This is a genomic window from Mycobacterium sp. MYCO198283 (genome assembly GCF_021213805.1).
GTDB lineage: Bacteria > Actinomycetota > Actinomycetes > Mycobacteriales > Mycobacteriaceae > Mycobacterium.
The window spans coordinates 112,482-168,251 of sequence record NZ_JAJQJI010000008.1; the positions used below are offsets into that span (position 1 = coordinate 112,482).

64 protein-coding genes and 2 pseudogenes (2 of these 66 running past the window's edge) are annotated in these 55,770 nt (G+C 70.0%); 39 read left to right on the forward strand and 27 right to left on the reverse strand.

Features of this window, described 5'->3' with window-relative positions; all coding sequences use genetic code 11:
- A protein-coding gene (locus tag LV457_RS16095) for a hypothetical protein (protein ID WP_232172329.1) crosses the window boundary here: on the reverse strand, nt 1-39 show its beginning. It extends 492 nt beyond the left edge of the window; the window shows 39 of its 531 coding nt (coding positions 1-39); the start codon lies at nt 37-39; its stop codon lies beyond the left edge, outside the window.
- 105 nt (nt 40-144) lie between these two features.
- Between LV457_RS16095 and rimP the strand changes: the two genes are divergently transcribed.
- The 7 genes from rimP (at nt 145) to LV457_RS16130 (ending at nt 7,768) form a co-directional block, all read left to right on the forward strand.
- The gene (rimP, locus tag LV457_RS16100) at nt 145-678 is read left to right on the forward strand and encodes a ribosome maturation factor RimP (RefSeq protein ID WP_232172331.1); all 534 of its coding nucleotides are present in this window, start codon (nt 145-147) and stop codon (nt 676-678) included.
- Nucleotides 675-1,685, forward strand: coding sequence for a transcription termination factor NusA (gene nusA / locus LV457_RS16105; RefSeq protein ID WP_232172333.1), 1,011 nt, complete (start codon nt 675-677; stop codon nt 1,683-1,685). The genes rimP and nusA overlap by 4 nt, the downstream gene beginning before the upstream one ends.
- A gap of 165 nt (nt 1,686-1,850) precedes the next feature.
- Nucleotides 1,851-2,093 (forward strand): YlxR family protein, encoded by a 243-nt coding sequence (locus LV457_RS16110; RefSeq protein ID WP_308192210.1) that lies wholly within the window; start codon nt 1,851-1,853, stop codon nt 2,091-2,093.
- Nucleotides 2,094-2,182: 89 nt separating this feature from the next.
- Nucleotides 2,183-4,960 carry a translation initiation factor IF-2 gene (gene infB / locus LV457_RS16115; protein WP_232172337.1) on the forward strand — a complete coding sequence of 926 codons (2,778 nt, stop codon included), beginning with the start codon at nt 2,183-2,185 and terminating at the stop codon, nt 4,958-4,960.
- Nucleotides 4,961-4,991: 31 nt separating this feature from the next.
- Nucleotides 4,992-5,480, forward strand: a complete 489-nt coding sequence (gene rbfA, locus LV457_RS16120) for a 30S ribosome-binding factor RbfA (RefSeq protein ID WP_232172339.1) — start codon at nt 4,992-4,994, stop codon at nt 5,478-5,480.
- Nucleotides 5,461-6,456, forward strand: a complete 996-nt coding sequence (locus LV457_RS16125; RefSeq protein ID WP_232172340.1) for a bifunctional oligoribonuclease/PAP phosphatase NrnA — start codon at nt 5,461-5,463, stop codon at nt 6,454-6,456. The genes rbfA and LV457_RS16125 overlap by 20 nt, the downstream gene beginning before the upstream one ends.
- Nucleotides 6,449-7,768, forward strand: coding sequence for an MATE family efflux transporter (locus LV457_RS16130; protein WP_232172342.1), 1,320 nt, complete (start codon nt 6,449-6,451; stop codon nt 7,766-7,768). Before LV457_RS16125 ends, LV457_RS16130 begins: the two co-directional genes overlap by 8 nt.
- Nucleotides 7,769-7,771: 3 nt before the next feature.
- Here the strand turns inward: LV457_RS16130 and LV457_RS16135 are convergent, their stop codons facing one another.
- Together LV457_RS16135 and LV457_RS16140 are read right to left on the reverse strand one after the other, a co-directional pair.
- Nucleotides 7,772-8,140, reverse strand: a complete 369-nt coding sequence (locus LV457_RS16135) for a hypothetical protein (RefSeq protein ID WP_232172344.1) — start codon at nt 8,138-8,140, stop codon at nt 7,772-7,774.
- 30 nt (nt 8,141-8,170) lie between these two features.
- The gene (locus LV457_RS16140) at nt 8,171-8,929 is read right to left on the reverse strand and encodes an enoyl-CoA hydratase (protein ID WP_232172346.1); all 759 of its coding nucleotides are present in this window, start codon (nt 8,927-8,929) and stop codon (nt 8,171-8,173) included.
- A 45-nt stretch (nt 8,930-8,974) separates the two neighbouring features.
- Between LV457_RS16140 and LV457_RS16145 the strand changes: the two genes are divergently transcribed.
- Both LV457_RS16145 and LV457_RS16150 read left to right on the forward strand, forming a co-directional pair.
- Nucleotides 8,975-9,247: a DUF2277 domain-containing protein gene (locus LV457_RS16145; RefSeq protein ID WP_232172347.1), complete on the forward strand. Its 273-nt coding sequence runs from the start codon at nt 8,975-8,977 to the stop codon at nt 9,245-9,247.
- On the forward strand, nt 9,244-9,801 hold the full coding sequence (locus LV457_RS16150) for a DUF1802 family protein (protein WP_232172349.1): 558 nt from the start codon (nt 9,244-9,246) through the stop codon (nt 9,799-9,801). The genes LV457_RS16145 and LV457_RS16150 overlap by 4 nt, the downstream gene beginning before the upstream one ends.
- Here LV457_RS16150 and LV457_RS16155 read toward each other — a convergent pair.
- Complete coding sequence (locus LV457_RS16155; protein ID WP_232172620.1) at nt 9,789-10,370, reverse strand: DUF3558 domain-containing protein; 582 nt, start codon at nt 10,368-10,370, stop codon at nt 9,789-9,791. The genes LV457_RS16150 and LV457_RS16155 overlap by 13 nt on opposite strands.
- 75 nt (nt 10,371-10,445) lie before the next feature.
- Between LV457_RS16155 and LV457_RS16160 the strand changes: the two genes are divergently transcribed.
- Genes LV457_RS16160 through truB form a run of 3 tightly spaced genes read left to right on the forward strand, consistent with a single transcriptional unit; the run spans nt 10,446 to nt 12,951 of the window.
- A complete protein-coding gene (locus LV457_RS16160) occupies nt 10,446-11,417 on the forward strand; it encodes a metallophosphoesterase (RefSeq protein WP_232172623.1) in 972 nt (323 codons plus the stop codon).
- Nucleotides 11,414-12,076 carry a 4'-phosphopantetheinyl transferase gene (locus LV457_RS16165; protein ID WP_232172351.1) on the forward strand — a complete coding sequence of 221 codons (663 nt, stop codon included), beginning with the start codon at nt 11,414-11,416 and terminating at the stop codon, nt 12,074-12,076. The genes LV457_RS16160 and LV457_RS16165 overlap by 4 nt, the downstream gene beginning before the upstream one ends.
- Nucleotides 12,073-12,951 (forward strand): tRNA pseudouridine(55) synthase TruB, encoded by an 879-nt coding sequence (gene truB, locus LV457_RS16170; RefSeq protein ID WP_232172352.1) that lies wholly within the window; start codon nt 12,073-12,075, stop codon nt 12,949-12,951. The genes LV457_RS16165 and truB overlap by 4 nt, the downstream gene beginning before the upstream one ends.
- Before the next feature lie 19 nt (nt 12,952-12,970).
- On the opposite strand, the gene LV457_RS16175 is transcribed toward truB, so the two are convergent.
- Genes LV457_RS16175 through mntR form a run of 3 tightly spaced genes read right to left on the reverse strand, consistent with a single transcriptional unit; the run spans nt 12,971 to nt 16,837 of the window.
- Entirely contained in the window at nt 12,971-15,337 is a 2,367-nt protein-coding gene (locus LV457_RS16175) for a glycoside hydrolase family 65 protein (RefSeq protein WP_232172354.1), read from the reverse strand.
- Nucleotides 15,334-16,089 carry a beta-phosphoglucomutase family hydrolase gene (locus LV457_RS16180; protein ID WP_232172356.1) on the reverse strand — a complete coding sequence of 252 codons (756 nt, stop codon included), beginning with the start codon at nt 16,087-16,089 and terminating at the stop codon, nt 15,334-15,336. Before LV457_RS16180 ends, LV457_RS16175 begins: the two co-directional genes overlap by 4 nt.
- 43 nt (nt 16,090-16,132) lie before the next feature.
- Nucleotides 16,133-16,837, reverse strand: a complete 705-nt coding sequence (gene mntR / locus LV457_RS16185) for a manganese-binding transcriptional regulator MntR (protein WP_232172357.1) — start codon at nt 16,835-16,837, stop codon at nt 16,133-16,135.
- Between the two features lie 81 nt (nt 16,838-16,918).
- Here mntR and LV457_RS16190 point away from each other — a divergent pair, with 81 nt between their 5' ends.
- The 6 genes from LV457_RS16190 to LV457_RS16215 all read left to right on the forward strand — a co-directional run bounded on the left by LV457_RS16190 (nt 16,919) and on the right by LV457_RS16215 (nt 23,529).
- Nucleotides 16,919-17,893, forward strand: coding sequence for a bifunctional riboflavin kinase/FAD synthetase (locus LV457_RS16190; protein ID WP_232172358.1), 975 nt, complete (start codon nt 16,919-16,921; stop codon nt 17,891-17,893).
- A gap of 161 nt (nt 17,894-18,054) precedes the next feature.
- Complete coding sequence (gene rpsO, locus LV457_RS16195; protein ID WP_232172359.1) at nt 18,055-18,324, forward strand: 30S ribosomal protein S15; 270 nt, start codon at nt 18,055-18,057, stop codon at nt 18,322-18,324.
- 2 nt (nt 18,325-18,326) lie between these two features.
- Nucleotides 18,327-18,815, forward strand: a complete 489-nt coding sequence (locus LV457_RS16200) for a hypothetical protein (RefSeq protein WP_232172360.1) — start codon at nt 18,327-18,329, stop codon at nt 18,813-18,815.
- Between the two features lie 296 nt (nt 18,816-19,111).
- Nucleotides 19,112-21,388, forward strand: coding sequence for a polyribonucleotide nucleotidyltransferase (locus LV457_RS16205; RefSeq protein WP_232172361.1), 2,277 nt, complete (start codon nt 19,112-19,114; stop codon nt 21,386-21,388).
- The gene (locus LV457_RS16210; RefSeq protein WP_232172626.1) at nt 21,366-22,715 is read left to right on the forward strand and encodes a pitrilysin family protein; all 1,350 of its coding nucleotides are present in this window, start codon (nt 21,366-21,368) and stop codon (nt 22,713-22,715) included. Before LV457_RS16205 ends, LV457_RS16210 begins: the two co-directional genes overlap by 23 nt.
- Nucleotides 22,716-22,719: 4 nt before the next feature.
- Nucleotides 22,720-23,529 (forward strand): SDR family oxidoreductase, encoded by an 810-nt coding sequence (locus tag LV457_RS16215; protein WP_232172362.1) that lies wholly within the window; start codon nt 22,720-22,722, stop codon nt 23,527-23,529.
- A gap of 4 nt (nt 23,530-23,533) precedes the next feature.
- Here the strand turns inward: LV457_RS16215 and ald are convergent, their stop codons facing one another.
- A complete protein-coding gene (ald, locus tag LV457_RS16220; protein ID WP_232172363.1) occupies nt 23,534-24,646 on the reverse strand; it encodes an alanine dehydrogenase in 1,113 nt (370 codons plus the stop codon).
- Between the two features lie 101 nt (nt 24,647-24,747).
- Here ald and dapB point away from each other — a divergent pair, with 101 nt between their 5' ends.
- The 3 genes from dapB to LV457_RS16235 are packed head-to-tail and all read left to right on the forward strand — an operon-like array spanning nt 24,748 to nt 26,401.
- Nucleotides 24,748-25,485 carry a 4-hydroxy-tetrahydrodipicolinate reductase gene (gene dapB / locus LV457_RS16225; protein ID WP_232172365.1) on the forward strand — a complete coding sequence of 246 codons (738 nt, stop codon included), beginning with the start codon at nt 24,748-24,750 and terminating at the stop codon, nt 25,483-25,485.
- Nucleotides 25,482-25,952: a hypothetical protein gene (locus tag LV457_RS16230; RefSeq protein WP_232172366.1), complete on the forward strand. Its 471-nt coding sequence runs from the start codon at nt 25,482-25,484 to the stop codon at nt 25,950-25,952. The genes dapB and LV457_RS16230 overlap by 4 nt, the downstream gene beginning before the upstream one ends.
- Nucleotides 25,949-26,401, forward strand: coding sequence for a flavodoxin family protein (locus LV457_RS16235; protein WP_232172368.1), 453 nt, complete (start codon nt 25,949-25,951; stop codon nt 26,399-26,401). Before LV457_RS16230 ends, LV457_RS16235 begins: the two co-directional genes overlap by 4 nt.
- A 91-nt stretch (nt 26,402-26,492) precedes the next feature.
- On the opposite strand, the gene LV457_RS16240 is transcribed toward LV457_RS16235, so the two are convergent.
- Nucleotides 26,493-27,236, reverse strand: a complete 744-nt coding sequence (locus LV457_RS16240; RefSeq protein ID WP_232172370.1) for a dienelactone hydrolase family protein — start codon at nt 27,234-27,236, stop codon at nt 26,493-26,495.
- Nucleotides 27,237-27,282: 46 nt separating this feature from the next.
- Between LV457_RS16240 and LV457_RS16245 the strand changes: the two genes are divergently transcribed.
- From LV457_RS16245 to LV457_RS16255, 3 genes are read left to right on the forward strand one after another with little or no spacing between them, the layout of a single operon-like run.
- Nucleotides 27,283-28,083, forward strand: a complete 801-nt coding sequence (locus LV457_RS16245) for a thymidylate synthase (RefSeq protein ID WP_232172372.1) — start codon at nt 27,283-27,285, stop codon at nt 28,081-28,083.
- Nucleotides 28,084-28,085: 2 nt separating this feature from the next.
- Nucleotides 28,086-28,556, forward strand: a complete 471-nt coding sequence (locus tag LV457_RS16250) for a dihydrofolate reductase (RefSeq protein WP_232172374.1) — start codon at nt 28,086-28,088, stop codon at nt 28,554-28,556.
- Nucleotides 28,553-29,761, forward strand: coding sequence for a winged helix-turn-helix domain-containing protein (locus LV457_RS16255; protein WP_232172376.1), 1,209 nt, complete (start codon nt 28,553-28,555; stop codon nt 29,759-29,761). Before LV457_RS16250 ends, LV457_RS16255 begins: the two co-directional genes overlap by 4 nt.
- Here the strand turns inward: LV457_RS16255 and LV457_RS20295 are convergent.
- From LV457_RS20295 to LV457_RS16290, 10 genes and pseudogenes are all read right to left on the reverse strand, one after another.
- Complete coding sequence (locus LV457_RS20295; protein WP_374198878.1) at nt 29,758-29,937, reverse strand: DUF6188 family protein; 180 nt, start codon at nt 29,935-29,937, stop codon at nt 29,758-29,760. The two genes, LV457_RS16255 and LV457_RS20295, sit on opposite strands and share 4 nt — an antisense overlap.
- A gap of 609 nt (nt 29,938-30,546) precedes the next feature.
- Entirely contained in the window at nt 30,547-31,203 is a 657-nt protein-coding gene (locus LV457_RS16260; RefSeq protein WP_232172378.1) for a hypothetical protein, read from the reverse strand.
- A gap of 7 nt (nt 31,204-31,210) precedes the next feature.
- A complete protein-coding gene (locus LV457_RS16265) occupies nt 31,211-31,582 on the reverse strand; it encodes a DUF6188 family protein (RefSeq protein ID WP_232172379.1) in 372 nt (123 codons plus the stop codon).
- Nucleotides 31,579-31,944, reverse strand: coding sequence for a hypothetical protein (locus LV457_RS16270; RefSeq protein WP_232172381.1), 366 nt, complete (start codon nt 31,942-31,944; stop codon nt 31,579-31,581). The genes LV457_RS16265 and LV457_RS16270 overlap by 4 nt, the downstream gene beginning before the upstream one ends.
- A 532-nt stretch (nt 31,945-32,476) precedes the next feature.
- Nucleotides 32,477-32,701, reverse strand: a pseudogene (locus LV457_RS20300) (colicin immunity domain-containing protein); the annotation flags it as partial.
- Between the two features lie 72 nt (nt 32,702-32,773).
- Nucleotides 32,774-32,902, reverse strand: coding sequence for a colicin D domain-containing protein (locus LV457_RS20305; protein ID WP_374198874.1), 129 nt, complete (start codon nt 32,900-32,902; stop codon nt 32,774-32,776).
- 609 nt (nt 32,903-33,511) lie between these two features.
- Entirely contained in the window at nt 33,512-33,913 is a 402-nt protein-coding gene (locus LV457_RS16275; protein WP_232172383.1) for a hypothetical protein, read from the reverse strand.
- On the reverse strand, nt 33,901-35,178 hold the full coding sequence (locus LV457_RS16280) for a hypothetical protein (RefSeq protein ID WP_232172385.1): 1,278 nt from the start codon (nt 35,176-35,178) through the stop codon (nt 33,901-33,903). The genes LV457_RS16275 and LV457_RS16280 overlap by 13 nt, the downstream gene beginning before the upstream one ends.
- A complete protein-coding gene (locus LV457_RS16285; protein ID WP_232172388.1) occupies nt 35,175-35,462 on the reverse strand; it encodes a WXG100 family type VII secretion target in 288 nt (95 codons plus the stop codon). The genes LV457_RS16280 and LV457_RS16285 overlap by 4 nt, the downstream gene beginning before the upstream one ends.
- On the reverse strand, nt 35,459-35,767 hold the full coding sequence (locus LV457_RS16290) for a WXG100 family type VII secretion target (RefSeq protein ID WP_232172390.1): 309 nt from the start codon (nt 35,765-35,767) through the stop codon (nt 35,459-35,461). Before LV457_RS16290 ends, LV457_RS16285 begins: the two co-directional genes overlap by 4 nt.
- Before the next feature lie 98 nt (nt 35,768-35,865).
- On the opposite strand from LV457_RS16290, the gene thyX reads away from it, so the two are divergent.
- From thyX to LV457_RS16305, 3 genes and pseudogenes are all read left to right on the forward strand, one after another.
- On the forward strand, nt 35,866-36,615 hold the full coding sequence (thyX, locus tag LV457_RS16295; protein ID WP_232172392.1) for an FAD-dependent thymidylate synthase: 750 nt from the start codon (nt 35,866-35,868) through the stop codon (nt 36,613-36,615).
- Nucleotides 36,616-36,651: 36 nt separating this feature from the next.
- Nucleotides 36,652-37,554: a 4-hydroxy-tetrahydrodipicolinate synthase gene (gene dapA / locus LV457_RS16300; RefSeq protein ID WP_232172393.1), complete on the forward strand. Its 903-nt coding sequence runs from the start codon at nt 36,652-36,654 to the stop codon at nt 37,552-37,554.
- Nucleotides 37,551-39,227, forward strand: a pseudogene (locus LV457_RS16305) (ribonuclease J); the annotation flags it as partial. The gene dapA and the pseudogene LV457_RS16305, both read left to right, overlap by 4 nt.
- Before the next feature lie 65 nt (nt 39,228-39,292).
- Here the strand turns inward: LV457_RS16305 and LV457_RS16310 are convergent.
- Together LV457_RS16310 and LV457_RS16315 are read right to left on the reverse strand one after the other, a co-directional pair.
- Nucleotides 39,293-40,099, reverse strand: a complete 807-nt coding sequence (locus tag LV457_RS16310; protein ID WP_232172395.1) for a mycofactocin-coupled SDR family oxidoreductase — start codon at nt 40,097-40,099, stop codon at nt 39,293-39,295.
- A complete protein-coding gene (locus LV457_RS16315; protein ID WP_232172398.1) occupies nt 40,096-40,416 on the reverse strand; it encodes a putative quinol monooxygenase in 321 nt (106 codons plus the stop codon). The genes LV457_RS16310 and LV457_RS16315 overlap by 4 nt, the downstream gene beginning before the upstream one ends.
- Nucleotides 40,417-40,552: 136 nt before the next feature.
- Between LV457_RS16315 and LV457_RS16320 the strand changes: the two genes are divergently transcribed.
- A complete protein-coding gene (locus LV457_RS16320) occupies nt 40,553-43,108 on the forward strand; it encodes a DNA translocase FtsK (RefSeq protein WP_232172399.1) in 2,556 nt (851 codons plus the stop codon).
- Between the two features lie 58 nt (nt 43,109-43,166).
- On the opposite strand, the gene LV457_RS16325 is transcribed toward LV457_RS16320, so the two are convergent.
- Nucleotides 43,167-43,664, reverse strand: a complete 498-nt coding sequence (locus tag LV457_RS16325) for an amino-acid N-acetyltransferase (RefSeq protein WP_232172630.1) — start codon at nt 43,662-43,664, stop codon at nt 43,167-43,169.
- Nucleotides 43,665-43,780: 116 nt separating this feature from the next.
- Between LV457_RS16325 and pgsA the strand changes: the two genes are divergently transcribed.
- The 5 genes from pgsA to LV457_RS16350 all read left to right on the forward strand — a co-directional run bounded on the left by pgsA (nt 43,781) and on the right by LV457_RS16350 (nt 46,950).
- Nucleotides 43,781-44,338 (forward strand): CDP-diacylglycerol--glycerol-3-phosphate 3-phosphatidyltransferase, encoded by a 558-nt coding sequence (pgsA, locus tag LV457_RS16330; RefSeq protein ID WP_308192211.1) that lies wholly within the window; start codon nt 43,781-43,783, stop codon nt 44,336-44,338.
- The gene (locus LV457_RS16335) at nt 44,316-44,804 is read left to right on the forward strand and encodes a CinA family protein (RefSeq protein ID WP_232172403.1); all 489 of its coding nucleotides are present in this window, start codon (nt 44,316-44,318) and stop codon (nt 44,802-44,804) included. Before pgsA ends, LV457_RS16335 begins: the two co-directional genes overlap by 23 nt.
- A gap of 86 nt (nt 44,805-44,890) precedes the next feature.
- Entirely contained in the window at nt 44,891-45,217 is a 327-nt protein-coding gene (clgR, locus tag LV457_RS16340; protein WP_232172404.1) for a transcriptional regulator ClgR, read from the forward strand.
- Nucleotides 45,218-45,318: 101 nt separating this feature from the next.
- Nucleotides 45,319-46,128, forward strand: coding sequence for a phage shock protein PspA (gene pspA, locus LV457_RS16345; protein ID WP_232172405.1), 810 nt, complete (start codon nt 45,319-45,321; stop codon nt 46,126-46,128).
- 15 nt (nt 46,129-46,143) lie between these two features.
- On the forward strand, nt 46,144-46,950 hold the full coding sequence (locus tag LV457_RS16350; protein WP_232172406.1) for a hypothetical protein: 807 nt from the start codon (nt 46,144-46,146) through the stop codon (nt 46,948-46,950).
- Here LV457_RS16350 and LV457_RS16355 read toward each other — a convergent pair.
- Nucleotides 46,947-47,396: a limonene-1,2-epoxide hydrolase family protein gene (locus LV457_RS16355; RefSeq protein WP_232172407.1), complete on the reverse strand. Its 450-nt coding sequence runs from the start codon at nt 47,394-47,396 to the stop codon at nt 46,947-46,949. The genes LV457_RS16350 and LV457_RS16355 overlap by 4 nt on opposite strands.
- A 43-nt stretch (nt 47,397-47,439) precedes the next feature.
- On the opposite strand from LV457_RS16355, the gene LV457_RS16360 reads away from it, so the two are divergent.
- From LV457_RS16360 to recX, 4 genes are all read left to right on the forward strand, one after another.
- Entirely contained in the window at nt 47,440-48,603 is a 1,164-nt protein-coding gene (locus LV457_RS16360) for a glycosyltransferase (RefSeq protein ID WP_232172408.1), read from the forward strand.
- A 9-nt stretch (nt 48,604-48,612) separates the two neighbouring features.
- Nucleotides 48,613-48,807 (forward strand): DUF3046 domain-containing protein, encoded by a 195-nt coding sequence (locus tag LV457_RS16365; protein WP_232172410.1) that lies wholly within the window; start codon nt 48,613-48,615, stop codon nt 48,805-48,807.
- A gap of 152 nt (nt 48,808-48,959) precedes the next feature.
- Entirely contained in the window at nt 48,960-50,000 is a 1,041-nt protein-coding gene (gene recA, locus LV457_RS16370; protein WP_232172412.1) for a recombinase RecA, read from the forward strand.
- A complete protein-coding gene (gene recX / locus LV457_RS16375; protein ID WP_232172414.1) occupies nt 49,969-50,490 on the forward strand; it encodes a recombination regulator RecX in 522 nt (173 codons plus the stop codon). Before recA ends, recX begins: the two co-directional genes overlap by 32 nt.
- 17 nt (nt 50,491-50,507) lie before the next feature.
- On the opposite strand, the gene LV457_RS16380 is transcribed toward recX, so the two are convergent.
- The 4 genes from LV457_RS16380 to LV457_RS16395 are packed head-to-tail and all read right to left on the reverse strand — an operon-like array spanning nt 50,508 to nt 53,702.
- Nucleotides 50,508-51,380 carry an amino acid ABC transporter permease gene (locus LV457_RS16380; protein ID WP_232172416.1) on the reverse strand — a complete coding sequence of 291 codons (873 nt, stop codon included), beginning with the start codon at nt 51,378-51,380 and terminating at the stop codon, nt 50,508-50,510.
- Complete coding sequence (locus tag LV457_RS16385) at nt 51,377-52,066, reverse strand: amino acid ABC transporter permease (RefSeq protein WP_308192212.1); 690 nt, start codon at nt 52,064-52,066, stop codon at nt 51,377-51,379. The genes LV457_RS16380 and LV457_RS16385 overlap by 4 nt, the downstream gene beginning before the upstream one ends.
- 18 nt (nt 52,067-52,084) lie before the next feature.
- Nucleotides 52,085-52,888: a glutamate ABC transporter substrate-binding protein gene (locus LV457_RS16390; protein WP_232172417.1), complete on the reverse strand. Its 804-nt coding sequence runs from the start codon at nt 52,886-52,888 to the stop codon at nt 52,085-52,087.
- Nucleotides 52,889-52,913: 25 nt separating this feature from the next.
- On the reverse strand, nt 52,914-53,702 hold the full coding sequence (locus tag LV457_RS16395; RefSeq protein WP_305071252.1) for an amino acid ABC transporter ATP-binding protein: 789 nt from the start codon (nt 53,700-53,702) through the stop codon (nt 52,914-52,916).
- Between the two features lie 70 nt (nt 53,703-53,772).
- On the opposite strand from LV457_RS16395, the gene miaB reads away from it, so the two are divergent.
- Nucleotides 53,773-55,299, forward strand: coding sequence for a tRNA (N6-isopentenyl adenosine(37)-C2)-methylthiotransferase MiaB (gene miaB, locus LV457_RS16400; RefSeq protein ID WP_374198875.1), 1,527 nt, complete (start codon nt 53,773-53,775; stop codon nt 55,297-55,299).
- Nucleotides 55,296-55,770, forward strand: the 5' portion of a protein-coding gene (locus LV457_RS16405; RefSeq protein WP_232172419.1) for a hypothetical protein. 116 nt of this gene lie beyond the right edge of the window; only the first 475 of its 591 coding nucleotides appear in the window; the start codon lies at nt 55,296-55,298; its stop codon lies beyond the right edge, outside the window. Before miaB ends, LV457_RS16405 begins: the two co-directional genes overlap by 4 nt.

Below are 55,770 nucleotides of genomic sequence, written 5' to 3' on the forward strand. Positions count from 1 at the left end.
AGCGCTGCGCCGGCTGACCTCGAACCCCATGGCGGTCATCCTGCCATCGGTGGTTGCCGTCGCGGCGTATCGTGGAGTGCTGTTCTGCGCGCCTCCGGCCGCGAACACCTATCGGTCCGCACAACTTCAGATGAGGAGCTCGCCGTGGCGAAGGGTTCGCTCGGGTTGCCGTCGCAGGACGTGGTCATCCGGCTCCTCGGCGCGGAGTTCGCCCGTGCGGGATACGAGATCGAGGCGGTGACCGCCGACGACCGCCGGCGCCCACCCCGGCTCGCGATCGTCGTCGACGGCGACGAACCGCTGACCCTCGACACCGTCGCCCAGCTCTCCCAGACCGCGTCGCAGCTCCTCGACACGCTGCCCGGCCTCGACGGTGAGTACATCCTGGAAGTCAGCTCGCCGGGCGTCGACCGGCCGCTCACCGAGGCCAAGCACTTCCGCCGCGCCCGCGGCCGCAAGGCGGAGCTCACGCTCGCCGACGGCTCGACACTCACCGGGCGCATCGGCGAGCTGTCGGAGGGCGCGGTGCGAGTGGTCGTGCGCAGCGGCCGCGACTGGTCGGTGCGCGAGATCCCGCTCGCCGACATCACACAGGGCATCGTCGGAGTCGAGTTCGCCCCGCCCCATCCGCGGGAACTCGAGCTGGCGGGCCACGCCGGGAGGGAGGGAACGCCGTGAACATCGACATGGCTGCGCTGCACGCGATCGAGGCCGACAAGGGGATCTCGGTCGAGGTCGTCGTCGAGACCATCAAGTCCGCCCTGCTGACGGCGTACCGGCACACCGAGGGACACGAGGCCGACGCGCGGATCGACATCGACCGCCGGACCGGCGTCGTCCGGGTGCTGGCGCGCGAGACCGACGCCGACGGCAACGTGATCACCGAGTGGGACGACACCCCCGAGGGGTTTGGCCGCATCGCGGCGACCACCGCCCGGCAGGTGATCCTGCAGCGGCTGCGCGACGCCGAGAACGAGAAGCTCTACGGCGAGTTCGCGGCGCGCGAGGGTGACATCGTCGCCGGCGTCATCCAGCGCGACACCCGCCACAACGCGCGCGGCGACGTCGTCGTGCGCATCGGCAGCGAGACCAAGTTCTCCGAGGGCATCGTGCCATCGGCCGAGCAGGTGCCCGGCGAGAGCTACGAGCACGGCAACCGGCTGCGGTGTTACGTCATCGGCGTCACGCGCGGCATCCGGGAACCGCAGATCCGGCTCTCGCGGACCCATCCGAACCTCGTCCGCAAGCTGTTCTCCCTGGAGGTCCCCGAGATCGCCGACGGCTCGGTGGACATCGTCGCGGTCGCGCGGGAGGCGGGTCACCGGTCGAAGATCGCGGTCACCTCCCGGGTGCCCGGGCTGAACGCCAAGGGCGCCTGCATCGGCCCCATGGGGCAGCGCGTGCGCAACGTGATGAGCGAGCTGTCAGGCGAGAAGATCGACATCATCGACTACGACGAGGACCCGGCCCGCTTCGTCGCGAACGCGCTGTCGCCGGCGAAAGTGGTGTCGGTGCAGGTCATCGACGAGGCCGCGCGCGCCGCCCGGGTCGTCGTGCCCGACTTCCAGCTGTCGCTGGCCATCGGCAAGGAGGGCCAGAACGCGCGGCTGGCGGCTCGGCTGACCGGCTGGCGCATCGACATCCGCAGCGACGACGAGTCGCCCGCACCGGCGGGACGGAGCTGATCGGCCGCCGGTGGTGCTCGCGCGCCGCGGGTGACGGTAGACTGAACCGTGATCCAGCGCGAGACTCCGTCACCAGCGCGTTTCCGCCCCGACAGTTTGGTCGGACCGGTGCGGACATGCATTGGCTGTCGTAGGCGAGAGCTGGCCGTCGGACTGATCCGGGTGGTGGCTGCACCGGACGGCAGCGGTGGTCACACCGTCGTCGTCGACGCAGCGGGTAACCTTCCCGGGCGGGGCGCCTGGTTGCATGCCGACCAGCAGTGCCTGCAGGCAGCGATCCGGCGGCGGGCCTTCGCACGAGCGTTGCGGATCACCGGTTCACCGGACACCTCCGCGGTGGTCGACCACTTCACGACGGGTGAGGCGGCAGTCCGGCGCGGCAACGAGGAACAGGTAGCGAAAACATGAGCACACCGTGAAGTCCCGATGACCATGCGTCATAGCTAACCCGAGGCGCGGCGCCTACCACCGCTGTCGCCTCCAGATCAGGAGATGTAGTGGCAGGTAAGGCTCGCGTGCACGAGTTGGCAAAGGAACTCGGTGTCACCAGCAAGGAATTGCTCGCCAAGCTGAAAGAGCAGGGCGAGTTCGTCAAATCCGCGTCGTCGACCGTCGAGGCCCCCGTGGCCCGGCGGCTGCGCGAATCGTTCGGCAGCACCCCGTCGGCCGCCTCCGGCGGCAACCCCCAGTCGGCCGCCTCCGGCGGCAACGGCCGGGCCGCCGCCGCGACCAGCGGTGCGACCGCGCCGCCGGCCCAGGGCGGCGGGGTGGCCACCGCGCCACCCAAGCCGTCGGGCCCCAAGCCCGCGCCGCCGGCGAGGTCGGTTCCCGCGCCGCCACCGGCTGCCGCAGCTCCGGCACCGCCCGCCCCGCCCGTCGCACCCGCAGCGCCGTCGGCGCCGGCCGCCGCGGAGCGCCCCACCCCGGCTCCCGCGCCCGGCGACGCCGCCCGCCCCGGCCCGACGCCGGGCCCGCGTCCTGGTCCGGCGCCCAAGCCGGCCGCCCGCACGCCGCGCGTCGGCAACAACCCGTTCTCCTCGGCGCAGCCCGTCGACCGGCCCATCCCGCGGCCGGTGCCGCGACCGGGCGCGCCGCGTCCCGGCGGCGGTCCGCGACCGTCTCCCGGCAACATGCCGCCGCGTCCGGCGGGCGGCGCTCCCGGTCGCCCGGGACCGCGTCCCGGCCCGCGCCCCGGCGGCGGGCCCCGGCCCGGTCCCGGCCAGGGCGGTCGCCCCGCCGGTGCCGGTGGTGGCGGCGGCTACCGCGGTGGTGGCGCCGGTGCCGGTGCAGGCGGTGCGGCTGCCGGAGGGTTCAGAGGCCGTCCCGGCGGCGGTGGCCGGCCCGGCCAGCGCGGCGGTGCGGCCGGCGCCTTCGGCCGTCCCGGCGGCGCCCCGAAGCGCGGTCGCAAGTCGAAGCGGGCGAAACGCGCCGAATACGAGAACATGCAGGCGCCGGTCGTCGGCGGGGTGCGGTTGCCGCACGGCAACGGCGAGACCATCCGGCTGGCCCGCGGTGCGTCGCTGTCCGACTTCGCCGAGAAGATCAACGCCAACCCGGCCTCGCTGGTGCAGGCGCTGTTCAACCTCGGTGAGATGGTCACCGCGACGCAGTCGGTGAACGACGAGACCCTCGAGCTGCTGGGCAGCGAGATGAACTACGTCGTGCAGGTCGTGTCCCCGGAGGACGAGGACCGCGAGCTGCTCGAGTCGTTCGACCTCACCTACGGCGAGGACGAGGGCGGCGAGGAGGACCTCGAGATCCGGCCGCCGGTCGTCACCGTCATGGGTCACGTCGACCACGGCAAGACCCGGCTGCTGGACACCATCCGGCAGGCCAACGTCCGCGAGGGCGAGGCCGGCGGCATCACCCAGCACATCGGCGCCTACCAGGTGGCCGTCGACCACGACGGCACCGAGCGGCTCATCACCTTCATCGACACCCCGGGCCACGAGGCGTTCACCGCCATGCGTGCCCGCGGCGCGAAGGCCACCGACATCGCGATCCTGGTGGTGGCCGCCGACGACGGCGTCATGCCGCAGACGGTCGAGGCCATCAACCACGCGCAGGCCGCCGACGTGCCGATCGTGGTGGCGGTCAACAAGATCGACAAGGAAGGCGCCGATCCGCAGCGGATCCGGGCGCAGCTCACCGAGTACGGCCTGGTGGCGGAGGACTTCGGTGGCGACACCATGTTCGTCGACATCTCGGCCAAGCAGGGCACCAACATCGATCAGCTGCTCGAGGCCGTGCTGCTGACCGCCGACGCCGCACTGGACCTGCGGGCGAACCCCGACATGGAGGCCCAGGGTGTGGCGATCGAGGCGCACCTCGACCGCGGCCGCGGCCCGGTGGCGACCGTGCTGATCCAACGCGGCACGCTGCGGGTGGGCGACTCGATCGTCGCGGGTGACGCCTACGGCCGGGTGCGCCGCATGGTCGACGAGCACGGCAACGACGTCGAGGCGGCCACGCCGTCGCGACCGGTGCAGGTCATCGGGTTCACGTCGGTGCCCGGCGCCGGGGACAACCTGCTGGTGGTCGACGAGGACCGCATCGCCCGGCAGATCGCCGACCGGCGCAGCGCGCGCAAGCGCAACGCGCTGGCCGCCCGCAGCCGCAAGCGCATCAGCCTCGAGGACCTGGATTCGGCGCTGAAGGAGACCAGCCAGCTGAACCTGATCCTCAAGGGCGACAACGCCGGCACGGTCGAGGCGCTGGAGGAGGCCCTGCTCGGCATCCAGGTCGACGACGAGGTGGAACTGCGCGTCATCGACCGCGGCGTCGGCGGTGTCACCGAGACCAACGTCAACCTGGCGTCGGCGTCGGACGCGATCATCATCGGGTTCAACGTCCGAGCCGAGGGCAAGGCCACCGAGCTGGCCAACCGCGAAGGTGTGGAGATCCGGTACTACTCGGTGATCTACCAGGCGATCGACGAGATCGAGAGCGCGCTCAAGGGCATGCTCAAGCCGATCTACGAGGAGCGCGAGCTCGGCCGCGCCGAGATCCGCGCCATCTTCCGGTCGTCGAAGGTCGGCAACATCGCCGGCTGCCTGGTCCAGTCCGGCATCATGCGGCGCAACGCGAAGGCCCGGTTGCTGCGCGACAACGTCGTGGTGGCCGAGAACCTCACCGTGTCGTCGCTCAAGCGGGAGAAGGACGACGCCACCGAGGTCAGAGAAGGTTACGAGTGCGGTCTGACGCTGACCTACTCGGACATCAAAGAGGGCGACGTCATCGAGACCTACGAACTCGTGGAGAAGGCGAGGACGTAGCTGATGACCGAGCGCTTGCGCGAGGAGTGTCGTGCCTGACCCAGCACGAGCGAAGCGGATGGCCAAGCGCATCTCCACCATCGTCGCGTCGGCGATCGAGTACGAGATCAAGGATCCGCGGCTGGCCGGGGTGACCATCACCGACGCCAAGGTGACCAACGATCTGCACGACGCGACGCTGTTCTACACCGTGCTCGGCCGCAGCCTCGACGAGGAACCCGACCTCGTCGGGGCGGCGGCCGCGCTCGAGAGCGCCAAGGGCGTGTTGCGCACGAAAGTGGGAGCGAGTCTCGGGGTGCGGTTCACCCCGACCCTGGCGTTCGTCCGCGACACGGTGCCCGATGCGGCGCACCGGATGGAGGAGTTGCTGGCGCGTGCCCGCGCGGCCGACGAAGAAGTTGCGCGAGTTCGGCGCAATGCCACGCCGGCCGGTGAGGCGGACCCGTACCGTGTGACAGGGGAGGGCGACCGCGGGGGACCGAGCGGCGACCAGGACAGCGGTGACCCAGATCGAGAGTGACATCCGGCGCGGTTCGGCTGTGGTCGACGCGCGCGGCGCCGCCGATACTCTGGCTGCGGCGCACAGCGTCTCGGTGATCTGTCACGTTCATCCCGACGCCGACACGATCGGTGCCGGTCTCGCGTTGGCGTTGGTTTTGCGGCGCGAGGGTGCCGAGGTGCAAGTCAGCTTCGCGGCGCCGACCGCGCTGCCCGAGTCGTTGGCGGCGCTGCCGGGCGGTGAGCTGTTGGTGCCGCCGGCGGCGATGCGCCCCGACGCCGAGCTCGTCGTGACGGTCGACATCCCCAGCATCCACCGCACCGGTGAGCTGGCGCGGCTGGTGGCCGCCGCGCGCAGCGTGCTGGTGATCGATCACCACCGGTCGAACTGCCGGTTCGGCACCGCGAATTTCGTCGACCCCGCCGCGGACTCGACCACGTTGCTGGTGGCCGAGGTGCTCGACGCGTGGGGCAAGCCGATCGACCTCGACGTGGCGTACTGCCTCTACGCCGGGCTCACCACCGACACCGGATCGTTCCGGTGGGCGACGCCGCGGGCGTTGCGGCTGGCGGCGAGGCTCGTGGAGCTGGGGGTGGACAACGCGGCGCTGAGCCGGCAGCTGCTGGACACCCATCCCTTCTCCTGGCTGCCGCTGCTGTCGCGCGTGCTGGGTACCGCGCAGCTGGTGCCGGATGCGGTCGGCGGCCGCGGCCTGGTCTACGCCGTTGTGCCACACCACGATTGGGCCGGCGCCCGCTCCGAGGAAGTCGAGAGCATCGTCGACATCGTGCGCACCACGCAGCAGGCGGAAGTGGCCGCAGTGTTCAAAGAGGTCGAGCCGCAGCACTGGTCGGTGTCCATGCGCGCCAAGAGCGCGGTGGACCTGGCGGCCGTGGCGTCGACCTTCGGCGGTGGCGGCCACCGGCTGGCGGCGGGCTACTCCGCCGACGGGCCGGTCGACGACGTCATCGCGGCGCTGCGCGCGGCGCTTGGCTGACACGGACCGCGCCGCCGACGGTCGCCGGATCGCCGCGCTGGCCTTCCCGGCGCTCGGGGTACTGGCCGCCGAACCGCTGTACCTGCTCTTCGACCTGGCCGTCGTCGGCCGGCTCGGGGCGCTGCCGCTCGCGGGTCTGGCGGTCGGCGGGCTGGTCGTCGGCCTGGTCGGCTCCCAGCTGGTCTTCCTCTCCTACGGCACGACGGCCCGCGCAGCGCGGCATTTCGGTGCCGGCGACCGCGCGGCCGCTGTGCACGAAGGAGTGCAGGCCACCTGGTTCGCGGTCGGATTGGGCAGCGTGTTGGTTGTCGTCGTGGCGGCCGCCGCGGTGCCGATCGTGTCGGCGATCGGGTCGGATCCGCGGATCGCCGACGAGGCGTTGTGCTGGCTGCGGATCGCGATCGTGGCCGCGCCCGCGATGCTGATGTCGCTCGCCGGGAACGGCTGGATGCGCGGGGTGCAGGACACGATGCGGCCGCTGCGTTACGTCGTCACCGGCTTCGCGGTCTCCGCGGTGCTGTGCCCGCTGCTGGTCTACGGGCTGTGCGGGCTGCCTCGGCTGGAGCTCGCGGGATCGGCGCTCGCCAACGCCGTGGGGCAATGGCTGGCGGCGCTGCTGTTCGCCCGCGCACTGCTCGCCGAGCGGGTGCCGTTGCGGGTCGACCTGGGCACGCTGCGGGCGCAATCGGTGATGGGGCGTGACCTCTTCCTGCGGACCGTGGTGTTCCAGACGTGCTTCGTGTCGGCCGCCGCGGTGGCGGCCCGCTTCGGTGCGGCGGCGGTCGCGGCACACCAGGTGGTGCTGCAGCTGTGGAATTTCCTCGCGCTGGTGCTCGACTCGCTGGCGATCGCCGCGCAGTCGCTCGTCGGTGCCGCGCTCGGGGCGGGCCGGGTCCGGCAGGCGAGGTCGGTGGCCCGTCGGGTGACGGTGTTCTCGACGGTCGCGGCGACGGTGATCGCGGCCGTGTTGGCGGCCGGCGCGGACCTGATGCCGGGCCTGTTCACCGACGACCGCGCGGTGCTCGACGCCGTGGGCGTGCCGTGGTGGTTCCTCGTCGCCCAATTGCCGGTGGCGGGCGTGGTGTTCGCGCTCGACGGCGTGCTGCTCGGGGCGGGCGACGCGACGTTCATGCGCAACGCCACGCTGGCGAGCGCGGTGATCGGCTTCCTGCCGCTCAGCTGGCTGTCGCTGGCGTACGGCTGGGGACTGCTCGGAATCTGGTCCGGGCTGTCGACGTTCATGGTGCTGCGGCTGGCGTTCGTCGGCTGGCGCGCGCTGTCGGGCCGGTGGGCCGTTCCCGGCACCGGCTGACCGTCAGTAGTTCATCAGCCGCTCGGCGAGGTTGACGCCCACGGTGGTGGTACCCAGCGTGATCGCCGTCCCCAGCACCGGGCAGAGCCACATCAGCGGCAGGCGTCGCACGTAGCACAGGGCCATGCCACCGACAGCCACCCCGAGGGCGACCGCCATGCCGCCGTAGGCGACCGCGTATCCGGCGGTGAGGTATCCGGTGGGGCAGTCCGGCCCGCAGCTGTCGGTGGCCATCACCCACATCGGCGACCAGATCACGATGAGCATCGTGAGCGCGAGCTGCAGGCACAGCACGAGCGCCGAGACGACGATGTCGGCGGTGGGGTGTGGGCGCTTGCGCGCCATCGGAAACGGGATCGGCGAATAGGCCACGTGCTCACCGTAAGCCGTGAGCACTGCCGGTCAGCGCACTTGTTGGCGGCCCCGCTGCAGCACCGCGTCGCGGTTGGCGGCGATGTCGGTGCCGGTGGCGCCGTACTCACGCGCCGATTGGGCCTCGATCCACAGCCCGGCGTCGGTCTGCGCGGCGTCGATGCGGTGATACGACGCCAGCAGCGCGCGGACCGCGGCCTGGTTGTTGCCGACGATCGCCGCCGCCACCTCCCGGGCCCGCGGGAGCAGCTGGTCGTGCGGCACCACCTCGGTGACCAGCCCGGCGCGCAGCGCGTCGGCCGCGGACAGGTAGTCGCCGGTGAGGCTCATCCGCCGGGCGAGCCCGACGCCCACCTTCTGCGGCAGCCGCACCGACAGTCCCCAGGTCGGCAGCAGGCCGACCCGGGCGTGGGTGTCGGCGAACCGGGCCTGCTCGGAGGCGATGAGGATGTCGCAGTAGAGCGCCACTTCCAGCCCGCCGGTAACCGCTGCGCCGTTGATGGCGCCGACCACGGGCTTGGTCATCGGCGGCCACTTCGGGGAGATGTCCGGCAGCGCGGCGCTGTCACCGAGTTCCTTGAGGTCGAGCCCGGCGCAGAACACGGGGTCGCTACCGGTGACGATGACGACGTCGACGTCCTCGTCGGCCTGGGCGTCGCGCAGGGCGCCGAAGAACCGTTCGCGCAGTGCGGCCGACAGCGCGTTGCGCGATTGCGGGCGGTTCAGGGTGAGGGTCCGCACCCGGTCCTCGGTGGAGATCAGCAGCAGGTCGGCGGCGTCATCGGTCATGGCTTCACCGTATCGGCCCGCCCGGCGCGGCCTATCGTGGGAGGCATGTGCCGGAACATCACCGAGCTGCGGGGACTGGAACCGGCCGCCACCGACGCCGAGATCGAGGCGGCCGCCCGACAGTACGTCCGCAAGGTCAGCGGGCTCACCCGCCCGACGCCCGCCACCGCCGATGCGTTCGAGGCCGCCGTCGCCGAGGTCACCGCCACCACGACGCGGCTGCTGCGCTCGTTGCCGCCGCGTCGCCAGCCACCCAGGACGGTGCCGCCGCTGCGCCGGCCGGAGGTGCAGGCCCGCCTCGCCGCACGCCGGGCGTGACCACCGCTGCACTCAAGGAGTGGAGCGCGGTCGTTGCGGCGCTGCTCGACGGTCGGCAGACGGTGCTGCTGCGCAAGGGCGGCATCGGTGAGAAGCGCTTCACGCTGCGCGCCGAGCGGTTCCTGCTCTTCCCGACCGTCGCCCACAGCCATGCCGAGCGAGTGCGGCCGGAGCACCGCGACCTGCTCGCCGCTGCCGCGGCCGACAGCACCGAGCACCGGCTGGTGATTCGGGCGGCGGCCCGCGTCGTCGCCGCCGTGGCGGTCGAACGCCCCGACGGGCTGGCGACGATCGAGGACACCCACATCTGGACGGCGGCGTCCGTGCGGGCCGACCGGCTCGATTTCCGGCCCAAGCACCGGCTTGCCGCGCTGGTGGTACAGGCCTATCGGCTGACCGAACCGGTCACGCTTGCAAGGCACCCCGGCTACGGCGGCTGCACCAGCTGGGTGGAGCTGCCGGTGGATTGCGCGCCCGGCACCGCGGTGCACGATGAGGAGACGTTGCTCGCCGTCGCGGGCCGGGTCCGCGAGGCGGTCGGTCAGAACACGTAGTGGGGCACCAGTTGCTCGGCGCGCATCCGGTTCTCGGCCATGCAGTCGACGTCCGGCTGGGAGTAGATGGGGGAGTAGAAGATCGATTGCTGCAACACGCCGTAGTCGGTCTTGAACGCGATCATGCAGGTGATCCACCAGCGGCTGTTCCAGTCCGTCGGCTTCATGATCCAGAACTCGGCGGCGCGGTGGCCTTGCACGTCGAACTGCACCGCATCGGGCGGCAGCGTCTCGGCGTACGTGCGCCACACGATCGGCTCGATGGCCATCTGGTAGTTGCCGGCGTCGTAGTGACAGCGCAGCTCCGTCTCGCGTTGCGGCGGGGTGAAGGCCAACCCCAGTCCGCTCACCACGTCGATCGGGATGTCCTCGCAGGGGTTGAACGGCTCGGGATCGGTGATGTCGATGACGGGCCATTTGATCGTGGTGGACGCCGCCGACATCGGGGCGAAGGTCGACCGCAGCTCGACGCGCGCCGGCGACGACGGCGGTGTGCTCGTCTGCCACACCATGACGACCGCGACGGCCAGCGCTGCGGTGGACGCGAGCAGCCGCAGCCGCCGAGCGATCCGGGCTCCTCGCGTGCTTGCGGCCATGGCGGGCAGTGTACGTCGTCGGCGCCGCCGAAATGAGAACACGTTCCAATTGCCCGCACTCGTGCTTCGTTAGGCTGGCTTCTCGTGGCGACACTCTGGGCGGTCAGTGACCTACACACCGGTCACAGCGGCAACAAGCCGGTCACCGAGTCGCTGTACCCCACCTCGCCCGGCGACTGGTTGATCGTCGCCGGCGACGTCGCCGAGCGCACCGACGAGATCCGGTGGGCGCTGACCCTGCTGGCGCAGCGCTTCGACACGGTCATCTGGGTGCCCGGCAACCACGAGTTGTGGACCACCAGCAAGGACCCGGTGCAGGTGTTCGGCCAGGCCCGCTACGACTACCTGGTGGAGCTGTGCCGCGACCTGGGCGTGCTCACCCCCGAGGACCCCTACCCGGTGTGGACCGGCGACGGCGGTCCTGTCACGGTGGTGCCGCTGTTCCTGCTCTACGACTACTCGTTCCTGCCGGCCGGTGCCGAGACGAAGGCCGAAGGGCTGGCGATCGCCAAGCAGCGCAACGTGCTCGCCACCGACGAGTTCGTGCTGAGCCACGAGCCGTACGCCACGAAGGACGCCTGGTGCCGCGACCGGCTGGCCGTGACCCGCCGCCGGCTCGACGACCTCGACCCGGACCTCCCGACGGTGCTGGTGAACCACTTCCCGATGGTCCGCGAACCCTGCGACGTGCTGTTCTACCCCGAGTTCTCGATGTGGTGCGGCACCACCGAGACCGCCGACTGGCACGTGCGCTACCGGGCGGTCTGCTCGGTGTACGGCCACCTCCACATTCCGCGCACTACCTGGTATGACGGCGTGCGGTTCGAGGAGGTGTCGGTCGGCTATCCGCGGGAGTGGCGGCGGCGCAGACCGTATCGATGGCTGCGGCAGGTGCTGCCGGACCCGCAGTACACGCCCGGCTACCTCAACGAGTTCGGCGGGCACTTCGTCATCACCGACGAGCTGCGTGCGGCGTCGGAGAAGGTCCGCGACCGGTTGCAGAGCAGGCGGCAGCCGTGAGCGCGCTCATCTCCGCCGTGGTGCCGCCGATCGTCCACGCCGCCGAGTGCTACGACGACCCGCCCGGGCTGGCGCCGCTGCCCGAGGAGGCGCCGCTGGTGGCCAAGTCGGTCGCCAAGCGGCGCAACGAGTTCGTCACCGTGCGGCACTGCGCGCGGCTGGCGCTGGCCGAGCTCGGGGTGCCCGCCGTGCCGATCCTCAAGGGAGAGAAGGGCGAGCCGTGCTGGCCCGACGGGGTGGTCGGCAGCCTCACGCACTGCGAGGGCTACCGCGGCGCGGTCGTGGGTCGCCGCGGCGCGGTCCGGTCCATCGGCATCGACGCCGAACCGCACGACGTCCTGCCCGACGGCGTGCTGGACGCCATCAGCCTGCCCGCCGAACGCCACGAGCTCGCGGCGCTGCCGGCGGGGCTGCACTGGGACCGGATCCTGTTCTGCGCCAAGGAGGCCACCTACAAGGCCTGGTTTCCGGTGACGCGGCGCTGGCTGGGCTTCGAGGACGCGCACATCCGCTTCACGGTCGGTCCGAGCGGTACGTCGGGAGAGTTCGTCTCCCGAATACTGGTCGACCCCGCCGCCCCCGCCGGTCCGCCGCTGGAGTCGCTTGCGGGCCGGTGGTCGGTCGCCGGTGGGCTGGCGCTCACGGCGATCGTGCTGTGACCGCGGGCATCGTCGTCGTCGACAAACCGGCGGGCTGGACCAGTCACGACGTCGTCGGGCGCTGCCGGCGCATCTTCGGCACCCGCAAGGTGGGGCACGCCGGAACCCTCGACCCGATGGCGACCGGGGTGCTCGTGATCGGCGTCGAGCGCGCGACCAAGCTCCTCGGCCTGCTCGCCGGCACCGAGAAGTCCTACACCGCGACCATCCGGCTCGGCGCGACCACCACCACCGACGACGCCGAAGGTGTTGTGGTGCAACGAACGTCGGCGGAGCATGTGTCGGATGCGGCCCTCGCCGACGCGGTCGCGGCGCTGCGCGGGGAGATCGACCAGGTGCCGTCAGCGGTGAGCGCCGTCAAGGTCGGCGGGCAGCGCGCCTACCGGTTGGCCCGCGAGGGGAAACCCGTGGAGCTGGCGGCGCGGCGGGTGCGGATCTCGCGGTTCGACGTGCTGGCCGTCCGCCGGGGCGACGGCGTCCTGGACGCCGATGTGGTGGTCGACTGCTCGTCGGGCACCTACATCCGAGCGCTGGCCCGCGACGTCGGCGCCGCGCTGGGTGTCGGCGGCCACCTGACAGCTCTGCGGCGCACCCGGGTCGGCCGATTCGAGCTGGCCGCCGCGGTGGGCCTCGACGCCCTCGCGCAGCGCCCACACCTGACCTACACCCTCGACGAGGCCTGCCTGCTGACCTTCCCCCGTCGCGAGCTGACCGACGCCGAGGCCGAGGCGGCGCGGCACGGGCGGGCGCTACCGCCGGCCGGCATCGACGGTCCCTACGCCACCACTGCGCCCGACGGCACCGTCATCGCGCTGCTGGCGGACGCCGGCGCGCGCACCCGTTCGGTGGTCGTCCTGCGCCCCGCGACGCTGTAGCGACGAACAACGTGCGCACTCAGCACGGCGGGCAGTTGCCGCGGCGCGGCTCGCGGTGCACCGGTGGGCGCACCGGCTGGACCTTCGGCGGCGCCGGGATCGGCAGCGTCACGGGCTCCTCGACGGTCACGCGCTGCTGGTCGCCGTGGTGGTCGAACGTGAACTCGTCGCCGTCGAGCAGCCGGTAGGTGGCGTGCTGGTGGGTGATCTCGACGCGGAGGCGGCGGCCGCGGTGGGTGAGGCCGAAGGCCAGCCGGGTCAGCTGCTCGGGCAGCCGCGGCGCGAACGACAGGTGGTGGCCGCCGCAGTCGCGCATCCCGCCGAGGCCGGCGACCAGCGCCAGCCAGGCCCCGGCCAGCGAGGCCATGTGCAGGCCGTGTCCGGTGTTGTCGGCGAGGTTGTCGAGGTCCATCATCGCCGCTTCGCCCAGGTACGCGTAGGCCAGGTCGAGGTGCCCGACCTCGGCGGCGAGCACCGATTGGGTGGCCGCCGACAGCGAGGAGTCGCGGACGGTGATGCGCTCGTAGTAGTCGAAGTTGCGGGCCTTCTGCTCGGCCGTGAACGCGTCGCCGCGCAGGTGCATCGCCAGCACCAGATCCGCCTGCTTCACCACCTGGCGCCGGTAGAGGTCGAAATAGGGGTAGTGCAGCAGCAGCGGGTACTTGTCGGGCGGCGTGTTGGCGAAGTCCCACCCGTCATGCTTGGTGAAGTTGTCGGCCTGCGGGTGCACGCCGAGCTCGTCGTCGTAGGGGATGTACATGGCGTCGGCGGCGTCGCGCCACGACGCCCGCTCCTCGTCGTCCACGCCGAGGTCGCGTGCCCGGTCCGGGTGCTTGCGGGTGATCTCGGCGGCGGCCCACATGTTCTGCTGCGCCATCAGGTTCGTGAACACGTTGTTGTCGCTGACCGCGCTGTACTCGTCCGGGCCGGTCACCCCGTCGATGCGGAACAGTCCCGAACCGTTGTGGTGCCCGAGGCTGCGCCACAGCCGTGCCGTGTGCACCAACAGGTCCACCGCGACGTCGCGCTCGAAGCGTTCGTCCTCGGTGGCCCGGAGATAACGGATGACGGCGTCGGCGATGTCGGCGTTGATGTGGAAGGCGGCGGTGCCGGCGGGCCAGTAGCCGGAGCACTCCTGCCCGGCGATGGTGCGCCACGGGAAGGCCGCCCCGCGCAGCCCGAGCGTCTCCGCCCGCTGCAGGGCGAGCGGCAGCGTCGAGTGGCGCCAGCGCAGCGCGTTCGCCACCGGCTCCGGGCAGGTGTAGGTGAGTACCGGCAGCACGAACGTCTCGGTGTCCCAGAAGGTGTGGCCGTCGTATCCCGAGCCCGTGAGGCCCTTGGCGGGGATCGCCCGGCCCTCCGCCCGCGCGCCCGCCTGCAGCACGTGGAACAGCGCGAACCGCACGGCCTGCTGGATCTCGGGATCGCCGTCGACCTCCACGTCGGCGTGCTGCCAGAAGTCGTCGAGGAAGTCGCGTTGCTCCGCGAGCAGACCGTCCCAGCCGCTGGCCCGGGCGCCGGTGAGCGCGGCGGCGACCTGCGCCCGCAGCCCCGTCATGGAGCGCACGCTCGACCAGCCGTAGGACACCAGCTTGACCAGCCGCAGCGGTGTGCCGGGCTCCAGGTCGGCGGTGAACGTCACCCGAGCCAGGTCGGGATAGCTCTCACACTCCTGGTGCAGGTCGGCGGGCCCGGCCGCGACGTGGTCCATGGCGCAGGCCAGCTGCAGCTGGCTCTCGCGGGTGCGGTGCACGAGCTCGGCGGTCAGGCCGTGGCAGTCGTGGTCCTCCGGCACCAGCGGGGACTGCAGCACCTTGGACACCCGCGGATCGCCGGATTCCGCCGCCGGCATCGCCTCGTTCGCGACCAGCTCCGACTGCACGACGATGCGCGCGGTGCCGTCGACCGCCTCCACCTCGTAGTGCACCGCGGCCACCGCCCGCTGCACCAGCGACACCAGCCGCGTCGACGTGACCCGTACCGTGCGTCCCGACGGCGACGTCCACTCCACCCGCCGGCGCAGCACCCCGTCGCGGAAGTCGAGGACGAACTCGTGGTGGTGGAGCTCGCCGTAGCGGACGTCGAACGGCTCGTCGTCGACCAGCAGCCGGATCAGCTTGCCGTTGGTCACGTTGATCACGGTCTGCCCGAGCTCGGGATAGCCGTAGCCGCCCTCGGCGTAGGGCAGCGGGTGCTGCTCCCACACGCCGTTGAGGTAGGTGCCCGGCAGCCCGTTGGGCTCGCCCTCGTCGAGGTTCGCCCGCCAGCCGATGTGGCCGTTGGACAGCGCGAACACCGATTCGACCTCGTCGAGCATGTCCAGCTTGAGCGTGTCGGCTCGCACGCACCAGGGTTCGACGGCGAAACACGGGTCGTTGATGATCATGCCGGCCCGAGCAGTTCGGCGAGGTCGTCGACGACGACGTCGGCGCCGTGCGAGAGCAGCTCCGCGCGCTGGCCGACGCGGTCGACCCCCACGACGTAGCCGAATGCGCCGGCCCGGCCCGCCGCCACCCCCGCGAGCGCGTCCTCGAAGACCGCGGCATGCTCCGGTGCCGCCCCCACCGCATCGGCGCCGGCCAGGAACGTGTCGGGTTCGGGCTTGCCCCGCAGGTTGCGCTGCGCGGCGACCACCCCGTCGATGCGGGCGTCGAACAGGTCGGCGATGCCGGCGGCGGCCAGCACCGCCTCGGTGTTCGCGCTGGAGGACACCACCGCGCACGCCAGCCCCGCGTCGCGCACGGCCCGCACGTAGCGCACCGAGCCGTCGTAGGTCTGCACGCCGTCGCGGCGGATGACCTCGGTCACCAGCTCGTTCTTGCGCGCGCCGAGACCGGTGACGGTGTCGGCGTCCGGCGGATCGTCCGGCGCGCCGTCGGGCAGCGTGATGCCCCGCGACTGCAGGAAGGACCGTGTCCCGTCGTCGCGTCGCTTGCCGTCGACGTAGGTCTGGTAGTCGGCGCCGGCGTCGAACGGGATGAACGGCTCCCCGGTGGCCTCGCTGCGGCGGCGCAGGTACTCGTCGAACATCTGCTTCCACGCCGCGGCGTGCACCTTCGCGGTCTGCGTGAGCACGCCGTCGAGGTCGAACAGGCAGGCTCGGATGGGATCGGGGAGGCCGAGAGCGGAGTTCGCCACCTCGACGCGCCTACCCGCGGGCCCGCGGCGTGAAACGCACCGCTCACCCGACCACCCAGATGGCTTGCGCCGCAGGCTGACCCAATTCCACCGTGGTGGCCGCGCCGTCCGGGGCGGCCACCGCCACCGACACCGTCCCCGCGAAGTCGCGCCGGGCCAGCACACTCAGCCGGGTGTCGAGCGTGATGCCGACGGAGCCGAAGTAGCGCAGCATCTCCGGGTCGGCGTCGGAGATGCGGGCGACGGTGCCCGAGTCGCCGTCCGAGCACTCGGACAGCTGCCGAGCCGGTGGTGTCGGCACCTGCCCGTCGACGGCGGGGATCGGGTCGCCGTGCGGATCGCGGCGCGGATAGCCCAGCTTGGCGTCGATCCGGTCCATCAGCCGGTCGGAGACGGCGTGCTCCAGGATCTCGGCCTCGTCGTGCACCTCGTCCCAGCCGTAGCCGAGTTCGTTCACCAGGTAGGTCTCCAGCAGCCGGTGACGACGCACCATCGCCAGCGCGGCGCGCCGGCCCGCGGCGGTCAGCGTCACCGCCCCGTACTTCTCGTGCTCGACGAGTCCCTGGTCGGCCAGCTTGCGGATGGATTCGGACGCGGTACTGGCCGAGACCCCGATGCGCTCCGCGAGCATCTTGGTGCTCACCCGGTCCGGTGACCACTCCTGGGCGGTCCAGATCACCTTCAGGTAGTCCTGCGCCACCGACGACAGCTCACGCGCGTCGGCGGCGGAACTCCCGGCAGAGGTCACAGGTGGAAGTTTAGGCAAACTTCACCCGTTGCGGCGGACTCCGGCCGCCCGCGCGCCGAGGCGCTGCGTAGGCTTGCCGCTGTGCAGCGGTGGCGCGGCCAAGACGAGATCCCCACGGACTGGGGCCGGTGCGTGCTGACGATCGGCGTCTTCGACGGCGTGCACCGCGGCCACGCCGAGCTGATCGCGACGGCGGTCAAGGCCGCCCGCAGCCGCGGCGTGCCGACGGTGCTCATGACGTTCGACCCGCACCCCATGGAAGTGGTGTTCCCAGGCAGCCACCCGGCGCAGCTCACCACGCTCGCGCGCCGGGCCGAGCTCGTCGAGGAGCTCGGCATCGACGTCTTCCTCGTGATGCCGTTCACGCCGGAGTTCATGAAGCTCACGCCGGACCGCTACATCCACGAGCTGCTCGTCGAGCGGCTGCACGTCGTTGAGGTCGTCGTCGGCGAGAACTTCACCTTCGGCAAGAAGGCCGCCGGCAACGTCGAGATGCTGCGCCGCAGCGGCGAACGGCTCGGGTTCGCGGTCCAGTCGGTGTCCCTGGTCGCCGAGCACCACCAGCAGGAGACGGTGACCTTCTCGTCGACCTACATCCGGTCGTGCGTCGACGCCGGTGAGGTGGTGGCCGCCGCCGAAGCGCTCGGCCGGCCCCACCGCGTGGAAGGCGTCGTGGTGCGCGGCGAGGGACGCGGCCGGGTGCTCGGCTTCCCCACCGCCAACGTCGCGCCCCCGATGTATGCGGCCATCCCGGCCGACGGGGTGTACGCGTGCTGGTTCACCGTCCTGGGGCACGGCCCGGTGGTGGGCACGGTCGTGCCGGGGGAGCGGTACCAGGCCGCCGTCTCGGTGGGCACCAACCCGACGTTCTCCGGCCGCACCCGCACCGTCGAGGCCTACGTGCTCGACACCTCGGCCGACCTCTACGGCCAGCACGTCGCGGTCGACTTCGTGGCGCGGCTGCGCGGGCAGGAGAGGTTCGACTCGGTGCAGGACCTCGTCGTGGCGATGGAGCGTGACACCGAACGGGCACGCGCCATCCTCGTCTCGTCGTGATCCGCCGTCCTGCGCGGCGCCGAGCCGGGCAGCGACGATTTCGCTCCCTCGTCGCCGGGCGGTAAAGTTCGCGACCGGTAACGGCGCGTGCTGCGGTCCGCGGTGGCCGCGCCGATCGGATCTCGCAAGGAACGCGGACTGAAACAGATGGAGTGTGGCTCGTGGCGCTGACCGCTGAACAGAAGAAGGAAATACTCGGGCAGTACGGCCTGCACCAGACCGACACCGGGTCGCCAGAGGCGCAGATCGCCCTGCTGACCAAGCGGATCTCCGACCTGACCGAGCACCTGAAGATCCACAAGCACGACCACCACTCGCGCCGCGGCCTGCTGCTGCTCGTCGGTCGCCGGCGCCGCCTGCTCAAGTACGTCGCCGAGGTGGACGTCGAGCGCTACCGGTCGTTGATCGAGCGGCTCGGCCTGCGCCGCTGAGGGTGCGCGCCCTGCCCGTCGCGGCGGCCTGGTTCGTGGCCACGACGGCAGCCGGCTGCGCCTTCACCGCCGGCGCCGCCAATCTGCAGTCCGGTGACTGCCTGCGATTGGGCGGCACCGCCGACCGGCCCGAGGCCGTCAAAGCGGCGTGCGGCAGCGCCGAGTCGAATTTCCGGGTCGCCGCGAAAGTGGCCGACAGCGACCAGTGCCCGGCCGACGCCGATTCGTCCTACACCGCGCACAGCACGTTCGCGGACGCCCCGTCGACGCTGTGCCTGGACATCGACTGGGTGATCGGCACGTGCATGAACGTCGACCCCGAGGGCGCCGCCGATCCCTACCGCGTCGACTGCCACGACGCCGACGCACCGCATCGCGAGCGTGCGCTGGAGATCCTCGACGGCGTCGCCGACGTCAGCCGGTGCGCCACCGGGCAGGGCCATGCCTACGACAGGCGCCGGTTCACCGTCTGCGTCGAAGCCGTCAGCTGACGCCGGACCGGTCCGGTCCGGTTGCCAGGGGTCGCGGTGTAGAGTAGGAGCGTTGCGTTTCGCAACATCGTGGTGCGGTCAGCGCAGTTTCGCGCGCCGTTCCCGCGTCGTCACGACCAGGACGCCTCACCGTTTCGGGCGGTCTTCGGTAGTGGCTGCCGGGCTTCCCGCAAGCGCACAGTCCGGCCGCTTCGATCGACGGCCGTAGCCGTGAACAGGTCAGGGTCTTGCCGGCACTGTCGTGCCCCGTCGTGGCCCGCAAAAACACCTGAACAATGGAAGGCCCGCGGACACGTATGTCTGTAGCTGAAATCGACGAGGGCGTCTTCGAGGCGACCGCCACCATCGACAACGGGAGCTTCGGCACCCGCACCATTCGCTTCGAGACCGGTCGGCTTGCGCAGCAGGCCGCCGGCGCCGTCGCCGCCTACCTCGACGACGACACCATGCTGCTGTCGGCGACCACCGCCAGCAAGCACCCGAAGGAGCATTTCGACTTCTTCCCGCTGACCATCGACGTCGAAGAGCGCATGTACGCCGCCGGGCGCATCCCCGGATCGTTCTTCCGGCGCGAGGGCCGGCCCTCCACCGACGCGATCCTGACCTGCCGGCTCATCGACCGGCCGCTGCGCCCGACGTTCATCTCCGGGCTGCGCAACGAGGTCCAGGTGGTCGTCACCGTGCTGAGCCTGGATCCGAAGGACCTGTACGACGTACTCGCAATCAACGCCGCGTCGGCGTCGACGCAGATCTCGGGGCTGCCGTTCTCCGGCCCGGTCGGCGGCGTCCGCGTCGCGCTGATCGACGGCCAGTGGGTGGCGTTCCCCACCGTCGAGCAACTGGAGCGCGCGGTGTTCGACATGGTGGTCGCCGGCCGCCTCGTCGAGGACGACGACGTCGCGATCATGATGGTCGAGGCCGAGGCCACCGAACACGTCATCGAGCTGATCGACGGCGGCGCCCAGGCGCCCACCGAGGCCGTGGTGGCCGAGGGGCTGGAGGCGGCCAAGCCGTTCATCGCCACGCTGTGCCGCACGCAGCAGGAGCTGTTCGAGGTGGCCGGCAAGGAGACCGCCGACTTCCCGGTGTTCCCCGAGTACGGCGAGGACGTCTACTACGCGGTGGCCTCCGTCGCCACCGATGAGCTCTCCGCCGCGCTGACCATCGCCGGCAAGGCCGAGCGTAACGAGCGCACCGACGAGATCCGCGACGAGGTGCTGGCGCGGCTCGCCGAGAGCTACGCCGGTCGGGAGAAGGAGGTCAGCGCCGCGTTCCGCTCACTGACCAAGAAGCTCGTGCGCCAGCGCATCCTCACCGACCACTTCCGCATCGACGGCCGCGGCATCACCGACATCCGCGCGCTCTCGGCCGAGGTGTCGGTGGTGCCCCGCGCGCACGGCAGTGCCCTGTTCGAGCGCGGCGAGACCCAGATCCTGGGCATCACGACGCTGGACATGATGAAGATGGCGCAGCAGATCGACTCGCTGGGGCCGGAGACGTCCAAGCGCTACATGCACCACTACAACTTCCCGCCGTACTCGACCGGTGAGACCGGCCGCGTGGGTTCGCCGAAGCGCCGCGAGATCGGCCACGGCGCGCTGGCCGAGCGGGCGCTCATCCCGGTGCTGCCCAGCGTCGAGGAGTTCCCCTACGCCATCCGCCAGGTGTCCGAGGCGCTCAGCTCCAACGGCTCGACGTCCATGGGCTCGGTCTGCGCGTCGACGCTGGCGCTGCTGAACGCCGGCGTGCCGCTCAAGGCGCCGGTGGCCGGCATCGCGATGGGCCTGGTGTCCGACGACATCGACGTCGAGGCAGGAGACGGCACCACGAGCATCGAGCGGCGCTTCGTCGCGCTGACCGACATCCTGGGCGCCGAGGACGCGTTCGGCGACATGGACTTCAAGGTCGCCGGCACCAAGGACTTCGTCACCGCGCTGCAGCTCGACACCAAGCTCGACGGCATCCCGTCCCAGGTGCTCGCCGGTGCGCTGTCACAGGCCAAGGACGCCCGGGTCACCATCCTCGAGGTGATGGCCGAGGCCATCGACGCCCCCGACGAGATGAGCCCGCACGCTCCGCGCATCACGACCATCAAGGTGCCGATCGACAAGATCGGCGAGGTGATCGGGCCCAAGGGCAAGATGATCAACTCCATCACCGAGGAGACCGGCGCGCAGATCTCCATCGAGGACGACGGCACGGTGTTCGTCGGGGCAGCCGACGGGCTGTCGGCGCAGGCCGCGATCGACAAGATCAACGCCATCGCCAATCCGCAGCTGCCGACCGTCGGCGAGCGATTCCTCGGCACCGTCGTCAAGACCACCGATTTCGGGGCGTTCGTGTCGCTGCTGCCGGGTCGCGACGGCCTGGTCCACATCAGCAAGCTGGGCCGCGGCAAGCGGATCGCCAAGGTCGAGGACGTCGCCAAGGTCGGTGACAAGCTGCGCGTCGAGATCGCCGACATCGACAACCGCGGCAAGATCTCGCTGATCCTGGTCGCCGAGGAGTCGGAGAACGACAACGGCGCGTCCGGTGACGCGGCACCCGCCGATGCCGCGGCCGCCAGCAGCTGAGCACGCCGGGGCGCTGCGTCGAAGCGGGCACACCGCGCACGCAGCGCCCGCGGTGCGCCGCACCACCCTGCCGGGCGGCATCCGCGTGGTCACTGAATACGTGCCGTCGGTGCATTCGGCGTCGGTGGGCTGCTGGGTCAACGTCGGCTCCCGCGACGAGGGTGCCACCGTGGCCGGCGCGGCGCACTTCCTGGAACACCTGCTGTTCAAGGCGACACCGACCCGCACCGCGGTCGAGATCGCGCAGGCGGTGGACGCGGTCGGTGGCGAGCTGAACGCCTTCACCGCGCGCGAGCACACCTGCTATTACGCCCACGTGCTCGACGACGACCTCGAGCTGGCCGTCGACCTGGTGGCCGACGTCGTCCTACGGGGCCGCTGTCTGGCTCAGGACGTCGAGCTCGAGCGGGCGGTGGTGCTCGAAGAGCTCGCGATGCGCGACGACGATCCCGAGGACGCGCTCGGGGATGTGTTCCTGTCGGCGCTGTTCGGCGATCATCCCGTCGGGCGGCCGGTGATCGGCAGCGTCGAGTCGGTGACCCAGATGACGCGCGCGCAGTTGCACTCCTTCCACATGCGGCGCTACACGCCCGAGCGGATGGTGGTGGCCGTCGCCGGGAACATCGAGCACGACGAGGTGGTGTCGCTGGTGCGGCGCTATTTCGGGCCGCGGCTGGTCGAGGGGCGCAAGCCGCAGCCGCCGCGCAAGGGCGCCGGCCGGGTGCCGGGCCGCCCGACACTGCAGCTGGTCGACCGCGACTACGAGCAGACGCACCTGTCGCTGGGCGTGCGGGTGCCGGGCCGGTACTGGCAGCACCGCTGGGCGTTGACGGTGCTCAACACCGCGCTGGGCGGCGGGCTCAGCTCCCGGCTGTTCCAGGAGGTCCGCGAGCGGCGGGGCCTGGCGTACTCGGTGTACTCGACGGTCGACACCTTCGCCGACGTCGGCGCGCTGTCGGTGTACGCCGGCTGCCTGCCCGAACGGTTCGACGAGGTGGTGACGGTGGTCACCGACGTGCTGGAGACCGTGGCCCGCGACGGCATCACCGCCGACGAGTGCCGGATCGCGAAGGGTTCGCTGCGCGGCGGATTGGTGCTGGGGCTGGAGGATTCGGCGTCGCGGATGCACCGCATCGGGCGCAACGAGCTCAACTACGGCGAGCACCGCAGCATCGCCGACACCCTCGCCCGCATCGAGGCCGTCACCCTCGACGACGTCAACGCCATCGCCCGCCGGCTGTTGACCAAGCAGTACGGCGCGGCGGTGCTCGGGCCGTACCGGTCGCCGCGCCAGCTGCCGGCACCCCTGCGTTCGATCGGAGCCTGACCGCATGGACCCCGCCGGACGCGTCGTCGTCGTCACCGGAGCCGCCTCGGGCATCGGCGCCGCCCTGGCCGACGCGTTCGCCGCAGCGGGCGCGAGCGTGGTGGTCGGCGACCTCGACGCCGACGGCGCCGCCTCGACCGCGTCGGCCATCGTGGCCCGCGGCGACCGGGCGGTGGCGGAGGCCGCCGACGCTGCCGACGGCGAAGGGATCGCGGCGCTGCTCGACGCCGCCGGGAGCGCGTTCGGGCCGGTCGACATCTTCGTCGCCAATGCGGGCATCACCGGCCCACCCGGCATCGGCGAGTGCGACGACGACTGGGACCGGATACTCGACGTCAACCTGCGCGCGCACGTGCGCGCCGCGCGGCTGCTGGTCCCGCAGTGGGTGCAGCGCGGGCAGGGGCATTTCGTCGCCGTCGCGTCGGCGGCGGGCCTGCTGACGCAGCTCGGCGCCGCCGGCTACAGCGTGACCAAGCATGCCGCCGTCGCCTTCGCCGAGTGGCTGGCGATCAGCTACGGCGATCAGGGCGTCGGCGTCAGCTGCGTGTGCCCGATGGGCGTCGACACCGCGCTGCTGGCCGGCATGCGTGACGCCGCCGACGACGACGGCCGGCTCGCCGCGGGCGCGGTGCTGTCGGCCGGCCAGGTGCTCAGCCCCGGCGCCGTCGCGTCGGCCACGCTCGACGCGGTGCGCGACGGCCGGTTCCTGGTGCTTCCGCATCCGGAAGTGCTCACCATGTACCGGCACAAGGGCGCCGACTACGACGGCTGGATCGCCGGGATGCGGCGCTACCAGCGCAGCCTGCGCGGATAGCCGGTCACAGCACGGCCGCCGGATCGGTGCACGGCAGGCCCACAGCCTGCGCGACGCGCTCGTTGAGCAGCGCTCCGTCGTGCGTCGACAGGCCGCGCGCCAGCGCCCGATCCGTCCGGCATGCCGCCTGCCAGCCCTGCTCGGCCAGCCTGACGACGTAGGGCATGGTTGCGTTCGTCAGCGCGAAGGTCGAGGTCCGGGGCACCGCGCCGGGCATGTTCGCGACGCAGTAGAACACCGTGTGGTGCACGGCGTAGGTCGGGTCGTCGTGGGTGGTGGGCCGCGAGTTCTCGAAGCAGCCGCCCTGGTCGATCGCGACGTCGACCAGCACCGCGCCCGGGCGCATCGCCGTCACCGTCGACTCGCTGACCAGCGTCGGCGCCTTCGCGCCGGGCACCAGCACCGCGCCGATGATCAGGTCGGCGGTGATCACGGCGTCGGCCAGGTCGTAGGCCGACGAGTAGCGGGTCTCGACGCGTCCGCCGAAGAGCGCGTCGAGTGCGCGAAGCCGTTCAGGGTCGACGTCGAACACCGTGACGTGAGCGCCCATGCCGGCGGCGGTGCGGGCGGCGTGGCGGCCGGCGGTGCCGCCGCCGATCACGGCGACGTCGGCGGGCCGCACGCCGGGCACTCCGCCCATGAGCACGCCGCGGCCACCCGACGGCGCCATCAGGTGGTAGGCGCCGACCTGCGCGGCGAGCCGGCCGGCCACCTCGCTCATCGGGGCGAGCAGCGGAAGCGCGCCATCATCGGTCTGCACCGTCTCGTAAGCGATGGCCGTCGTGTGCGAGGCCAACAGCGCGTCGGTGCAGGGGCGTGACGCGGCGAGGTGCAGGTATGCGAAGAGCGTCTGACCGGCTCGCAACCGGTGGTATTCGGCCTCGACCGGTTCTTTCACCTTCAGCACCAGGTCGGCTCGCTGCCACACCTCGTCGGCGGTGGCGACGAGCTGCGCTCCGGCCGCCTTGAAGTCGGCGTCGGTGATGGCCGAGCCGTCACCCGCGCCGCTCTGGACGAGGACGTCGTGGCCGCGTCCGGTCAATTCGGCGACGCCGGCCGGTGTGATCGCGACCCGGTACTCGTGGGCCTTGATCTCGGTCGGAACTCCGACGTGCACCGCCTCAGTATGAAGATTGATCGGGCGTGATCCGCGGCTTCTTGATCTTCGAGCATCCGCGCGGAGCCTCGCCGCGGTAGCCCCGCACTAAGGTGAGCCCCATGCGAGTCGGTGTGCTGGGGTCGAAAGGCAAGGTGGGCGCCACGATGGTGGCGGCGGTCCGCGAAGCGGACGATCTGACACTGTCCGCGGAGGTCGACGCCGGCGATCCGCTCACCGTGCTCACCGACAGCGACACCGAGGTCGTCATCGACTTCACCCACCCCGACGCGGTGATGGACAACCTCGAGTTCGTGATCGCCAACGGCATCTCGGCGGTGGTCGGCACCACCGGTTTCACCGACCAGCGGCTACATCAGGTGCGCGCCTGGCTCGCCGACCAGCCGGCGACCGGTGTGGTGATCGCCCCCAACTTCGCGATCGGCGCCGTGCTGTCGATGCGGTTCGCGGCCGAAGCCGCCCGCTTCTTCGAGTCCGTCGAAGTCATCGAGCTGCACCACCCGAACAAGGCCGACGCCCCGTCGGGCACCGCGGCGCGGACCGCGAAGCTGATCGCCGAGGCGCGAAAAGGTATGCCGCCCAACCCCGATGCCACCAGCACCGGCCTCGACGGCGCCCGCGGCGCGGACGTCGACGGCATCCCGGTGCACTCGGTGCGGGTGGCCGGGCTCGTCGCGCACCAGGAGGTGCTGCTGGGCACGCAGGGCGAGACCCTGACCATCCGGCACGACAGCATCGACCGCACGTCCTTCGTGCCCGGCGTGCTGCTCGCCGTCCGCGAGGTCCGCTCCCGTCCCGGGCTCACGATCGGCATCGAATCGCTGCTCGGCCTGTCATGAACGGCGACCGCGGCCGGCTGCTGCGCGTCCAGGTGCTCGTCGCGTTCATGTGCCTGGCGCTGGTCTTCTACCTGGCCGTCGTCGGCCGCATCGGCTGGCGGCTGCTCACGTCGGGCGACACCGTGGCCGCGCTGCTCGGCGTCGGTCTGTTGATTCTTCCGCTCATCGGGCTCTACGCGCTGGTCAGCACGCTGCGCGCCGGGCTCGCCCATCAGCGGCTGGCGCGCATCGTGCACGCCGAGGGAATGGAGCTCGACGTCAGCGGCCTGCCGCGGCGCCCGTCGGGCCGCATCGAGCGCGAGGCCGCCGACGCCCTGTTCGACCAAGTGCGCGCCGAACTCGAAGCCGATCCCGACAACTGGCGCCGCTGGTACCGGTTGGCCCGCGCCTACGACTACGCCGGCGACCGCAGCCGCGCCCGGGAGGCGATGGGCAAGGCCGTGGCGATGGAGGGGACATCGCGGTGAGCACCTTGCTCGTCGTCCACCACACGCCCTCGCCCGGCACCCGGGAACTGCTCGAGGCGGTGCTCGCCGGCGCCCGCGATCCGGAGATCAGCGGTGTGGATGTCGTCCTCCGGCCGGCGCTCGCCGCGACGCTGCCCGACATGCTCGACGCCGACGGTTATTTGTTCGGCACCACCGCGAACTTCGGCTACATGTCCGGGGCACTCAAGCACTTCTTCGACAGCGTCTACTACCCGAGCCTCGACCACGTCGCCGGCCGGCCCTACGGGCTGTGGGTGCACGGCAACAACGACACCGTCGGTGCCGTCACGGCCGTCGAGCGTCTGGCCACCGGCTTGGCGCTCACCAAGGCGGCGGACGTCCTGGAGGTCACCAGCGGCATCGACGCCGCGATCCGTGACCGAGCGTATGAACTCGGTGGCACGCTGGCGGCGACGCTGATGGGGTGAGGGAGGTGCGATGCCCGGCTTTCGCCGAGTTCGCGTTGGCAGCGGCGTACACCGCGCGGCGTGATCCGCGCGGTGCGGGCACGCTCGGCGCTCACTTTCGGAGGTGGCGGCCGAAGAAGTTCGCGGTCGCGTTCCAATGCCGCTCGGCGGCGGCCTCGTCGTAGGGCGGGTTGTCCGGCACCGCGAAACCGTGGCCGGCCGGATACATCTCGATGGTGTGCTCGACGCCCGCGCTGGTCAGCGCCTCGTCGAGCAGCTGCGCCTGCTCCGGGGTGAACGAGTGGTCGTTCTCGGCGCCGCCCACGTACACCGCGGCCGTCATCCGGTGGGCGAGCAGGTGCGGGCTGCCGGGATCTTCGGTGGCCAGTCCGCCGCCGTGGAACGACGCGGCGGCGGCCACCCGCTCGGGCAGCCGACCGGCCACCAGCAGCGACATCCGGCCGCCCATGCAGTAGCCGGTGGTGCCGAACGCCTGGCCGCTCACCTCGTCGCGCCCGGCGAGATAGTCGAAGAACGCGCCGGCGTCGGCGGCCGCCATGTCCGGGGTGATGCTCTTGATCATCCCGAACAACCGGGTTCGCTCGGCCGGATCGCTGAACGCCGTCCGCATGTCGAACGGCGCCCAGTCCCCGTGCCGGTAGTAGACGTCGGGCAGCAGCACGCCGTAGCCGTAGCCGGCGAGCCGGGCCGCCATGTCGCGCATCGTGTCGCGGACGCCGCCGGCATCGACGAACAGCACGACACCGGGCCACGGTCCGTCGCCGCCGTCGGGGGTGAACAGTTCGACAGGGCAGGTTCCGTCAGGAGTGGTGACGGTGTCAGCGACGCGCGGCATGGTGTCCGTTCTACTCCGCCCGCCGCGTCGCACGTAAGCTGGCCGCGTGCCGATCGACACGCCGTACGAGGATCTGCTGCGGCTGGTGTTGACCACGGGCACGCCGAAAGCCGATCGCACCGGTACCGGCACCCGAAGCGTGTTCGGCCACCAGCTCCGCTACGACCTGAACGCCGGCTTCCCGCTGATCACCACCAAGAAGGTGCACACCAAGTCGGTGATCTACGAGCTGCTGTGGTTCCTGCGCGGCGACTCGAACGTGCGATGGCTGCAGGAGCACGGCGTCACCATCTGGGACGAGTGGGCGTCGGAAACCGGCGATCTCGGACCCGTCTACGGCGTGCAGTGGCGGTCGTGGCCGACGCCGTCCGGTGAGCACATCGACCAGATCAGCGCCGCCCTGCAGTTGCTGCGCACCGACCCCGACAGCCGCCGCAACATCGTCTCCGCGTGGAACGTGGGGGAGATCCCGCGAATGGCGCTGCCGCCCTGCCACGCCTTCTTCCAGTTCTACGTCGCCGACGGCCGGCTCTCGTGCCAGCTCTACCAGCGCAGCGCCGACCTGTTCCTGGGCGTGCCGTTCAACATCGCGTCCTACGCACTGTTGACGCACATGATGGCGGCGCAGGCGGGCTTGGGCGTCGGTGAGTTCATCTGGACCGGCGGCGACTGCCACATCTACGACAACCACGTCGAGCAGGTCACCCTGCAGCTCAGCCGGGACCCGCGGCCGTATCCCGAACTGGTGCTCGCGCAACGCGATTCGATCTTCGACTACACCTTCGAGGACGTCGAGATCCGCAACTACGACCCGCATCCGGCCATCAAGGCGCCGGTGGCGGTCTAGTCGTGCAATTGATCTGGGCGCAGTCGACGTCGGGTGTCATCGGCCGGGCCGGTGACATTCCGTGGCGGCTGCCCGAAGACCAGGCGCGTTTCAAGGAGTTGACCGTCGGCGGCACCGTGGTGATGGGGCGCCTGACGTGGGAATCGTTGCCGCGCAGCGTCCGTCCGCTACCGGGCCGGCGCAACGTGGTCGTCACCCGTGACGCCGCGTACGACGCACCAGGTGCGGACGTCGTCGACTCCTTGGACGGGATCAGCGGCGACGACGTGTGGGTGATCGGCGGCGCGCAGATCTACGGGCTGGCGCTGCCCCATGCGGCGCGCTGTGAGGTCACCGAGGTCGACGTCGACCTGCCGCGCCAGGACGCCGACGCCGTCGCGCCCGTGCTCGACGACAGCTGGATCGGCACTGTCGGCGATTGGCGGGTCAGCACGTCGGGCCTGCGGTACCGGTTCCACAGCTTCACGCGATGACGCTGACCGCCGCGCAGGCCCGTCGCGTGGCGGTCGCCGCTCAGGGCTTCGGCGATAGCGCGCCGCGCGGCCCGATCACCCGCGCCCATCTGCGGCGGCTGATCACACGGATTCAGGTGCTCCAACTCGATTCGGTGTCGGTGGCGGTGCGGGCGCACTACGCGCCGGTGTTCAGCCGGCTCGGACCCTACGACAGGTCGCTGCTCGATGCTGCAGCATGGAGCCACTCGGCGCGGGCGCCACGGATGCTCGTCGAGTACTGGGCGCACGAGGCCGCGCTGATGTCGGTGGAGGACTGGCCGCTGATGCGGTGGCGGATGCGGCAATACCGGGACGGCCGGTGGGGCACCCACATCGTGCGCGCCAACCCGCAGCTGGCCGACGACGTCGTCGCGGCGATCGCCGAGCTCGGACCGTCGACCGCCGGTCAGATCGAGGCGCACCTCTCGGCGGCACTGAGCCGCGTCAAGGGACCGTGGTGGAACCGCAGCGACACCAAGTGGGTGGCCGAGGGGCTGTGGGCGGCCGGCGTGCTCGCCACTGCGACGCGGGTCGGGTTCGCTCGCCATTACGACCTGGCCGAGCGGGTGCTCCCCGCGGACGTGCTGGCCCGCGAGGTCGACGACGACGAGGCGATCCGCGAGCTGTGCCTGCGCGCCGCCACCGCGCTGGGCGTGGCCACCGAGGCCGATATCCGCGACTACTTCCGGCTGGCGGCGGGCCAGGCGAAGCCCGCCATTGCGTCGCTGGTCGCGGCCGGGGAACTGGAGCCGGTGGAGGTCGACGGCTGGGCGGCGCCCGCGTACCTGCGGGCCGGCCAGGTGGTGCCCCGCCGAGACCGCGGCACCGCGCTGCTGTGCCCCTTCGACCCGCTGATCTTCTTCCGACCCCGGCTCGAGCGGCTCTTTCGATTCCACTACCGCATCGAGATCTACGTGCCGGCGGCCAAGCGGCAGTACGGCTACTACGTCTGGCCCTTCCTGCTCGACGGCCGGCTGGTAGCGCGCGTCGATTTGAAGGCCGACCGTGCCAGCGGCGTGCTGCTCGTCGTCGGCGCATTTCTGGAGTCGGGGGAGGACGCGCAGCGGGTCGCTCTCGCGATGGCCCACGAGTTGGGCGTCATGGCCGGCTGGCTGGGGCTGAGCGGCGTGACGGTCGGCGAGCGGGGTGACCTCGTCGAAGCGCTGGCGGCGCAGCTCGGTTAGCGGGTGGCGAGCTCGCCGCCTGCCAGACAGACGACGAGAAAGCCGCGCGGTCCACTGACGTTGCACGACTCGTGATGCGGGTCGATCTCGACTTCCATGCACACGCCGCTACCGAAGACGATGACGAGCTCTCCGGACTCCTTGACACTCGCTGAACGGATCGGCTCTCCGATCAGCGCTACGGAAGACTACAACTCGACGAGCTGAACCAGTTACCACCATCCGCGAAAGCGCAGCAGGTCTGAGGTTCGGTGTATCGGTCCTCGACGTCCTCGGCGAAACACCGCCGCCATCACGCCTCCCATATCGTTGGGAATATGCCGGCCGTGCACACGATCTTCGATCCCCGTCTGAGCTCGCATATGTCCGCACGGCTTTCGAAGACTCCATTACTGACGGGCGGTCAGCCATAGGGGTACTTTGCTAATCATCGGTGGCTATCACGAGCTCGTCGGGATGCGGCCATCTCAGAGGTATTTCGTCGGTGATCCACGCGTATTCGAAGGCGGATAACCGCCCATCCTTCAACCACAAGAGTATTTCCCCCTGGTACTCGTTCGCAATCCAAACACAGCCATGCGTTGGGAACGGTCCGTTCGGCAACTCGACCCTCGGCGTTAAGGGGTTTACCTGAACTTCGTAGATCCACACAGTGTCCGGAAGGATGAGCGCCCCATTAAGGCTTTTCAAAAGAATCGCGCTCGCTGCGATACGGGAGCCCGAAAGAATGCAAGTCGCCATAGCGTATTCTTCCGAGGTTAGATTCCGCCAGCGTCGATCGCTCGTCATGGTAGAAACGCCGTCCCCAGTTTGATGACCCAATCGTGGACATAGCCGCGAACTGTAATCTGCTGACCGTAGAGCGTCACTATGTTTGTGAACTTTCCCTCTGCAGGAACAGTGCCGTGTAGCGCGTTCAGTATTTGGCGGATGGCTTGTTCTCGTCCTCCCGCAGACATCACGACGTTCTCCAAATTGTGTCCGGGACGGAAGATGTGGTCAAGCTGCGCGACTCGGATGTTGTGGACCCACTCCGCATCGGGTGTCGCGGACGGCGTGTTGTCAGTACTCCCTTTGCGGCTGAGATTTTTGATTCGTTGCAGTTTTCGGCGTGCGCCGGCGAGGTCGTGTGCTCGTTTGACACCTTTGGTGATGTTTTTGGTGAGCTTCCAGGCGGCGATGGCTTCGGTGACGATGCGGGCGAACTTGGAGATGACGCGGGCGGCGTTGGCGGCGCCGGCGACGGCGCTGGCGCCGAAGCTGATGAAGGCGGTGGCGATCGCGATGGTTCCGCCGACGGCGAGTTCGATGGCGAAGTCTTCGAGGATGTCGGCGAGCTTTTCGCGCAGCTCGTCGAGCGCGGTCTTGTAGTCACGGCAGGACTGCGCCAGTTCTCGGCACCCGGCCGCAATCGCCGACGCGGCGTCGCGCAATTCACGCAAGTCTGGCTTAGTCGCCGCTCCAGACGGCCAGCTTGCCGCTGGGCAGGCAGACCACCAGGTAGCCGTCGGGCCCGGCCACCACCCAGGCCTCGTAGGGCGGATCCGGCCGGACGTCGATCCGCGCACCGCTGCTGAAGTGGACCTTCAACATTCCGCCGTCGGCCACCTGCGCCCGGCGGATCGAATCGCCGATCAGCGCCAATAGTGGACTGAAGCGCTCGATCGAATCCTGCTCGGGCGTCAGCGACGTAACGGTGTCAGCCGTCGACAGTGTGAACGGCGAGCCGATTCTGATGAAGAAGCCGTCGGTGAGCGTGAGCAGAGCGGTGTACTCGACCGTGATGTCGACGAACGTTCTTTCCGCCAACGTCAGGTTCATTCCGGTTCCTCGATCTGTGATACGACGTCCAGCTCGTCGGGTCGAGGCCACCGCGTCGGCAGGTCGTCGGTCACCGAGGCGAATTCGAGTGCGCTCAGTTGGCCGTCCTTCAGCCAAAGGAGGATCTCCCCTCGATATACGCTGTCAGTGCGCACGTACGCGAAGGCGGGGTATGGGCCGTTCGGAAGTTCAATCTGGGCGGTGCCCGAAGTTTGCACTTCATAGAACCAGACGGTATCCGGCAGTACGAGGGCTTGCCCGAGGCCGTGTAGCAGTACTCGACCGGCAGGAATCGCCGACCTCTCGACGAGCGCGGTGACCATGGCGATCTCCGAGAACGAGATGGGACGCCAGAACGTCATGACTCGACCGCCGTCACGTCGACGCGCAATTCGTCCAAGATGGCCCCGGATGGGACGAGGAACAAGTCTATCAACCGCATCGCCCCGGCAACCTTTTCCGGTTTGATGGGGTCCTTCTTCGGATGTCCTGCCGGTAGTCGACCACTGTCGACCAAGGGATCTCCCGATCAGGTATAAGGAGCCGCATAGCCCGGAAATGAAACATCGTCAGACCCATCGGGCGTGGCCCTTTTCCATATCGTCAAACCCACCCTCCGATTCTCGGCAGAGATCAACCGCAAACGGGTCCCGCCAGGGGGTGCTCATTCTGCTCATTCGGTACGTTGCCGCTCGTTCCTATCGCTCTGCCACACACGCATACGAACTTCGCGTTGATCAACCTCCGCTTCGACATAACATTTGTACGCTATGACGAGCCGGCTCGCTTCGACGCTTTGTACCGGTCCGTCGAGCAGTGACCTGCCGGACAGCCATGGTCTCCGGGGCCGTCCTCTGTGGCCGAATCGGACTTGTTCGTAAGCATCTTCCGTCATCAGGTATTTCCGAAGAGTCGCTGATACACAACAGAAGCGCGACGGCGGAGCTCCGCCTCATCGATACCATTGCTCGCAGATCTGAGCCGGTGATCGCTTGTGAAATCATCGACGTCGGCGAAAAGGGCGTCCAGTATGTCGAATTCAGGGCCGCCTACTTGGTGCGGGTCACTTCGAGAATAGTTGAAGTACTGCTTCTCAAATTCCTCACCCGGCATTGCACCTGAGACGAAGCGTCGATGATCGGCTCATAACCGCGAAGCATTCGCGCAATGCCGTCTGTATCGCGGCGATCTCTACACTCCACCTAGCACTCCTCGCTGCCGTATGTTCACGGCTTGTTCTGAGCTGGTTCTCCAGCCTGAGATGAAGTCGCCGCTAGGTGTTCGTATGACGACCAGGCAGTCCTCGGGGCCGGCCACCACCCAGGCTTCGTAGGGGATCGGATCCGCTCGGGGCCAGCGACGTCAACGTGTCAGCGGTCGACAGGGTGAACGGCGAGGCGATGCCAATATAGAAGTCGTCTATGAGCGAGAGCAGTGCGTTGTACTCGACCGTGATGTCGACAATCGACTTGTCCACAAATCGCAGGCTCATTCCGGTTGCTGAGTCTGCGAAACCACGTCCAGCTCGTCGGGCCGCGGCCACCGCGTCGGCAGTTTCTCGGTCACCCAGGCGTATTCCAGGGCGCTTAGTCGGCCGTCCTTCAACCAGAGCAGTATCTCGGCCTCGATACTCGGAGCCATTCCGAACATAGGCGAAGACGGGGTAAGGGCCGTTCGGCAGATCAATCCGTCCGGTGGTGCCCGAGGTGTTCACTTAGTAGAACCAGACGGTATCCGGCAAGACGAGGGCCTGTCCGAGGCCATACAGCAGCTGTCGACCGGAGGGCATTGCCGACCTCTCGACGATTGTGGTGATCATAGCAATCTTCGAGAACGAGATGGGACGCCACAGGGTCATGAGCGGGCCGGCGTCACGTCAACGGGCAATTCGTCCGTAGTTGCCTCGACTCGAACGGGGGAGGTGTCGAACTACATTGAGGCATATTCGAAACGTGGAGGTCTTCCGCTGAAGATCTCCACGGCGCCCCAATCGCCCTCGACATAGTAATGGTCGCCTTGAAAGCTGAGGGTATCGATATTGCCGAAGTCAACGGTTCCATTCGCGTCGGTGTAAGGCTTGATGTCACGTTTGATCCAGTTCGTATAGACAACCGATTCGAATATGAGCCTGCCCTTTGCGTAACTATAGTGTTCACCGGGTAACGGTTGGTGATACTTGGGGCTCGACGGTGTCAAAACTGCGTCTACAATAAAAATAACGCGGTCGGCCTGCTCGACAATGTCAAGAACATAGCTGTCTTCCAGGTAAATTTGATCGAGACCGGGCAAGTTCGGGTAATCATTGATTATCATAGAAGTCACCAGTCCCATTCGATCGGAGTATGGTTTCCGTCGCTTCGTTGCGGAACTGGATTTCCGTAAGGGTCAATTCGCCTACCATACGCGTCCCGCAACGCAACATGCGGATCTTCGCTGCCTGGGACTCGGCCGCTGCCTCGCTTGATCACCATTCGTTCGACTCCATTCGCGTCAACATACTTCGCGGGGCCTGTGGGTGACTGCACCTTCGTCCACCCCTGGGCCAGCGCATACTCCTCTAATTCGGAAGCCGTCGGCGTCCTACCCGCGAACAATTCCTCGAGGCGTCGCGGTCGTGGTGCGCCCGTGTCGAGACCTCTTCGCCGGAGTTGCTTGATTCGTTGCAGTTTTCGGCGCGCGCCGGCGAGGTCGTGTGCTCGTTTGACACCTTTGGTGATGTTTTTGGTGAGCTTCCAGGCGGCGATGGCTTCGGTGACGATGCGGGCGAACTTGGAGATGGCGCGGGCGGCGTTGGCGGCGCCGGCGACGGCGCTGGCGCCGAAGCTGATGAAGGCGGTGGCGATCGCGATGGTTCCGCCGACGGCGAGTTCGATGGCGAGGTCTTCGAGGATGTCGGCGAGCTTTTCGCGCAGCTCGTCGAGCGCGGTCTTGTAGTCACGGCAGGACTGCGCCAGTTCTCGGCACCCGGCCGCAATCGCCGACGCGGCGTCGCGCAGTTCACGCAGGTCTGCGGCGATGTGCTCGACTTCCGGTGAGCTGGTGCCGGCGAACGCGGCCACATCGTGGTCGAGGCCGGCCAGCACGGCGGTGGTGTCCGGCGCCCCGGCCACCAGCGTCCAAATCATCCCCGCTTGCTCGAGTTTGTGGGTGTCCCCGTCGGGCACGGGTACGCCGAGCCGCTCGACCAACCCCAGCCCGTCGTCAAGCAATCCCCGCCCTGGCCCGCCCGCCGACGGCGGGGCCGACAACGTGCTCACTGCGGTAGCCGGTTCGGGCGGCTTGACCGGCGCCGCGCCCCCGCCTGCGGGGTGGGCGTGGTACTCGCCGACTGCATGGTTGTAGCCGGCCTGGATGATCACCCCGCCGTAGTTCTCCAGCGCCGCCGTCAGATCGTTGACCGCGTCCAGCACCTCGCGGGCCCGCTGATCGTAGGAGGCGGCCCACGCCGTGCCGGCGTCGTCGCTGCCGGCCATCGCCGCGGTGCTCCCGAGCTTGTCGATGCTCGTCCGGAACGCCCCGAACACCGCCGCGGCCTTGGTGAACAGGCCGTTGCCCACGTCGTAGTAGGTCTGCGGATCGACCTCCTGAGTGGTCACCGCAGCATGGCCAGGTTGGCCTGGACCGCCCCCGTGTAGGCCTCATACGCGGTGTGGGCGGCGGCCCGCAACTCGGTCAGCGCCTCGCGCATCTGCGCCGCCCCGCGCAGCCACTGCTCGTGCGCCGTGTGATGCGCGGCAGCGCCCTGCCCCGACCACACCAGGTGCAGGCCGGCGACCTCCGCGTCCACCCGCGCAGCCACCTCCTCGGCACGCCGCTCAAACGCTGCCAGCGTGTCGACGAACAACTGCAACTGCGCCAGATTGACCCGGTAGCCGCTCACAGCTCAACCCCGTGCGTGACCGCCTGCACTGCCTGCGCCGACGCGGCTTCCCGCTCCGAATAGGCCGCCGCCGCCCCCGACAGCAGCTCCGACGACCGCGTCAACGCCTCCACCACCCGAGATGCGCCCGAATGCCACTCGTCGAACAGCGACGCATACGCCGACGCCGCCGCGCCCGACCAACCGCCCGACAGCCCGTCCCATTCGTCGCTGATGCGAGCGAGCTCCGCCCGCAGCGCCTCCGCGTCGTCGGCCACTGCCCGCGCCGCGCCCGCCACCAGCGCCGAATCCACACGAATACTCACCAGACCCCCTTTCGCCCCGCAACCAGCGTAAAAAGGCCCACACGATCCTCAACGCACCAATTTCGGGGCGCAGCAGACGTGCGTCGTAGGCTTCCCCGGTGGCCGAGTCGGCGCCGCTGCGCGTGCAATTGATCGCCAAGACGGAGTTCCTGGCGCCGCCTGATGTGCCGTGGGACACCGACGCGGACGGTGGGCCAGCGCTGGTGGAGTTCGCCGGCCGAGCCTGCTACCAGAGCTGGTCGAAACCGAATCCGCGGACCGCCACCAACGAGTCGTATCTGCGCCACATCATCGACGTCGGGCACTTTTCCGTGCTCGAACACGCGACGGTGAGCTTCTACATCACCGGTATCTCGCGGTCATGCACCCACGAATTGATCCGGCACCGACACCTCTCCTTCTCGCAGCTGTCGCAGCGCTACGTCCCCGAACACGACGCGCAGGTCGTCGTTCCGCCGGGCATCGAAGGCGACGCCGACCTCGAAGCGCTGTTCATCGCAGCCGCAGACAGCAGCCGCAACGCCTACACCGCGCTGCTGGCGAAGCTCGAAGCGAAGCTCGCCGACCTGCCGCAGGCGACGCTGCGCCGCAAACAGGCGCGCCAGGCGGCGCGATCGGTGCTGCCCAACGCGACCGAGACCCGGATCGTCGTCACCGGCAACTACCGGGCGTGGCGGCACTTCGTCGCCATGCGCGCCAGCGAGCAGGCCGACGTCGAGATCCGCCGCCTGGCCATCACCTGTTTGCGGCAACTGGCCGACGTCGCACCTGCGGTCTTCGCCGACTTCGAGATCGCCACCCTCGCCGACGGCACCGAAGTCGCGACATCCCCGCTGGCCGAGGCGTAGACGCAGCGAGGTGACCAGCGGGTAACCTTGACGCCCGTGAGCACCAGCGGAATCGACGTCAGCGCGCGGCTGGGCACCGTGCTGACTGCCATGGTGACGCCGTTCGGCCCGGACGGCTCGCTCGACGTCGCGACCGCCAAGAAGCTCGCCGTACGTCTCGTCGACGCCGGCTGCGACGGGCTGGTGGTGTCCGGCACCACCGGTGAGTCGCCCACGACCACCGACGACGAGAAGATTGCGCTGCTCGGCGCGGTGCTGGAGGCGGTTGGCGACCGGGCTCGCATCGTCGCCGGCGCCGGAACCTACGACACCGCCCACAGCGTGCACCTCGCCCGCCGCTGCGCCGCCGAGGGGGCCCACGGCCTGCTCGTGGTCACGCCGTACTACTCGAAGCCCCCGCAGGCGGGCCTGCTCGCTCACTTCACGGCCGTCGCCGACGCCACCGAAGTGCCCGTGGTCCTCTACGACATCCCGCCGCGGTCGGTGATCCCCATCGCGACCGACACCATCCGCACGCTCGCGCAACACCCCAACATCGTCGCGCTCAAGGACGCCAAGGGCGATCTGCACGGCGGCGCCGCGCTGATGGCGGAGACCGGCTTGGCCTACTACTCCGGCGACGACTCGCTCAACCTGCCGTGGCTGGCGATGGGCGCCGTCGGATTCATCAGCGTGTGGGGGCACGTCGCCGCCGCGCAGCTGCGAGAAGCGTGGTCGGCCTTCACGTCCGGTGACACGGCGACGGCCCGCAAGATCATCGTCGGATTGGCGCCGCTGAACGACGCCCAGAACCGGCTCGGCGGCGTGACCATGAGCAAGGCGGGCCTGCGGCTGCAGGGTTTCGACGCCGGCGCGCCGCGGCTGCCGCAGGTTCCGGCGACCGCCGATGAGCTCGACGCGCTGGCCGCCGACATGCGGGCCGCCGGCGTGCTGCGGTGAACACGCCAGAGCTGACACCGCCGGGACCGCTGGCGCCCGGTGGCTTGCGCGTGACGGCCCTCGGCGGCATCAGCGAGATCGGCCGCAACATGACGGTGTTCGAACACCTCGGCCGGCTGCTCATCATCGACTGCGGTGTGCTGTTCCCCGGTCACGACGAACCCGGTGTCGACCTGATCCTGCCGGACCTCCGGCACATCGAGAACCGGCTCGACGAGATCGAGGCGCTCGTGCTCACCCACGCGCACGAGGATCACATCGGCGCCATCCCACACCTGCTGAAGCTGCGGCCCGACATCCCGGTCGTCGGCTCGAAGTTCACCCTGGCGCTGGTCCGGGAGAAGTGCCGCGAGCATCGGATCAAGCCGGTCTTCGTCGAGGTAGCCGAGGGTCAGCGCAGCACCCACGGCGTCTTCGAGTGCGGTTACTACGCGGTCAACCACTCCATTCCCGATGCCCTGGCCGTCGCGGTGTTCACCGGCGCCGGCACGGTGCTGCACACCGGCGACATCAAGCTCGACCAGTTGCCGCTCGACGGTCGTCCGACCGATCTGCCGGGCATGTCGCGGCTCGGCGACGCCGGCGTCGACCTCTTCCTGTGCGACTCGACCAACGCCGAGATTCCGGGCGTCGGCCCGTCCGAGAGCGAGATCGGGCCGAACATGCACCGACTGATCCGGTCGGCGGAAGGGCGGGTGATCGTCGCCTGCTTCGCATCCAATGTCGCGCGCGTGCAGCAGATCATCGACGCCTCGGTGGCGCTCGGCCGCAAGGTCTCGTTCGTCGGTCGGTCGATGGTGCGCAACATGGGCATTGCGCGCGAACTCGGCTTCCTCACCGTCGCCGACGACGACGTCATCGACATCGGTGCCGCGGAGATGATGCCGGCCGACCGCGTCACGCTGATCACAACCGGCACGCAAGGCGAGCCGATGTCGGCGCTGTCGCGGATGTCGCGCGGCGAGCACCGCAGCATCACCCTCACCGACGGCGATCTGATCATCCTGTCGTCGTCGCAGATCCCCGGCAACGAGGAGGCGATCTTCGGCGTCATCGACGCGCTGGCCAAGATCGGCGCGCGCGTCGTCACCAACCAGCAGGTGCGCATCCACGTATCGGGCCACGCCTACGCGGGCGAACTGCTCTTCCTCTACAACGGCGTCCGGCCGCGCAACGTGATGCCGGTGCACGGCACCTGGCGGCATTTGCGGGCGAACGCCGCGCTGGCCGAACGCACCGGCGTGCCGCGGGAGAACATCGTGCTCGCCGAGAACGGCGTCAGCGTGGACCTGGTCGGCGGCAAAGCGTCGATTGCGGGTGCGGTGCCGGTCGGCAAGATGTTCGTCGACGGGCTCGTCACCGGCGACGTCGGTGATGCCACGCTCGGCGAACGGCTGATCCTGTCGTCGGGCTTCATCTCGGTGACGGTGGTCGTCCACCGGGGCACCGGCCGCGCGGCTGCGCCGCCGCACCTGCATTCACGGGGCTTCTCCGAGGATCCGAAGGCGCTCGAGCCGGCCGCCCGCAAGGTCGACGAGGCGTTGGAGACGCTTGCGTCCGAACGGGTCAACGACCCGGCGCGCATCGCCCAGGCGGTGCGCCGCGCCGTCGGCAAGTGGGTGGGGGAGGCCTATCGTCGCCAGCCGATGATCGTGCCGACAGTCATCGAAATCGACGCACCCTCCGTTGCGGACCGGACCGCGCCTCGCCGGGCGCAGCGCGCCGCCGGTTCACCGAACTAGCGTTTGACGACGTAGCCCGCGTCCACGGGGAGCGTCACGCCGGTCACCAGGCGACCGGCGTCGGACACCAACCAGGCGACCGCGTTGGCGATGTCCTCGGGCTCGGCGACCTGCACCGGCAGCGCGTTGCCCAGGTCCGGACCGTCCGGGGTGGCGGTGCCTTCCAGCCACTTGCGGGTGAACTCGTTGTCGATCATCGGCGTGCGGACGCCGGCCGGATGGATCGAGTTGACGCGGATGTTGTACGGCGCCAACAGGTTCGCGTAGATCCGCATGAGGCCGACGACGCCGTGTTTGGCGGCGCCATAGCCGATGGACCCGGCCTGCGGTGCCCCGAGCCCCACCAGGCCGGCCACCGAGCTGGTCAGCACGATCGCCCCGCCCTCACCCTGCTTCACGAGGGTCCGCTTGACGGCTTCGACGGTGTGGTAGACGCCGGTGAGGTTGACGTCGATGACGTCCTGCCACGCGTCCTCCCCGGCCATGGGGGCGATGCCGGCGTTGGCGACGACGATGTCGAGGCGTCCGAGCTGGTCGAGTCCGGTCTGCAACGCCGACTTCAGCGACTCGAGGTCGCGGACGTCGGCCTGCGCCGACACGATCCGGGCACCGGTGTCCTCGACCAGCTTGACCGTCTCGGCGAGGTCGTCGGCCGAGGCCATGGGGTACGGCACCGAGGCGATCTGCTCGCAGATGTCGACGGCGATGATGTTCGCGCCCTCCGACGCGAGCTTCACCGCGTGCGCCCGGCCCTGGCCGCGCGCCGCGCCGGTGATGAAGGCGACTTTGCCGGCGAGGGTCATCGGGCGACGAGCCGGCCCTTGGCGGGGTCCCCGGCGACGACCGGTTGCAGCACCTTGATGTCCGGCGGGCCGGCCAGGTGGTCGCCGATCTCGCTGAACATGGTGCCGATGGCCGGCGCCGACGAGTGCGTCTGCAGCGCCTGGCCGTCGGCCCACTGTTCGACGAAGACGAAGATGCCGCCCTCGGCCTCGTGCAGGCTGTACAACTCGCAGCCCGGCTCGTCGTGCACCTCGGGAACCGTTCGGGTCAAGACCTCGCGGACGGTGTCCACGGCCTCCGGCTTGACGGTGAGGGTGGCGACGACGACGACCGGCATGACAGCGACTCCTCGAATACGGACGACACGGCGACGCTCACCATAACCAGCCCGCTGGTGCGCCGGAGGAGATTCGCGTCGCGTGAACCGTGTGGCTGGTGGTGTCTGTGAGACGGTTGCGATTAGGCTGGCGGGCATGGCACCGAAAACCGCCACCCGGTCCGGCGGCTCTCGCAGTACCGCGCGTTCGCGCAGTTCAACGGCGAAAACCGCACCGCGGAAGCGGCCATCGGCGCCGCGCCGGCAGTCGTCGCGGACCGCGGGGGCGGGGAGGGCCGTGGGACGCGGCGCCCGCGCCGGCTGGCTGCTGGTGGCGCGCGGCGCCGGCACCGCTGCCCGGTCGGTGGGTCGCGCCCGTGACATCGAACCCGGTCACCGCCGCGACGGCATCGCGCTCGCGCTCGTGGCCTTCGCCGTGGTGGTGGCCGCCGGATCGTGGTTCGAGGCGGCGCGGCCGGTCGGCGAGTGGATCGACACCGGCCTGCGGGCCGTCGTCGGCTCGGCCGTCGCGGTGCTGCCGATCGCCGCGGTCGCGGTCGCGGTGGTGCTCATGCGCACCGAGCCGCGGCCCGAAGTACGCCCGCGGCTGATCCTCGGCACCGCGATGATCACCGTGCCCGCGCTGGGACTGTGGCACCTGTGGGCCGGCTCGCCGCAGACCCCGGGCGAGCGGCGAGACGCCGCCGGCTTCATCGGGTTCGCGATCGGCGGTCCGCTGGCCGACGGCTTGACCGCCTGGATCGCGGCCCCGCTGTTGTTGTTGGCGATGCTCTTCGGCGTGCTGCTGGTCACCGGCACCACCATCCGCGACGTGCCCGACACGCTGCGCGCGATGTTCGGCACCCACTACGCCGACGACGAGGACGGGTACGACGACTACGACGAGCTGGGCGACGACGACGGCACCTTCGTGACCGCCCCGGTGACGGCGCAGGCGATGGAACCGGATGATCCGGAAGTCACCGTGCCGGTGTGGACCGGGGCGAGCGAAGCGACGGGGGAATGGACTAGGGCGAGCGAAGCGACGGGGGAATGGACTAGGGCGAGCGAAGCGACGGGGGGTTGGACCGGCTCGCCGCAGGACAACTACCCGCTCGACGTCGACGAGGTCCCGGCGCCGGCGCCGAAGCCGCGGAAGAAATCGGCCAAGCCGACCGCGCCGCGGCAGGAGACGCTCGCCCTGGACCGCGTGGTCGACGGGCCGTACACGCTGCCCTCGCTGGACCTGCTGGTGGCGGGCGATCCGCCCAAGCGCCACAGCGCCGCCAACGACCACATGATCGACGCGATCAGCTCGGTGCTGCAGCAGTTCAAGGTCGACGCCGCGGTGACCGGCTGCACGCGCGGTCCGACGGTCACCCGTTACGAGGTGGAGCTCGGGCCGGGCGTCAAGGTGGAGAAGATCACCGCGCTGCACCGCAACATCGCCTACGCCGTCGCGACCGAGAGCGTGCGCATGCTGGCGCCCATCCCGGGCAAATCGGCCGTCGGCATCGAGGTGCCCAACACCGACCGCGAGATGGTGCGGTTGGCCGACGTCCTCACCGACCCCACGACCCGGCGCGACCACCATCCGCTGGTGATCGGGCTGGGCAAGGACATCGAGGGCGACTTCATCTCGGCGAACCTGGCCAAGATGCCGCATCTGCTGGTTGCCGGCTCCACCGGTTCGGGCAAGTCGAGCTTCGTCAACTCGATGCTGGTGTCGCTGCTCGCGCGGGCGACCCCGGACGAGGTCAGGATGATCTTGATCGACCCGAAGATGGTGGAACTGACGCCGTATGAGGGGATCCCGCACCTCATCACGCCGATCATCACCGAGCCGAAGAAGGCGGCGGCGGCGTTGGCGTGGCTGGTCGAGGAGATGGAGCAGCGCTACCAGGACATGCAGGCCTCCCGCGTGCGCCACATCGACGTCTTCAACGAGAAGGTGCGTTCTGGGGAGATCACCACGCCGCTGGGCAGCGAACGCGAGTACAAGCCATACCCCTACATCCTGGCGATCGTCGACGAGCTCGCCGACCTGATGATGACGGCGCCGCGTGACGTGGAGGACGCGATCGTCCGGATCACCCAAAAGGCCCGCGCGGCCGGTATCCATCTGGTGCTCGCCACCCAGCGGCCGTCGGTCGACGTCGTCACCGGCCTGATCAAGACCAACGTGCCGTCGCGGCTGGCGTTCGCGACGTCGTCACTGACCGACAGCCGGGTGATCCTCGACCAGCAGGGCGCCGAGAAGCTCATCGGCATGGGCGACGGGCTGTTCCTGCCGATGGGAGCCAACAAGCCGATCCGGCTGCAGGGCGCCTACATCACCGACGAGGAGATCCAGGCCGTCGTCGCCGCGACGAAGGCGCAGGCCGAGCCGGAGTATCGGGACGGCGTGACCGCGGTGAAGGCCGGGGAGCGCAAGGACGTCGATCCGGACATCGGTGACGACATGGACGTCTTCCTCCAGGCCGTCGAGTTGGTGGTGTCGTCGCAGTTCGGCTCGACGTCGATGTTGCAGCGCAAGCTGCGGGTCGGCTTCGCGAAAGCGGGACGGCTCATGGACCTGATGGAGACGCGCGGCATCGTCGGACCCAGCGAGGGCTCGAAGGCCCGCGAGGTGCTGGTCAAGCCCGACGACCTCGCCGGCACGCTGGCGCTCATCCGCGGCGGCTCCGACGCGTCGGGCGGCGACGCGGACTAGCTGTATATCGACGCGGCGTTGCGGTGCGCGCCGTCGCCGGTGGCGGGCGGCTCCGATGTCACAGCGTGAGCAGCATCCGGGTGTTGCCCAAGATGTTCGGCTTCACGTAGCTGAGGTCGAGGAACTCGGCGACGCCGGTGTCGTAGGAGCGGCACATCTCCTCGTAGACCTCCGCGGTGACCGGCGTGCCCTCGATCTCGGTGAAGCCGTGGCGGCCGAAGAACTCCGTCTCGAAGGTCAGCACGAACACCCGCTTGAGCTCCAGCTCCCGCGCGACGTCTAGCAGCCGGTCGACGATCGCGTGACCGACGCCCTGGCCGCGGACCTTGGGGTGCACCGCGACCGTGCGCACTTCACCGAGGTCCGACCACATCACGTGCAGCGCACCGCAGCCGATCACCTCGCCGTCCGACTCCGCCACCCAGAACTCCTGGACCGCCTCGTAGAGCGTCACGAGGTTCTTCTCCAGCAGGATGCGCCCCGAGTACAGGTCGACCAGCGCCTTGATCGCCGGGACGTCGGACGTGCGCGCCCGCCGGATGGTCGGCCGGGCGATCGGTGACGAGGGGCCTGCACTCACACCAGGACAGTAGCGAGCAGCGCAACCGATATCCTGATGCGCGTGACTGGGCACAGCGCGCGCGGCCGGCTCCGCCGTTGACGACGTCCGGTGTGCGTGTCCTCAACGTCGCCAACCTGCTGACCGGCCTGCGGCTCGCCCTCGTTCCGGTCTTCCTAGTCCTGCTGTTCGCCGCCGACGGTGCCGACGTGCGGTGGCGCACAGCGGCGTTCGCGGTGTTCGCGGTCGCCGTGGTGACCGACCGGCTCGACGGCGCGCTGGCGCGCAGCTACGGCATGGTCACCGAGTTCGGGAAGCTGGCCGACCCCATCGCCGACAAGCTGCTCATCGGCGCGGCGCTCTTCGGTCTCTCCCTCATCGGCGAGCTGCCGTGGTGGGTGACCCTGCTCATCGTGGCCCGCGAGGTCGCCGTCACCTTGCTGCGGTTCGCGGTGCTGCGGCACGGCGTCATCCCCGCCAGCCGGGGCGGCAAGGTGAAGACGTTGGTGCAGTCCGTCGCAATCGGGCTGTTCATCCTGCCGGTCAGCGGCGGGTGGCTCTACACGGCGTGGGTGGTGATGGCGGTGGCCATCGTGCTGACGGTGGTGACCGGCGTCGACTACGTCGTCCAGGCGGTCCGGGACAACCGTGCACGACCCACTGCTCACTGACGACGCGCGGCGCGTCGTCGCCGACCTGACCGTCCGCCGCCACAGTGTCGCCACCGCCGAATCGCTGACCGCCGGCCTTCTCGCCGCCATGCTCGCCGGCGTGCCGGGAGCGAGCGCCGTACTGCGCGGGGGACTGGTCACCTACACCGAGGCGACGAAGATCGCGCTGGCCGGGGTGGCGCCCCAACTGCTCGCCGACGTCGGACCCGTCGCGGCGCCCACCGCCCGCGCGATGGCCGTCGGTGCGCAACAGCGTTGCGACGCCACCTGGGGCGTCGGGCTCACCGGCGTGGCAGGTCCCGAGCCGCACGGCGGCCACCCCGTCGGCACCGTGTTCGTGGGAATCGCCGGGCCGGACGGCGTCGACGTCATGGAGTTCCACCTCGACGGCGGGCGCTGGGACATCCGCCGGCAGGCCGCGCAACGCGCACTGGTTGAGCTGCGCGCGCGCATCGAAACAGCGTGACGGTGGTCGCGCGCGTGTGCGGGAACCATTGACCCGCTCGCCGGCGTTGAACAGGATGACCACCAGGGCTATCCGAGGGGACGATCATGGCGCCATTGCTGCGAGAGGTCATCGGCGACGTGCTGCGCGGCGCCCGCACCGAACAGGGCCGCACCCTGCGCGAGGTCTCCGATTCCGCTCGCGTCAGCCTCGGCTATCTGTCCGAGGTCGAGCGCGGTCGCAAGGAGGCGTCCAGTGAGCTGCTCACCGCGATCTGCGGTGCGCTCGACGTGCCGCTGTCGCGGGTGCTCACCGACGCCGGCGAGCGGCTCGCCCGCCAGGAGCGCGCAGCAGCGCCCGCCCGCGGCACCGCCACCATCGACGTCTCCACCAAGGTCGTCATCCCGCCGGTGGGCGCGCTGGCAGTGGCCTGAGGCCCGGCTCTACGGATAGATTGGTCGGCACGCTGGCCGCGTGCGTGCCCACGGCCCCACGGCAGCCGAGCAGACCACGACCCTTCGAAGGCGGAGCACTCATGGCTAACCCGTTCGTCAAGGCCTGGAAGTACCTTTCGGCGCTGTTCTCGTCGAAGATCGATGAGTACGCCGATCCCAAGGTGCAGATTCAGCAGGCCATCGAGGATGCGCAGCGCCAGCACCAGGCCCTGACGCAGCAGGCCGCTCAGGTCATCGGCAATCAGCGGCAGCTGGAGATGAAGCTGAACCGTCAACTCGCCGACATCGAGAAGCTGCAGGCCAACGTCCGCCAGGCACTGACGCTCGCAGACCAGGCCACCGCGGCCGGGGATGCCGCGAAAGCCACCGACTACACCAACGCCGCGGAGGCGTTCGCCGCGCAGCTCGTCACCGCAGAGCAGAGCGTCGAGGACCTGAAGGCGTTGCACGACCAGGCGCTCGGCGCCGCGGCGCAGGCCAAGAAGGCCGTCGAGCAGAACGCGATGGTGCTGCAGCAGAAGCTCGCCGAGCGCACCAAGCTGCTCAGCCAGCTGGAGCAGGCCAAGATGCAGGAGCAGGTCAGCGCGTCATTGCGGTCGATGAGCGAGGTCGCGGCGCCCGGCACCACCCCGAACCTCGACGAGGTGAGGGAGAAGATCGAGCGGCGCTACGCCAACGCGCTGGGGTCGGCGGAGCTGGCGCAGAACTCGGTGCAGGGCCGCATGCTGGAGGTGCAGCAGGCCAGCGTGCAGATGGCCGGCCACAGCCGACTGGAGCAGATCCGCGCGTCGATGCGCGGCGAGTCGCTGCCCGCCGGAGGCAGCGCCGCAGCCGGTGCGCCCGCCACGCCGGCGGCCAACCCGGCGCCGCAGAACCCGTTGCAGCAGTAGAGGAGTGGCGTCGCCATGGCCGTGAGGGCGTCCCAGCAGTGGCGGTCGCTGCTGCAGCGTGGTCTCGACACCGCCAGTGAGGTCACCGACGTCGTGTCGCGACGGCTGGCGGCGTTGGCCGATCCGCGCGCCCGGCTGCTGCGCAAACGCCGCTGGGCGCGGCGGCTGGGCCTGTTCTTCGGCGCGGCGACCGTGGGGTGGCTGCTGGTGACGGCGCTGCTCGCGTCGTGGAACACCCCGCCCTGGACGTTGGCCATCACCGGGTCGATCGCGGCGGCCGCGGCTTTTCCGGCCACCCTGTTCCTGCTCCGCTACCGCTGGCTGCGCCGTGAGCCGCTGCCCTCGCCCCGACCGGGAGCGGGCCGGGCCATGCCGCCGCCGTATTCCGCCGCGCGTCCTGCCATGGTGGCGCTGTCGTCGGCCGAACGCGGCCTGTTCTCGATGCTGGGGGTGCTGGAGCGCAGCCGCCTGCTGCCCGCCGACGAGCTGCGGGACTTGACCGATGTGGCCCGCCAGTCCGCGGCGACCATCACCGCGACCGCCACCGAGGTGGTCGCGATGGAGCGCGCCGCGTCGCTCCACCCGCGGTCGCAGCTGCACCTGGCGCCCACCATCGACGCGTTCGTGGCCCAGCTCGACCGCGGCATGGCGCAGTACAACGAGATGGTGGGCGCGGTGGCGCAGCTGGTGTCGTCGGTGAACGCCGGCGCCGGTTCGCCGATCGCCCGGCAGCGATATCGCCACGAGTTGGCGGATGCCACGGACCGCATGCTGGGCTGGGCGCAGGCCTACGACGAGCTGCGCACCCTGCGCCGCGCTTAGAGCTGCGGTCGCAGCGCCGGAACCACGGCGCCCGCCAGCCCGCGCACCACCGCTTTGGTGAAGTTCAGGCTGTCGAAGTAGTCGCGCCACAGCGTGATCCGGCCGTGGTGCACCTCGAACACCCCGCAGACCCAGAACTGCACCCGCACCGGACCGGCGATCAGCACGTCGGTGCGCTCGTTGAGCACGGTGGCGCCGTCGGCGGCCGAGCGGTGGATGACCACGTCGAAGCCACCGCGGCCCTCCATCTTGCGGAACAGCGACATCGCGCGGCGGCGGCCGTGGATGGTGGGCAGACCGACGTTCTCGTAGACCAGGTCGTCGTCGAGCAGCGCATCGGCGGCGTCGAAGTCGGTGTCGCGCAGCGCGAACAGGAACCGTTGCACGATGGCGACGTTGTCCGTGCCGGCGGCGGTGGTGGCCGGGGTGGTGGTGGGCTCGCTCATGCCTTCCCAGCCTAGGGGCAGCGCCCTGTGCGAGGGTAGATCCGTGCGGGCGGCAGTCGTGGCGGGACCGGATCCCGGGCACGCCTTCCCCGCGCTGGCGCTGTGCCGCAAGCTGCGCGACGCCGGCGACGACCCCGTCCTGCTGACCGGTGTCGAGTGGCTCGACACCGCGCGGTCGGCCGGTGTGGAGGCCGTCGAACTGGTCGGGCTCGACCCCACCGGCGATGACGACGACGCCGACGCCGGCGCGAAGATCCACCGCCGCGCCGGCCGGATGGCGCACCTCAACGAGCCGGTGCTGCGCGGGCTGGCACCTGATCTGATCGTCTCCGACGTCATCACCGCCTGCGGCGGGCTGGCGGCCGAACTGCTCGACATCCCGTGGGTCGAGCTCAACCCGCATCCGCTGTACCGGCCGTCGCGCGGGCTCCCGCCGATCGGCAGTGGGCTCGCGCCGGGGGTCGGGGTGCGCGGCCGGCTGCGGGACGGCCTGATGCGCGCGCTGACCGCCCGGTCGTGGCACGAAGGGCTGCGCCAGCGCGCCGCCGTGCGGGTGGAGATCGGGCTGCCGGCGGCAGACCCCGGTCCGCGGCGCCGGCTCATCGCGACGCTGCCCGCGCTTGAGGTCCCGCGGCCCGACTGGCCCGCCGAGGCGGTCGTCGTCGGTCCGCTGCACTTCGAGCCCACCGCCGACGTGCTGACCGTGCCGCCCGGCGACGGCCCGCTGGTGGTGGTGGCTCCGTCGACCGCCGCTACCGGAACGGCCGGGCTCGCCGAACTCGCGCTGCAGCACCTGGTACCCGGGTCGACGCTGCCGGCCGGCGCGCGGATTGCGGTATCGCGGCTGGGCGGCGACGACCTCGACGTCCCGCCGTGGGCGGTGGTCGGGCTGGGCCGCCAGGACACGCTGCTGGCCGAAGCCGACGTCGTGGTCGGCGGCGGAGGTCACGGGCTGGTGTCCAAGGCGCTCCTGGCCGGGGTGCCGCTGGTGGTGGTGCCCGGCGGCGGCGACCAGTGGGAGATCGCCAACCGGGTGGTGCGGCAGGGGAGCGCACGGCTGGTGCGGCCGTTGGCGGCCGACTCGCTCACCGCGGCGGTGGCCGAGGTACTGGCCTCGCCCGCATACCGGGCGGCGGCCCGGCGGGCGGGTGCCGGCATCACCGAGGTGGCCGATCCGGTACGGGTGTGCCACGACGCGCTGGCGTAGGTTGGCCCCGTGCGGCTGACGGAATTCCACGAACTCGTCGACAGCCAGTTCGGCGCGATCCGCGGCCGCTCACTGCTCGTGGACCACGTGCTGACGAGCCTGGGCGGCCGCACCCCGGCCCAAGCCATCGAGGCCGGCGTCGATCCTCGCGACGTGTGGCGGGCGCTGTGCGCCGACTTCGACGTGCCCCGCGATCAGTGGTGAATCCGTAGCGCCGCGGCGCGCCTCCTTGCCCTCGAACACACGTTCGTTATCGTGGTGATCGTTCGACCCCGTCGACTTGTCGGTGCCCTGATCTAGCGTCGCGGACAACCGACCGAGAACCGGTCACAACGACTACCGGAAGAGGTACCACCATGGCGCAGCAAGCCCCCGATCGCGAGAAGGCCCTCGAGCTGGCGCTCGCGCAGATCGAGAAGAGCCACGGCAAAGGCTCGGTGATGCGCCTCGGTGACGAGGTCCGGGCGCCGATCTCGGTGATCCCCACCGGGTCCATCGCGCTCGACGTGGCGCTGGGTATCGGCGGGCTGCCCCGCGGCCGGGTCATCGAGATCTACGGCCCGGAATCCTCGGGTAAGACCACCGTCGCGCTGCACGCGGTGGCCAACGCCCAGGCCGCCGGCGGTATTGCCGCCTTCATCGACGCCGAGCACGCGCTCGACCCGGACTACGCCAAGAAACTGGGCGTCGACACCGACGCGCTGCTCGTCAGCCAGCCCGACACCGGCGAGCAGGCCCTCGAGATCGCCGACATGCTGATCCGTTCCGGCGCGCTGGACATCCTGGTGATCGACTCGGTCGCGGCGCTGGTGCCGCGCGCCGAGATCGAGGGCGAGATGGGCGACAGCCACGTCGGCCTGCAGGCCCGCCTGATGAGCCAGGCGCTGCGTAAGATCACCGGTGCGCTCAGCAACTCCGGCACCACCGCCATCTTCATCAACCAGCTCCGCGAGAAGATCGGCGTGATGTTCGGAAGTCCCGAAACCACCACGGGCGGAAAGGCGTTGAAGTTCTACGCCTCGGTCCGCATGGACGTGCGACGCATCGAGACGCTGAAGGACGGCACCGACGCAGTCGGCAACCGCACCCGCGTCAAGATCGTCAAGAACAAGGTGTCGCCGCCGTTCAAGCAGGCCGAGTTCGACATCCTCTACGGCCGCGGCATCAGCCGAGAGGGTTCGCTGATCGACATGGGCGTCGAGCACGGCTTCATCCGCAAGTCGGGGTCGTGGTTCACCTACGACGGCGAGCAGCTCGGACAGGGCAAGGAGAACGCCCGCAAATTCATGCTGGAGAACACCGACGTCGCGAACGAGATCGAGAAGAAGATCAAGGAGAAGCTCGGCATTGGCGCCGTGGTGACCGATGACGTCCTGCCCGCCCCCGTCGACTTCTGACGACGCCAAGCGCGAGGAGCAGGCGCGGAACGTCTGTCTGCGCCTGCTCACCGCGCGAGCGAGGACCCGATCCGAGCTCGAAGAGCAGTTGGCCAAGCGGGGTTATGCGAACGAGGTGACCCGGCGGGTGCTCGATCGGCTGGCCGACGTCGGGCTTATCGACGACGCGGCGTTCGCCGAGCAGTGGGTGAGGTCGCGACGGCAGAACTCCGGCAAGGGCAAGCGGGCGCTGGTCGCCGAGCTGAAGAACAAGGGCGTCGACGACGAGGTGATCTCTGCGGTCATCGAGGACGTCGACCCGGCGGCGTGGCGCAGCCGGGCCGAGGAACTGGTGGCGGCCCGGCTGCGGCGGGAAAACCTCGACGGCGACGCGCTCAAGGTGATGCGCCGGCTGGTCGGGATGCTGGTGCGACGCGGCTACCACCCTTCGATGGCGCACGATGTGGTCCGCACCGCGCTCGACCTGGAGCTGGAGCGGCGCCGCACCTGAGCCGGGACGCCGGCGCGTCACGCGGCCGGGGTGTCGATCTGCACTCCACGCGGCGCCACCGGCGCGGCGGCCGACCGTGGGGAGCGGCGCAGCCGGCGCTCGAGCCAGCCGGCCAGCCACGACAGCGCGAAGTTCAGCGCGATCATCAGCACCGCGACCACGACGAGCGCGACGAACAGGTTGCGGTAGGCGGTGCCGACGTTCTGGCCTTGGCGGACCAGCTCGAGGAAATTGATCTGGTAGCCGATCGCGGTGTCCTTCAGCACCACGACGAGCTGCGAGACGAGCGCCGGAAGCATGGCGGTCAACGCCTGGGGGAGCAGGATCAGGCGCATGGTCTGCGACCACCGCAGCCCCAGCGCTGCGGCTGCTTCCGCTTGCCCCCGGGGCAGGGAGGCGACGCCGGCCCGGACGATCTCGGCGATCACCGCGGAGTTGTAGAGCGTCAGCCCGGTGATTACCCCGGCAAGCGGCAGCTGCGACGACGGGAACGCGTCGAGCTGGGCGTAGAGGTAGTAGGTGAAGATCATCATCACCAGCACCGGGACGGCGCGGAAGAACTCGACCACCGTCCCGGCCAGCCAGCGCAGCGGCGCCGACGCCGACATGCGGCCGACGGCCAGCAGCAGGCCCAGCGCCATCGCGAAGACGATCGACACCACCGCCGCGGTCAGCGTGCCCTGAATGCCTGGCAGCAGATAGGTCTCCCACAGCTCGGGCGTCAGGAACGGCTGCCACTTCGCCGCCTCGAACTGGCCCTTGTCCGCCAGCTTGACCGCCACCAGCAAGCCGACGCCCACCAGCACCACCAGCGTGAGCACCGACAGCGCCCGGTTGCGCCGGATAGCGCGGGGCCCGGGCGCGTCGAACAACACCGTCGAGTGGCTCATCGCGCCACCGCCAGTCGTCGGCCGAGGTGGGTGAACAGCAGCCCCAGCGGCAGTGTCAGCACGATGAAACCGAAGGCGATGATGCCGCTGATCGCAAACAGCGCCGCCTCGTTCTCGATCAGCTTCTTCATGAGCGCCGCGGCTTCGGCGACGCCGATCGCCGAGGCGATGGTGGTGTTCTTCGTCAACGCGATCAGCACCGAGCCCAGCGGCGCCACCACCGCCCGAAACGCCTGCGGCAGCAGCACATACCGCAGGTTCTGGCCGAACGTCAGCCCGATTGCGCGGGCGGCTTCGGCCTGGCCGAGCGGCACGGTGTTGATGCCCGCGCGCACCGACTCACACACGAAAGCGGCGGTGTACACCGTCAATCCGAGCACCGCGAGCCGAAAGTTGTTGTCGACCACCATCGTCGGCGAACCCCGCTCGGCCAGGGCCAGCCCGAGCGTCTGGTAGAGGCCCAACGAACAAAACACGATGATCAGCGTCAGCGGCGTGTTGCGCACCACGTTGACGTAGCTCGTACCGATCAGCCGCAGCACCGGGACCGGCGACACCCGCATGGCGGCCAACGCCGTACCCAGGACCAGGGCGCCGAGTCCGGCGGACACCGTCAGCTCGACGGTCACCCCGAACGCGGCGAGAATCTCGTCGCGGTATTCGCCGACGATCCGCGAGATCTCCACGCGTCGAGTGCTATCAGCTCAGGAGCGCTGCACCTGCGGCGGGGCGGGCATCGCGTAGCCCGACTTGCCGAGGTTCTTCTGGAACGCCTGCTGCCACGCGCCGGAGTCGATCATCTTCTGGATCGCGTCGTTGATCTTGCCGCGCAGCTCGCTGTCGTCCTTGGCCAGGCCGATCCCGTAGTTCTCCACCGAGAACGGCTGGCCGGGAATCTTGAACTGGCCCGGACTCTGCTCGGCGTAGCCCGCGAGGATCACCGCGTCGGTGGTGAGCGCGTCGACCGCCTTGTTGCGCAGCGCCTCGATGCAGGCCGAGTAGGTGTCGTACTCCTGCAGCTGCACGTTCGGGTACTTCTTCTTGATGTTCTGCGCCGGCGTCGAATTGTTCACCGAGCAGAGCACCTTGTTGTTGTTCAGCGACTCCGGGCCGGTGATCGAATTGTCGTCGGCCCGGACCAGCAACGCCTGGCCGGTGGTGAAGTAGGGCCCCGCGAAGGACACCTTCTTCTCCCGCTCCGGGGTGATCGAGTAGGTGGCCACGATGTAGTCGACCTGACCCGTCTCGATCAGGTTCTCGCGCTGCGGGCTCGGCGCCTCTTTCCACTCGATCTTGTCCGGCGAGTAGCCCAACTGCTCGGCGACGTAGGTGGCGACGTCGACGTCGAACCCGGACATGCCCTGCGGTGTCTTCATGCCCAGGCCCGGCTGGTCGAACTTGGTCCCGATCGTGATGGTGTTCTGATCGTCCCCGCTGCCACAGGCGGCAAGCGGCAGCACCGCGGCGACCGCGGCGACCAGGGCGAGGCGTAACCGCTTCGACGACATCAGTGAACTCCCTCGTGGTGCGGCATCAGTGGTTGAGGATCTTGCCGAGAAAATCGCGGGCCCGCTCCGATTGCGGTGAGGCGAAGAAGGTTTCGGGATCGGCGGCCTCGACGATCGCGCCCTCGTCCATGAAGACGACCCGGTTGGCGGCGCGGCGGGCGAACCCCATCTCGTGGGTGACCACGAGCATCGTCATCCCGTCCGCGGCGAGCTGTGCCATGACGTTGAGCACCTCGCTGATCATCTCCGGATCCAGCGCGCTGGTCGGTTCGTCGAACAGCATCACCTTGGGGTTCATCGCCAGCGCCCGCGCGATCGCTGCCCGCTGCTGCTGCCCGCCCGACAGCGCCGCCGGGTACTTGTCGGCCTGGTTGGCAATGCCGACGCGCTCGAGCAGCGCCATGCCCTCGCGCCGGGCCCGCTCGCGGTCCAGCTTGCGCACCTTGACCGGTCCGAGGGTGACGTTGTCGATGATCGTCTTGTGCGAGAACAGGTTGAACGACTGGAAGACCATCCCGACGTCCGACCGCAGCCTCGCCAGCGCCCGCCCCTCCGCCGGCAGCGGGACGCCGTCGACGGCGATGGATCCGGAGTCGATGGGCTCCAGCCGGTTGATGGTGCGGCACAGGGTCGACTTCCCCGACCCGGACGGTCCGAGCACCACCACCACTTCGCCGCGCGCGACGTCGAGGTCGATGTCGCGCAACACGTGCAGCGCGCCGAAGTGTTTGTTGACGCCCCGCATCGACACCATCGGGGTGCCGGCGGCGGGCGGCCGGTCGGAAGCGTCGGTCGGCGACTCGGCGCTGATCATGAGGCCTGACCCTACCGAGGCCCGGCCGATCCAGCGCGGGTTTCTCCGCGTGCAGCGCGCTGAGCTAGCCTTGAGTGTGTCTTCGAGTGCCCCTGAGCAGGCCGTCTTGCGGCCCACGGTGCGGCGGCGCAGCTACGAGGTGCGCACCTACGGCTGCCAGATGAACGTCCACGACTCCGAGCGGCTCGCCGGCCTGCTGGAGGCAGCCGGCTACGAACGCGCAGTCGACGGATCCCAGGCCGACGTCGTGGTGTTCAACACCTGCGCGGTCCGCGAGAACGCCGACAACAAGCTCTACGGCAACCTGAGCCATCTGGTGCCCCGCAAGCAACGCAACCCCGACATGCAGATCGCCGTCGGCGGCTGCCTGGCGCAGAAGGACCGCCGCGCGGTGCTCGATCGCGCGCCGTGGGTGGATGTGGTGTTCGGCACCCACAACATCGGATCGCTGCCCGCCCTGCTCGACCGCGCGCGGCACAACCGGATGGCGCAGGTCGAGATCGCCGAAACGCTGCAGGAGTTCCCGTCGGCGCTGCCGGCGACGCGGGAGTCGGCGTACGCCGCATGGGTGTCGATCTCGGTGGGCTGCAACAACACCTGCACGTTCTGCATCGTCCCCTCGCTGCGGGGCCGAGAGCTCGACCGCCGGCCGGGCGACATCCTCGCGGAGGTGCAGTCGCTGGTGGACCAGGGCGTGCTCGAGGTGACGCTGCTGGGCCAGAACGTCAACGCCTACGGCGTGTCGTTCGCCGACCGGGACGAGCCACGCGACCGCGGGGCGTTCGCGTCGTTGTTGCGCGCGTGCGGACGCATCGACGGTCTGGAGCGGGTGCGGTTCACCTCACCGCATCCCGCCGAGTTCACCGACGACGTCATCGAGGCGATGGCCGACACGCCGAACGTCTGCCCGGCCCTGCACATGCCGCTGCAGTCGGGATCGGACCGCGTCCTGCGGGCGATGCGCCGGTCCTACCGCGCCGAGCGGTATCTGGGGATCATCGAGCGGGTGCGGGCGGCGATGCCGCACGCGGCGATCACCACCGACCTCATCGTCGGCTTCCCCGGCGAGACCGAGGCGGACTTCCAGGCCACGCTGGACGTGGTGGCGCAGGCCCGGTTCGCCGGCGCGTTCACCTTCCAGTACTCCAAGCGCCCCGGCACCCCGGCCGCCGAATACCCCGACCAGATCCCGAAGTCCGTCGTACAGGAACGCTACGACCGGCTGATCGCCCTGCAGGAGGACATCGCGTTGCACGAGAACCGTACGCAGGTCGGCCGGACCGTCGAGCTGCTGGTGGCGGCCGGCGAGGGCCGCAAGGACATCCGCACCGCCCGCATGACCGGCCGCGCCCGCGACGGCCGGCTGGTGCACTTCCAGCCCGGCGACGCCGAGATCCGCCCGGGCGATGTGGTGACCACCGTCGTGACGGCCGCGGCCCCGCACCACCTCGTGGCGGACGGGCCGCTGCTCACCCACCGCCGCACCCGCGCCGGCGACGCCCATGCCGGCGGGCAGCGACCGGTCACCGTGGGGCTCGGGCTGCCGTCGGTAGGACGTCCCGCGGCCGCCCCAACCGCGGCGGGGTGCCCACGATGAGCGCCGACGACAGCGGCTTCGAGGCCTACAAGGACGATCTGGACGCCGTCGAGCGCCGGGTGGCCGGCGAGATCAACCCCGGTGGCCGTGCCGTCGTCGTCGCGGTGCTGGTGTTCGTGCTGCTGGTGTCGTTCGTGCTGCCGCACACCGGCGGTGCCCGCGGCTTCGACGCGCTGCTGGGCTCGGCGGCCGCGCAGGAGGCCGCCGTGACGCTGCCGTCGCGGGTGTTCACCTGGCTGGCACTCGTATTCGGCGTCGGCTTCTCGATGCTGGCGTTGCTGACCCGCCGCTGGACGCTGGCGTGGGTCGCCCTCGCCGGATCGGCGGTCGCCAGCGTGATCGGCATGCTCGCGGTGTGGTCGCGGCAGACGGCGGGCGCGGGCAACCCCGGCCCGGCGTTCGGGCTGATCATCGCCTGGATCGCGGTGATCCTGCTGACGTTCCACTGGGCGCGGGTGGTGTGGTCGCGCA

Coding starts and splice junctions, on each gene's coding strand:
- LV457_RS16140 (WP_232172346.1), bottom strand. CDS start 8,929: ATGACCGATGACGCCGCCGACCTGCTGCTGATCTCCACCGAGGACCGG.
- LV457_RS16145 (WP_232172347.1), top strand. CDS start 8,975: ATGTGCCGGAACATCACCGAGCTGCGGGGACTGGAACCGGCCGCCACC.
- LV457_RS16175 (WP_232172354.1), bottom strand. CDS start 15,337: ATGATCATCAACGACCCGTGTTTCGCCGTCGAACCCTGGTGCGTGCGA.
- LV457_RS16205 (WP_232172361.1), top strand. CDS start 19,112: ATGTCTGTAGCTGAAATCGACGAGGGCGTCTTCGAGGCGACCGCCACC.
- LV457_RS16210 (WP_232172626.1), top strand. CDS start 21,366: ATGCCGCGGCCGCCAGCAGCTGAGCACGCCGGGGCGCTGCGTCGAAGC.
- LV457_RS16215 (WP_232172362.1), top strand. CDS start 22,720: ATGGACCCCGCCGGACGCGTCGTCGTCGTCACCGGAGCCGCCTCGGGC.
- dapB (WP_232172365.1), top strand. CDS start 24,748: ATGCGAGTCGGTGTGCTGGGGTCGAAAGGCAAGGTGGGCGCCACGATG.
- LV457_RS16230 (WP_232172366.1), top strand. CDS start 25,482: ATGAACGGCGACCGCGGCCGGCTGCTGCGCGTCCAGGTGCTCGTCGCG.
- LV457_RS16240 (WP_232172370.1), bottom strand. CDS start 27,236: ATGCCGCGCGTCGCTGACACCGTCACCACTCCTGACGGAACCTGCCCT.
- LV457_RS16255 (WP_232172376.1), top strand. CDS start 28,553: ATGACGCTGACCGCCGCGCAGGCCCGTCGCGTGGCGGTCGCCGCTCAG.
- LV457_RS16265 (WP_232172379.1), bottom strand. CDS start 31,582: ATGAACCTGACGTTGGCGGAAAGAACGTTCGTCGACATCACGGTCGAG.
- LV457_RS16270 (WP_232172381.1), bottom strand. CDS start 31,944: ATGACGTTCTGGCGTCCCATCTCGTTCTCGGAGATCGCCATGGTCACC.
- LV457_RS16275 (WP_232172383.1), bottom strand. CDS start 33,913: ATGGGACTGGTGACTTCTATGATAATCAATGATTACCCGAACTTGCCC.
- LV457_RS16310 (WP_232172395.1), bottom strand. CDS start 40,099: ATGACCCTCGCCGGCAAAGTCGCCTTCATCACCGGCGCGGCGCGCGGC.
- LV457_RS16315 (WP_232172398.1), bottom strand. CDS start 40,416: ATGCCGGTCGTCGTCGTCGCCACCCTCACCGTCAAGCCGGAGGCCGTG.
- LV457_RS16320 (WP_232172399.1), top strand. CDS start 40,553: ATGGCACCGAAAACCGCCACCCGGTCCGGCGGCTCTCGCAGTACCGCG.
- clgR (WP_232172404.1), top strand. CDS start 44,891: ATGGCGCCATTGCTGCGAGAGGTCATCGGCGACGTGCTGCGCGGCGCC.
- pspA (WP_232172405.1), top strand. CDS start 45,319: ATGGCTAACCCGTTCGTCAAGGCCTGGAAGTACCTTTCGGCGCTGTTC.
- LV457_RS16350 (WP_232172406.1), top strand. CDS start 46,144: ATGGCCGTGAGGGCGTCCCAGCAGTGGCGGTCGCTGCTGCAGCGTGGT.
- LV457_RS16355 (WP_232172407.1), bottom strand. CDS start 47,396: ATGAGCGAGCCCACCACCACCCCGGCCACCACCGCCGCCGGCACGGAC.
- recA (WP_232172412.1), top strand. CDS start 48,960: ATGGCGCAGCAAGCCCCCGATCGCGAGAAGGCCCTCGAGCTGGCGCTC.
- recX (WP_232172414.1), top strand. CDS start 49,969: ATGACGTCCTGCCCGCCCCCGTCGACTTCTGACGACGCCAAGCGCGAG.
- LV457_RS16380 (WP_232172416.1), bottom strand. CDS start 51,380: ATGAGCCACTCGACGGTGTTGTTCGACGCGCCCGGGCCCCGCGCTATC.
- LV457_RS16390 (WP_232172417.1), bottom strand. CDS start 52,888: ATGTCGTCGAAGCGGTTACGCCTCGCCCTGGTCGCCGCGGTCGCCGCG.
- LV457_RS16395 (WP_305071252.1), bottom strand. CDS start 53,702: ATGATCAGCGCCGAGTCGCCGACCGACGCTTCCGACCGGCCGCCCGCC.